43 protein-coding genes, 1 tRNA gene and 2 pseudogenes are annotated in these 46494 nt (G+C 38.8%); 22 read left to right on the top strand and 24 right to left on the bottom strand.

All coding sequences use genetic code 11. The features are described from left to right. On the top strand, positions 1–1972 hold a 1972-nt coding region (locus tag CA730_RS25750), incomplete at its 5' end, for a beta strand repeat-containing protein (protein WP_172891209.1). A 203-nt stretch (positions 1973–2175) separates the two neighbouring features. Here the strand turns inward: CA730_RS25750 and CA730_RS17555 are convergent. The 5 genes from CA730_RS17555 to CA730_RS17535 all read right to left on the bottom strand — a co-directional run bounded on the left by CA730_RS17555 (position 2176) and on the right by CA730_RS17535 (position 7316). Then, positions 2176–3894: an ABC transporter ATP-binding protein gene (locus CA730_RS17555; protein ID WP_096669251.1), complete on the bottom strand. Its 1719-nt coding sequence runs from the start codon at positions 3892–3894 to the stop codon at positions 2176–2178. 142 nt (positions 3895–4036) lie between these two features. Further along, complete coding sequence (rpiA, locus tag CA730_RS17550; RefSeq protein WP_096669249.1) at positions 4037–4747, bottom strand: ribose-5-phosphate isomerase RpiA; 711 nt, start codon at positions 4745–4747, stop codon at positions 4037–4039. A 153-nt stretch (positions 4748–4900) separates the two neighbouring features. Then, complete coding sequence (locus CA730_RS17545) at positions 4901–5362, bottom strand: tetratricopeptide repeat protein (RefSeq protein WP_096669247.1); 462 nt, start codon at positions 5360–5362, stop codon at positions 4901–4903. 4 nt (positions 5363–5366) lie between these two features. After that, entirely contained in the window at positions 5367–6308 is a 942-nt protein-coding gene (locus tag CA730_RS17540; protein ID WP_096669245.1) for a homogentisate phytyltransferase, read from the bottom strand. Between the two features lie 165 nt (positions 6309–6473). Continuing rightward, a complete protein-coding gene (locus CA730_RS17535; protein ID WP_096669243.1) occupies positions 6474–7316 on the bottom strand; it encodes a methyltransferase domain-containing protein in 843 nt (280 codons plus the stop codon). A gap of 274 nt (positions 7317–7590) precedes the next feature. Between CA730_RS17535 and CA730_RS17530 the strand changes: the two genes are divergently transcribed. Genes CA730_RS17530 through CA730_RS26130 form a run of 3 tightly spaced genes read left to right on the top strand, consistent with a single transcriptional unit; the run spans position 7591 to position 9866 of the window. Beyond that, entirely contained in the window at positions 7591–8946 is a 1356-nt protein-coding gene (locus CA730_RS17530; protein WP_096669241.1) for a TrkH family potassium uptake protein, read from the top strand. 44 nt (positions 8947–8990) lie between these two features. Continuing rightward, positions 8991–9686 (top strand): potassium channel family protein, encoded by a 696-nt coding sequence (locus CA730_RS17525; RefSeq protein WP_096669239.1) that lies wholly within the window; start codon positions 8991–8993, stop codon positions 9684–9686. Between the two features lie 51 nt (positions 9687–9737). Then, the gene (locus CA730_RS26130; protein ID WP_269076480.1) at positions 9738–9866 is read left to right on the top strand and encodes a hypothetical protein; all 129 of its coding nucleotides are present in this window, start codon (positions 9738–9740) and stop codon (positions 9864–9866) included. Positions 9867–9937: 71 nt separating this feature from the next. Here the strand turns inward: CA730_RS26130 and queA are convergent, their stop codons facing one another. Then, positions 9938–11074, bottom strand: a complete 1137-nt coding sequence (gene queA / locus CA730_RS17520) for a tRNA preQ1(34) S-adenosylmethionine ribosyltransferase-isomerase QueA (protein ID WP_096669237.1) — start codon at positions 11072–11074, stop codon at positions 9938–9940. A gap of 275 nt (positions 11075–11349) precedes the next feature. Here queA and CA730_RS17515 point away from each other — a divergent pair, with 275 nt between their 5' ends. Beyond that, on the top strand, positions 11350–11739 hold the full coding sequence (locus tag CA730_RS17515) for a hypothetical protein (protein WP_096669235.1): 390 nt from the start codon (positions 11350–11352) through the stop codon (positions 11737–11739). A 52-nt stretch (positions 11740–11791) separates the two neighbouring features. On the opposite strand, the gene CA730_RS17510 is transcribed toward CA730_RS17515, so the two are convergent. Further along, positions 11792–12232 (bottom strand): YraN family protein, encoded by a 441-nt coding sequence (locus tag CA730_RS17510; protein WP_096669233.1) that lies wholly within the window; start codon positions 12230–12232, stop codon positions 11792–11794. A gap of 14 nt (positions 12233–12246) precedes the next feature. Between CA730_RS17510 and CA730_RS17505 the strand changes: the two genes are divergently transcribed. After that, complete coding sequence (locus CA730_RS17505; protein WP_096669231.1) at positions 12247–12750, top strand: pentapeptide repeat-containing protein; 504 nt, start codon at positions 12247–12249, stop codon at positions 12748–12750. Positions 12751–12806: 56 nt separating this feature from the next. Here the strand turns inward: CA730_RS17505 and CA730_RS17500 are convergent, their stop codons facing one another. Continuing rightward, the gene (locus tag CA730_RS17500; protein WP_096669229.1) at positions 12807–13418 is read right to left on the bottom strand and encodes a Uma2 family endonuclease; all 612 of its coding nucleotides are present in this window, start codon (positions 13416–13418) and stop codon (positions 12807–12809) included. 451 nt (positions 13419–13869) lie between these two features. Here CA730_RS17500 and CA730_RS17495 point away from each other — a divergent pair, with 451 nt between their 5' ends. Together CA730_RS17495 and CA730_RS17490 are read left to right on the top strand one after the other, a co-directional pair. Next, positions 13870–14760, top strand: coding sequence for an ATP adenylyltransferase family protein (locus CA730_RS17495; RefSeq protein WP_096669227.1), 891 nt, complete (start codon positions 13870–13872; stop codon positions 14758–14760). Positions 14761–14841: 81 nt separating this feature from the next. Next, entirely contained in the window at positions 14842–16200 is a 1359-nt protein-coding gene (locus CA730_RS17490; RefSeq protein WP_172891208.1) for an aminotransferase class V-fold PLP-dependent enzyme, read from the top strand. A 92-nt stretch (positions 16201–16292) separates the two neighbouring features. On the opposite strand, the gene CA730_RS17485 is transcribed toward CA730_RS17490, so the two are convergent. Then, the gene (locus tag CA730_RS17485) at positions 16293–18566 is read right to left on the bottom strand and encodes a RelA/SpoT family protein (protein WP_096671608.1); all 2274 of its coding nucleotides are present in this window, start codon (positions 18564–18566) and stop codon (positions 16293–16295) included. Between the two features lie 294 nt (positions 18567–18860). Here CA730_RS17485 and patD point away from each other — a divergent pair, with 294 nt between their 5' ends. The 3 genes from patD (at position 18861) to trxA (ending at position 21254) form a co-directional block, all read left to right on the top strand. Next, positions 18861–19211 carry a heterocyst frequency control protein PatD gene (patD, locus tag CA730_RS17480; protein WP_096669225.1) on the top strand — a complete coding sequence of 117 codons (351 nt, stop codon included), beginning with the start codon at positions 18861–18863 and terminating at the stop codon, positions 19209–19211. A gap of 292 nt (positions 19212–19503) precedes the next feature. Continuing rightward, a complete protein-coding gene (locus CA730_RS17475) occupies positions 19504–20751 on the top strand; it encodes a hypothetical protein (RefSeq protein ID WP_096669223.1) in 1248 nt (415 codons plus the stop codon). Positions 20752–20918: 167 nt separating this feature from the next. Beyond that, positions 20919–21254 carry a thioredoxin gene (trxA, locus tag CA730_RS17470; protein WP_096669221.1) on the top strand — a complete coding sequence of 112 codons (336 nt, stop codon included), beginning with the start codon at positions 20919–20921 and terminating at the stop codon, positions 21252–21254. A 5-nt stretch (positions 21255–21259) separates the two neighbouring features. Here the strand turns inward: trxA and CA730_RS17465 are convergent, their stop codons facing one another. From CA730_RS17465 to CA730_RS17455, 3 genes are all read right to left on the bottom strand, one after another. Beyond that, positions 21260–22759, bottom strand: a complete 1500-nt coding sequence (locus CA730_RS17465) for a family 10 glycosylhydrolase (protein WP_096669219.1) — start codon at positions 22757–22759, stop codon at positions 21260–21262. 165 nt (positions 22760–22924) lie between these two features. Next, a tRNA-Pro gene (locus tag CA730_RS17460) sits at positions 22925–22998 on the bottom strand. A gap of 122 nt (positions 22999–23120) precedes the next feature. Continuing rightward, positions 23121–23486, bottom strand: coding sequence for a DUF1818 family protein (locus CA730_RS17455; protein WP_096669217.1), 366 nt, complete (start codon positions 23484–23486; stop codon positions 23121–23123). A gap of 267 nt (positions 23487–23753) precedes the next feature. On the opposite strand from CA730_RS17455, the gene recA reads away from it, so the two are divergent. Then, positions 23754–24827, top strand: coding sequence for a recombinase RecA (recA, locus tag CA730_RS17450; RefSeq protein WP_096669215.1), 1074 nt, complete (start codon positions 23754–23756; stop codon positions 24825–24827). A 213-nt stretch (positions 24828–25040) separates the two neighbouring features. Here recA and CA730_RS17445 read toward each other — a convergent pair whose 3' ends face one another. The 4 genes from CA730_RS17445 to cysS all read right to left on the bottom strand — a co-directional run bounded on the left by CA730_RS17445 (position 25041) and on the right by cysS (position 28751). Next, a complete protein-coding gene (locus CA730_RS17445; RefSeq protein ID WP_096669213.1) occupies positions 25041–25676 on the bottom strand; it encodes an HAD-IA family hydrolase in 636 nt (211 codons plus the stop codon). After that, positions 25651–26625, bottom strand: coding sequence for a tRNA epoxyqueuosine(34) reductase QueG (gene queG / locus CA730_RS17440; protein WP_096669211.1), 975 nt, complete (start codon positions 26623–26625; stop codon positions 25651–25653). The genes CA730_RS17445 and queG overlap by 26 nt, the downstream gene beginning before the upstream one ends. Before the next feature lie 211 nt (positions 26626–26836). Beyond that, positions 26837–27037 carry a hypothetical protein gene (locus tag CA730_RS17435; protein WP_096669209.1) on the bottom strand — a complete coding sequence of 67 codons (201 nt, stop codon included), beginning with the start codon at positions 27035–27037 and terminating at the stop codon, positions 26837–26839. A 250-nt stretch (positions 27038–27287) separates the two neighbouring features. Beyond that, positions 27288–28751 (bottom strand): cysteine--tRNA ligase, encoded by a 1464-nt coding sequence (cysS, locus tag CA730_RS17430; RefSeq protein ID WP_096669207.1) that lies wholly within the window; start codon positions 28749–28751, stop codon positions 27288–27290. Between the two features lie 144 nt (positions 28752–28895). Between cysS and CA730_RS17425 the strand changes: the two genes are divergently transcribed. From CA730_RS17425 to CA730_RS25215, 3 genes and pseudogenes are all read left to right on the top strand, one after another. After that, positions 28896–29513, top strand: a complete 618-nt coding sequence (locus CA730_RS17425) for a Uma2 family endonuclease (protein ID WP_096669205.1) — start codon at positions 28896–28898, stop codon at positions 29511–29513. Between the two features lie 210 nt (positions 29514–29723). After that, the gene (locus CA730_RS17420) at positions 29724–30860 is read left to right on the top strand and encodes a CobW family GTP-binding protein (RefSeq protein WP_096669203.1); all 1137 of its coding nucleotides are present in this window, start codon (positions 29724–29726) and stop codon (positions 30858–30860) included. A gap of 379 nt (positions 30861–31239) precedes the next feature. Beyond that, positions 31240–31515: pseudogene (locus CA730_RS25215) on the top strand (transposase); the annotation flags it as partial. A gap of 190 nt (positions 31516–31705) precedes the next feature. On the opposite strand, the gene CA730_RS24600 reads toward CA730_RS25215, so the two are convergent. The 6 genes from CA730_RS24600 to CA730_RS17385 all read right to left on the bottom strand — a co-directional run bounded on the left by CA730_RS24600 (position 31706) and on the right by CA730_RS17385 (position 37120). Continuing rightward, positions 31706–31855, bottom strand: a complete 150-nt coding sequence (locus CA730_RS24600; protein ID WP_157750017.1) for a hypothetical protein — start codon at positions 31853–31855, stop codon at positions 31706–31708. A 360-nt stretch (positions 31856–32215) separates the two neighbouring features. Next, the gene (gene glgA / locus CA730_RS17410; protein WP_096669201.1) at positions 32216–33685 is read right to left on the bottom strand and encodes a glycogen synthase GlgA; all 1470 of its coding nucleotides are present in this window, start codon (positions 33683–33685) and stop codon (positions 32216–32218) included. A 106-nt stretch (positions 33686–33791) separates the two neighbouring features. Continuing rightward, entirely contained in the window at positions 33792–34760 is a 969-nt protein-coding gene (gene hemC / locus CA730_RS17405) for a hydroxymethylbilane synthase (protein ID WP_096669199.1), read from the bottom strand. Positions 34761–35176: 416 nt separating this feature from the next. Next, the gene (locus CA730_RS17395) at positions 35177–35551 is read right to left on the bottom strand and encodes a hypothetical protein (RefSeq protein ID WP_096669197.1); all 375 of its coding nucleotides are present in this window, start codon (positions 35549–35551) and stop codon (positions 35177–35179) included. A 199-nt stretch (positions 35552–35750) separates the two neighbouring features. After that, positions 35751–36185, bottom strand: coding sequence for a CAAD domain-containing protein (locus CA730_RS17390; RefSeq protein WP_330221272.1), 435 nt, complete (start codon positions 36183–36185; stop codon positions 35751–35753). 218 nt (positions 36186–36403) lie between these two features. Continuing rightward, positions 36404–37120: a hypothetical protein gene (locus CA730_RS17385; protein ID WP_096669193.1), complete on the bottom strand. Its 717-nt coding sequence runs from the start codon at positions 37118–37120 to the stop codon at positions 36404–36406. 115 nt (positions 37121–37235) lie between these two features. Here CA730_RS17385 and CA730_RS17380 point away from each other — a divergent pair, with 115 nt between their 5' ends. The 4 genes from CA730_RS17380 to CA730_RS17365 all read left to right on the top strand — a co-directional run bounded on the left by CA730_RS17380 (position 37236) and on the right by CA730_RS17365 (position 42275). After that, the gene (locus tag CA730_RS17380; protein ID WP_096669191.1) at positions 37236–38468 is read left to right on the top strand and encodes an ATP-grasp domain-containing protein; all 1233 of its coding nucleotides are present in this window, start codon (positions 37236–37238) and stop codon (positions 38466–38468) included. A 49-nt stretch (positions 38469–38517) separates the two neighbouring features. After that, on the top strand, positions 38518–39402 hold the full coding sequence (locus CA730_RS17375; protein ID WP_096669189.1) for a succinate--CoA ligase subunit alpha: 885 nt from the start codon (positions 38518–38520) through the stop codon (positions 39400–39402). A gap of 207 nt (positions 39403–39609) precedes the next feature. Beyond that, positions 39610–40893, top strand: coding sequence for a carboxyl-terminal processing protease CtpC (gene ctpC, locus CA730_RS17370; RefSeq protein WP_096669187.1), 1284 nt, complete (start codon positions 39610–39612; stop codon positions 40891–40893). A 386-nt stretch (positions 40894–41279) separates the two neighbouring features. After that, positions 41280–42275 carry a protochlorophyllide reductase gene (locus tag CA730_RS17365; protein ID WP_096669185.1) on the top strand — a complete coding sequence of 332 codons (996 nt, stop codon included), beginning with the start codon at positions 41280–41282 and terminating at the stop codon, positions 42273–42275. Positions 42276–42478: 203 nt separating this feature from the next. Here CA730_RS17365 and CA730_RS17360 read toward each other — a convergent pair whose 3' ends face one another. Then, positions 42479–43495 (bottom strand): sulfate/molybdate ABC transporter ATP-binding protein, encoded by a 1017-nt coding sequence (locus CA730_RS17360; protein WP_096669183.1) that lies wholly within the window; start codon positions 43493–43495, stop codon positions 42479–42481. Positions 43496–43668: 173 nt separating this feature from the next. Here CA730_RS17360 and ilvA point away from each other — a divergent pair, with 173 nt between their 5' ends. Beyond that, the gene (gene ilvA, locus CA730_RS17355; protein WP_269076526.1) at positions 43669–45210 is read left to right on the top strand and encodes a threonine ammonia-lyase, biosynthetic; all 1542 of its coding nucleotides are present in this window, start codon (positions 43669–43671) and stop codon (positions 45208–45210) included. A 40-nt stretch (positions 45211–45250) separates the two neighbouring features. Here ilvA and CA730_RS17350 read toward each other — a convergent pair whose 3' ends face one another. Then, a complete protein-coding gene (locus CA730_RS17350; RefSeq protein WP_096669181.1) occupies positions 45251–45712 on the bottom strand; it encodes a pyridoxamine 5'-phosphate oxidase family protein in 462 nt (153 codons plus the stop codon). Between the two features lie 274 nt (positions 45713–45986). Between CA730_RS17350 and CA730_RS24595 the strand changes: the two genes are divergently transcribed. Beyond that, positions 45987–46160, top strand: coding sequence for a hypothetical protein (locus tag CA730_RS24595; protein WP_157750016.1), 174 nt, complete (start codon positions 45987–45989; stop codon positions 46158–46160). Next, positions 46120–46494 (top strand): annotated as a pseudogene (locus tag CA730_RS17345) (HAD-IC family P-type ATPase); the annotation flags it as partial. The gene CA730_RS24595 and the pseudogene CA730_RS17345, both read left to right, overlap by 41 nt.

Raw genomic sequence — 46494 nt, 5'->3', positions numbered from 1 at the left:
TTTGGGTGATGACGTTTACATTGTTGATAGTACCACTGACATTATCACCGAAAATACAAGTGGTGGCACAGATACCATTCAATCTAGTACCACTTTTAACATTGCCACCCTAACCAACATCGAAAATCTAACCCTGACAGGAACAACAGCAATTAACGGTACTGGTAACGCAGGTAATAACATCCTCACGGGTAACAGTGCCAATAATACCCTCAATGGTGGGGCAGGCAATGACACCCTTGATGGTGGTGCGGGTATTGATACCTTAATCGGTGGCACGGGTGTTGATACTTTGATTGGTGGTGATGGTAATGATACTTACTATGTTGACAATACTAGTGACACCATTACCGAAAATGCCAACCAAGGAACAGATATAGTTTACAGCACTACCAACTATGTTCTGTCTGGAAACGTCGAAAACCTGACACTAACAGGAACAACAGCAATTAACGGGACTGGTAACGCCGGTAATAACGTCCTTACGGGTAACGCTGCTGATAATACCCTTGACGGTGGGGCAGGTAATGACACCTTGGATGGCGGTGCGGGTATTGATACCTTAATTGGTGGTGATGGTAATGATACTTACATTATAGACACCACAACTGATACCATTATCGAAAATGCCAACGACCTATTAGGAACAGATACTATTCAATCCAGTGTCACCTATAGTCTTGCGGCTCTTGCTAACGTCGAAAACCTGACACTAACAGGAACAACAGCAATTAACGGGACTGGTAACGCCGGTAATAACGTCCTCACAGGTAATGCTGCTGATAATATCTTTGACGGTGGAGCAGGCAATGACACCCTTGATGGTGGTGCGGGTATTGATACCTTAATTGGTGGGTTGGGTGATGATACTTACTATGTTGATGATAGCAGTGATATCGTTACCGAAAATGCCAACGAAGGCACAGATACGATTTTCAGCGCCATTGACTATGCTCTCTCTGGAAATGTCGAAAACCTGACTCTAACAGGAACAACAGTAATTAACGGTACAGGAAACGCAGCTAATAACATCATTGTAGGTAACGCTGCTGATAATATCCTTGACGGTGATGCGGGTGTTGATACTTTGATTGGTGGTGATGGTAATGATACTTACTATGTTGACAATACTAGTGACACCATTACCGAAAATGCCAACCAAGGCACAGATACGGTTTACAGCACTATTGACTATGCTCTCTCTGGAAATGTCGAAAACTTGTTCCTGTTAGGGTTAGCCACTGAGGGTACAGGGAATGCCAGTAATAACACCATCATAGGCAATGAACTCAATAATACCCTCAATGGTGGTGCAGGTGTTGATACCTTAATTGGTGGTGATGGTGACGATACTTACATTGTTGATAGTATTACTGACATCATTACGGAATATTTTGGGGAAGGTACAGATACCATTCAATCCAGTGTTACTTATGATCTTGACCCTCTGAGCAATATTGAAAACCTAACTCTCACAGGAACAACAGCAATTAACGGGACTGGTAACGCAGGTAATAACGTCATCACAGGTAACAGTGCTAATAACACCCTTGACGGTGGTGCGGGTAATGACACCCTAACAGGGGGAACCGGAAAAGATACTCTAACTGGAGGGCTGGGAGCAGACCGTTTTGACTACCGCACCTTAGCAGATTCTGTCTTCAATACCTTTGATGTGATTATCGGCTTCAATGCTAATGCTGGAAATGATTTATTCCTTGTTTCCACTGCCCGCACCGCATTTTCTAATGCAGGAATTGTGGCAACACTTGATACAGCCGGAATTGCAGCTAAGTTAACTACAACTAGTTTTACAGTTAATGCTGCTGCTCAATTCTCCTTTGGTAGCCGCAGCTTTGTAGCTATTAATGATGCTACCGCAGGATTTAGTGCGACTACTGATGCCATCATTGAGGTGATAGGATTAACAGGTACTTTAGGATTAAATAACTTTACAACTACCTTAGCGTAGCTTCTGGTATCCTTTAGGTGAACCACGTTGTAGAGACGTTTTATGAAACGTCTCTACATCATCCTTATGGTTGATGCGATATTATCACGATTCAATTATTAATAACGGCACATTATAATTCTTGTACCTGAGAAATGACAGGTTAAAATTCAAAATTTATTCGAGAATTTCAGATCCCCGACTTCTCTAAGAAGTCGGGGATCTTATTGTTGAGCATAATACCGCGCATATCTCCCTTCTAATTCTAATAATTCCTCATGATTTCCCGATTCGACAATTTGCCCTTTTTCTAACACCAAAATGCGATCGCACTTCCGCACCGTTGATAATCTATGGGCAATAATTAACACCGTGCGGTTTTCCATCAATCTCTCCAAAGCCTCTTGTACCAAAGCTTCTGATTCCGAATCTAAGGCAGATGTGGCTTCATCAAGTATCAATATTTGCGGGTTGAGAAGGACTGCACGAGCGATCGCAATTCGCTGTCTTTGTCCCCCTGATAAATTCACACCTCGCTCTCCTACCCAAGTCTGATAACCTTCCGGTAATTGCTGAATAAATTGATCAGCATTGGCGATTTTTGCCGCTGATTCTACTGCGTTAATATCGAAATCATCTTGTCCGAAAGCGATATTTTGGGCAATAGTTCCCGAAAACATAATCGTTTCTTGGGGAACAATCCCAATTTGTTTTCTTAAACTATTTAAAGTCACATCTCGAATATTTATGCCATCTATAAAAATTTCCCCAAATTCAGGATCATAAAATCGAGGTAACAGATTCACAAAAGTAGTTTTACCAGCACCAGAAGCACCAACCAAGGCAATGGCTTGACCGGGCATGACTAATAAACTAATATTATTTAATACAGTTTCTCCTGATTTATAAGCAAAAGTGATATTGCAATATTCAACCTTACCATGAACAGATGGAAGAGTAATAGCATTAACTTTTTCTAACACCGTTGGTTGAATTGCTAATAACTCAAAAACCCGATCAACTGATGCCTCACCTTGTTTAAATTCATTATAGTTATTAGTAGTATGACCAATAGGATCAATTAACAAAGCTGCTGCTGTTAAATAACTAAAAAATTCACCTACCGTTAAATTGCGTTGAGATATTTGCCAAGTTCCTACCATTAGCAAAGATAACGCACTGACAGCTTCTAAAAATCCCACAATGGGAATTTGAATAGCTTTTAATCTTTCGACTGAATATTTAGCTTTAAAACTGCGTTCGGCTTCATGACTAAATCGCTCTATTTCGTATTTTTCCGCAGCAAAAGCTTGAATTAATCGGATACCGCTGAAAATTTCTGTTAAAATAGCTGATAAATCAGAAATACGACTTTGACTTTTGAGAGAATATTTCCGTAATCTTTCCCCAAACCAACCAATTAAAATTCCCATAATTGGGGCGACAATTACCGTCGCTAGAGTAAGTTGCCAATTCAAATAAATCATGTAAATGGGAATAGCAATTAACTGTAAAGCACAGGGAGTAAAATCATGAAAAAGCTTATTGATAACTTCTCCAACCCTATCAACATCTTCCGTGAGACGATAGGATAGATCTCCAGCCTTAGCAGTTTCAAAATAGCTGAGATTGAGTTTTTGTAAATGAGTATAAACCTGTTGTCGGAGATAAAAAGCCACCCTTAAAGCTGCTTTTGCCATGTACAAATCTTGCACAGACTGAAAAAAGCCCCTGACAAGAAAGATAGCCGCACTGATTCCCGCTAATTGAGCGATCGCTAATACATTACCATTTCCGAAAGGAACTGCCAACTTCCCCGCGACATTAATCAGGGTTAAAGTTGCCAGTACATATCCTAAAATTCCTATAAAACCCTTAGCGATAGTTTCCCACTGGGTGCGGATATAGGGTAAAAGTTGCCAATAATTAGAACGTGTTTTCAAATCGTAACATCCACAAAAAATATAATTATATCTGTAAAATTATACTGAGTTTGGGTTGGGAAAAAGGTAATGAGAAAAGAGTTCATTTTCTTCCTCTTATCTCCTTTTTCCTAACTCGTAATTTATGTGATTAGGTAATAATCTAAAGTTGTCTAACTACAGGTTTACCATCAATAACTTCACCAACGAGAACGATATCTGTACAATTGACGAAAATGCCATTTTCCAGAACACCGGGAATATTATTTAGTGTTTTTTCCAGATTTACAGGATCATCAATGCTATCGAAGGTGACATCTAAAACCATGTTACCTTGGTCAGTGATTACAGGACCTGCTTTTCTCACACCCATGCGTAGTTCTGGCTTACCACCAAGTGCTTTAATGGCATTTGTGACGGGGGTGATAGCCATAGGGATAACTTCAACTGGTACAGCGAAACTAGAACCTAAGCGGTCTACTAATTTACCACCATCAACGACAACAATAAATTGCTTTGCTAGGTAATCTACAACTTTTTCGCGGGTATGTGCAGCACCACCACCCTTAATCAAGTTTTTATGGGGATCTACTTCATCTGCCCCATCTATAGCGATATCAATATGGTCTACAGCGTCTAAAGTGGTGAGAGGAACGCCATACTCTTTTGCTAATACTTCTGATTGAAATGAGGTGGGGATACCGACAATATCTTTGAGTTCACCTGATTTGAGGCGTTCTCCTAAATATTGAATAGTGTAAGCTGTGGTTGAACCTGTCCCCAAACCAACTATAGAACCGGATTTTACCAAATTGGCGGCGGCTTTGCCAACTTCTTGCTTCATCAATTTAACTGGATCTGCTGGGATGGACATTCTTTAACTCCTGAAAAATCAATTAAACGGTTCACTCATCTTACCAGAACACCCGGATTTCTTCCTACTGCCTATTTCTTCTATCCTATCCGCTAAAATACAAGTATCAGGGCAAACACGGGGAGATAAGTCGGGGATCTTGTTGTTAAAAAATCACAGTTTAGACATTTTATCTAACAACTGGCTTACCTTTTTCGCCCTTTCTGGTTGACGCTGTTTTTGCAATAATTCTTTTGCTTGAACTAAATTAGCTTTCGCTTCCGTTTCCTGTTGTTCCTGCATGAGAATATTGGCTAAACGTAAATAAGCATCAGGATTTTTAGGACTGCTATCAATTACTTCACAGAATAATGCTTTTGCTTCGACAATTTGTCCTTTCTGATTTAAAATATCTCCTAATAACAAACGTACCATATCGTTGGTAGAGTTGATAGCAATAACTTTCCTCAAGACTATTTCGGCATTTTCAAAATCTTTGGCTTGATAAAAGTTGATGCCTTTCTGAAATAAGTTGGAGGTAATCAATGTTTTGATACTCAAATAACCAAGAATGGCAAGACCAAAAATAACTACAGAAAGGGCGATAATATTGGAACTAGGAAATGTTTCTAACATGAGTTTAAGCTAATAAACAGGAGACGGGAAAAATTAGGTATTCAATGAAAAACAATTTCCAGATAAATTGATAGAAATTAGTAATGGCTTGTTTGTCTTGTAAATCAACTCCTGCACCTTGCCACCACATCACAATTAAGGCTACTGTATGAGTAATTAAGATGAATATAGTGTTGACTTCCGCAAGATGGAATAAGGCTACTAAAATCATGCCTACATAACAGATAGTTAATACCCAAAGTGCGAGATTAAATACTTTTTTTTGTCCGAGTTGGAGGGTAAAAGTTGTGATATTGTAAAATCTATCTCCTTCCATATCAGGAATATCTTTGAAGATAGCGATCGCAAATGTAAATACTAAGATAAACACTGTTAACGCCCAAACTGCCCCCGGAATCCCTTGGCTTCTTTGCAATACCCAACTAAAATGCAAAAACAAACCTAAATTAACAATAGTTCCCCGCACCGAAAAAATACACAAAGCAGCCCAAAAAGGAAACTGTTTTAAACGAATTGGTGGTAAAGAATAAGCCGTACCAATTGCTAAACTTATTGTCACCATGCCCATTAAAAACGGTCCAGTTAGCCATGCTAAAGCTAAGGCAACAATACCAGCAATAATAACAATTAATTGTCCTTGTCCTCTGGTAAATTCCCCCGATGCTAGAGGTAAATCAGGTTTATTGATTTTATCAATGTCAATATCTTCTAATTGATTCAAACCAACAATATAAATATTGCCACTTATGCAAGCAACCCATGTTGCTAAAATCTGACTAATATGCAAACTAGAAAAATTTGTTGAAGTGACACCCAGGGTAATTAAATATAAACCCAAGACACTCAAAGTTGTTCCCATAATTGTATGGGGACGGGAAAATTTCCAAAAAGAATAAAACCAAGTTTTTGGAGAAATAGCCGAATTTTGTTGATAAAATTGATTCATATTTTGTTCTTTTTTGTTCTTAAGCACCTAAAGGAATTGGACTGATACCATTTCCTTATGAAACTGCGCCGAATTTCCTAAACTTGTCTTTTTCTCCTCTGTGTCCTCTGTGCCTCTGTGGTTGGTTTATTTTTAAATTGAGTACATCTTTACACAAAATTGGACTTACTTTGTTCCCCGTAATAATCCAAACCGAACCAATCCAGTTTCATAACCTCGACGCATTAAACCTAAAGATAATGCCCCCTGAATTGTAGTCCAACCAGCCATTAATAGACCGATAAATGCTTGGGGTGTAAAAGCCGAATCAATTACCACATTCCAAAAAGGAGCAACAGCGGTTGACCAATCAGCCGTGCGAATATTATTTAAAGGCAATTGCCAAGCGATCGCTTCATACTCCGCTAAAGAGATAACATAAGGTAAACAATAGACTCGATAAATATCTTCTAAGTGCTTTTTCTCATCCTTTGTTAGCGGGGACTTATCCGTATTCCGATGACACCATGTCACCATAATCAAAGTTCCACCGGGCTTTAATACGCGATAGCACTCTTGCAAAAACTTGGTTTTATCTGGCATATGTTCACCGCTTTCCAGCGACCACACCAAATCAAAAGAATTATCCTCAAAAGGCATTTCCTGGGCATTAGCAACCATGAATCTAGTCTTTTGACTCAAACTCATTGCCAAAGACCTTTCAGTAGCTCTAGCAGCTTGTACAGGACTCAATGTAATTCCCGTAGCATTTGCCCCAAACTTTTCAGCCAAGTATAAAGAACTACCACCAATCCCACAGCCGACATCAAGAATATTTTCCGCACCCTTAACATCAGCCCATTTTAACAATTCTTCAATTAAATCAATTTGTGCCTGACGGCGTTCTTTCACCTGTTTACCATCTACACCGTAATAACCATGATGCATATGTTCCCCCCAAATCTGTTCCCACAAACTGGAAGAAGCATCGTAAAATTCCTGAATTTGTTTGTAAAGTATTTGACTCATGAATTTAATAATAATAAAGATGACAAGAAACTGCAAAAAAACTTATTCTTAGGCTACCATTTATGTTTTTAATTAGATATAACGGTATGTACTTGAATGAAATACAGTCATAAGCCCCCTCCTCGCTTGCGGGGAGGGGGTTGGGTTCTTGTATTTCACTCAACCAATAACCGCTATAGGGATATTTTTACGCCAGGGAATAACTCATTAATTCTACCTTGGGAATATATAAAAATAACCTAACTGCATGAAATTTCTTCATTTTTAATCACTTATGACTGTTGCGCGGACAATTTGTTTGGGATTTATTGCTGTCATTCTTTTGGGAGCAATTCTCTTGACAATGCCTTTTTCAACTGGTAATGGTAATTGGAATGACCCCATTGTCGCTCTATTTACTTCAACTTCAGCGGTTTGTGTCACAGGATTAGCAGTAGTAGATACTGGCACTGAATTTTCTTTTTTAGGTCAGTTATTTATTGCCCTATTAGCACAAATTGGTGGTTTGGGTTATATGACAACTACCACATTTTTAATATTATTAATTGGCAGAAAGTTTGACCTGAGACAAAAAGTAGCAATTCAACAAGCTTTAGACCGTCCAGGCATGAGTGGTAGCTCTCAAATTATCCGTTCTATTATTGCGACTACCTTATTGTTTGAACTCACAGGAGTATTTTTATTAATGATAGCCTTTGTTCCCGAAAAAGGTTGGCAAGAAGGAACTTGGTTAGCTATTTTTCACAGTGTCAGTGCTTGGAACAATGCTGGATTTAGTTTATTTAAAGATAATTTAATTGGTTATCAATCTTCTCCTTTAGTGATTATCACAATTGGCTGTTTAATTATCTTTGGAGGTATTGGTTATCAAGTTATCTTGGATATGTATTTGTGGTTGCGAGATAGCTTTAGTTATCAGCGTAATCGGATCATCAAAAAAACAAGTTGTTTAATATTTTCCCTGGATTTTAAAGTTGCAACTAGCACTACTTTAATTTTATTAGTGTTAGGAACAATTGCAATTTTCTTTATAGAAATCAGAAACGATAGCGTCTTTGGAAAATTAAGTTTATCTGATAAAATATTAGCGGCTTGGTTTCAATCAGTCAGCACCAGAACCGCTGGTTTTAATAGCATTGACATTGGAAAAATGACTAATGCCGGATTATTTATTATGATTGCCCTCATGTTTATTGGCGCAAGTCCTGGAGGTACAGGAGGAGGAATAAAAACCACTACTTTACGAGTTCTGACCAGTTGTACAAAGGCAATTCTTCAAGGCAAAGAACAGGTATTGTTGTATAATCGTAAAATTGCCATTTCTTTAATTTTAAAAGCTGTGGGGGTAGTGTTTGGTTCACTAGCAACAGTGATTGTTGCAACGGTTTTAATTAGTATTACTGACCCCACATTGGCTTTTATTCAAATTCTTTTTGAAGTAGTATCAGCCTTTGGTACAGTCGGACTTTCCACAGGAATTACCGCTACTGTTTCTACCGCAGCCAAATTAATTTTAATTCTCACAATGTATATTGGTCGCGTTGGTATTTTATTATTAATGTCATCTATCTTAGGTGATCCTCGTCCTAGCAGAATTCACTACCCCGAAGAAAATCTCCTTGTTGGATAAAAGAATTTAGCAACTGAAAACTGACAACTAACAACTGACAAATTATGAACCTTTCATCATTAAAATTTCTTCGCAGTTTACGTAAAGATAACCAACAATTTGCTGTCATTGGATTAGGTCGCTTTGGTCGTTCTGTCTGTTCAACATTGCATAATTTAGGTTATCAAGTGTTAGCTACAGATGTTGATGAAAAACGGGTTTCTGAAGCTCTGAATGAAGAAATAGTTGGTCATGCTTTACAATTAGATTCAACGGAATCAGCAGCACTAAAAGAAGCCGGAATTTTTGAATTTGATACCGTTATTGTCGCTATTGGTAACTACGTTCAGGAAAGTATTATTACTACCTTAAATGTCAAAGAAGGTGGTGTACCTCACGTAGTTGCAAAAGCCTCTAGTGAGGTTCACCGCAAATTATTACAACGAGTAGGAGCAGATCATGTAGTATTTCCAGAATATGAAGCTGGTTGTGCTTTAGCACGAACACTCACTAAACCGGGAATTTTAGAAAGATTTGATCTTGACCCAGATAACAGTATTGTGGAGTTAATTGTCCCTGATGAATTTCATGGAAGAACCATTGCTGAACTTCAACTGCGTAACCGCTACGGTTTAAATATGTTGGCTGTCAGTCATGATGGTAAATTTATCATTAATCCCGAACCAACTAAACGCTTAGAAAAAGGTTCTGCAATGGTTGTAATTGGTTGTAATAAAGATATTAATCGTTTACCAATATAGGGAATAGGGAATAGGGAATAGGGAATAGGGAAGATAAGAAAGTTAGTTCTTATGGGAGAATTAATAATTGCAGGTAAAGTCAAGATTAAAAATGCAGAAGAAGTAGAAACGATACTCATTAATACTTGCTTGTATGTAGCCTTAGCTATGTTAAAAGACGGAGATTTATGGCATTTTTGATACATGACTCACTACCCTTTAGTCATACTGAATCCAATCTAAATTAGATTATCCATCACTTCATCAAAAATTCATAATTGAATACTTTTCCCTTCTGGTAAGATCAACATAGCATCACCAAAAGAGTAGAAGCGGTATTCAAAACTAATTGCCTGCCGATAAAGATCCAATAGTCTTTCTCTACCAATCAAAGCACTAACCAGCATCAATAAACTAGAACGGGGTAAATGAAAATTGGTGATTAACCCCTGCACAACCTGCCATTTATAGCCAGGATAAATAAATAAGTTTGTTTTCCCGACAAAGGGCTGTAAATCCCCAGATTGTGCCGCACCTTCTAAAGCTCTTACCACTGTTGTCCCCACCGCAATAATTCGTCCCCCAGCAGCCTGAGTAGCCCGAATTTGCTCAACGGTATCAGCAGTAACTTCAATCCATTCTTCGTGCATAGCGTGGGTAGTGACATCTTCTACCTCCACCGGGCGGAAAGTACCGACACCAACATGAAGAGTAATAAAAGCTTGATTAATGCCATTATTACGCAATTTTTCTAATAATTCCGGTGTAAAATGTAATCCTGCTGTTGGGGCTGCGATCGCTCCCTGTTCAGCCGCATACACCGTCTGATACTGTTCATCAGCCGCCGTAGAAGCCGTAATATAAGGAGGTAGGGGAATCTGTCCAAACTTCCCTAACACCTGCACTAAAGGAACTGCTGGGGGCAAATCAAACTGTAATAATCGCCCCCCAGTTTCTGGATCTGACTCAACAACTGTCGCCCTCAATTCCTGTTTATTCCCATCTCCCCCCGCTGTAAAAATAATCTCACTACCCACCTTAAAGCGCTTTCCAGGCTTCACCAAAGCCAACCAGCAATTATGTCCTCGTTCCTCCAACAGCAACACTTCCACCCCCGCACCTGTATCCTTACAGCCATATAGCCGAGCGGGAATTACTTTTGTATTATTCATAACTAATAAATCACCCGCTTTCAGCAATTCCGACAAATCACGGAAAATATGATGTAGAGGTGGTATACTTTTAGCAGTTTCGGGAGAATTTACCACCAATAACTTAGAACTATCTCTAGGAACAGCAGGGTTTTGGGCAATTAGTCCTGGTGGAAGTTCGTAGTCATAACCAGACAACGAACAATCTAAATTAACATTTTGTGTTTCTACGTTATCTTGTATTATTTGTTGCTTCATATTAATTAAGTAATTGTTAAATTGTTATAATAGTATGCACTTAAATGAGCTACAAAACTTACTTTAACCGCTATACATCACTTTTACTCCCTCGTCTTTCCATCTTCTTTCCATCTTCTTCATTCTTTATTCTTCATTCTGACTCCTGACTCGGTGACTTCTAAATTATTGGGTAAATCTCCCCATAGAACAATGGGTGCTTTTACCCTACCCAGAACCCCACCCCATTAACGAAGATAGATAGGTAGAACTAAACTTAATCCCATAAAATTATGATGGAATACTTATACTATCTAGGCAATGCCACCCTCACCCTGAGAATCGTTCAATACTTACATGGTAGACCACAACTTCCCCTGTCCTTTGTCAGTGTGATTCATCAAATTGATGGTTGGGTAGTCAGAATTAAACTCAAAGAAACAGTCTCAGATCAACAAGATGGCGATTTTCGAGCTTTCTTGAGTGAATTGGGAATTAGCTATCAGCCACCAATGAGAGTCCAAATGGCATTTTGGAGTTTAGAATCTGGACAAACACCCGTAGACGTAATGCGTCGTTACCAAGTAGCAGTTGTTTCTCATGGTAGCCCGGAAAAAGAAGAAATTGAAGCATTTAGACAACAATTTGTTCGAGGTTTAGGCTACTGTCCAGAAACACTCGCTTAAACAATTCTAAATGAAGTGTCGCAAAGTAAAAATAATTTTGCAATCATGATTACTATTGTTCAAAAGCTGCCTCAATATATTGTAGCAGCTTAAACTCATACCCAGATATAGATAAACGCTCTAAAAATTCTCCGCTAATCATCTTTCTACTTTGTAATTGATAATGAACAAGTGCCACATCAAAGCGACAAGCATAATCAGCTTTTTGTGGATATTTAGCTAAAAATATTTCCGCCGTCCGCCAGATTTTTGCCTGTTTTTGGGGAGTAATGGCATTTTTTCCCCCTTCATCCCAATTACCAGAACTGCGGGTTTTCACTTCAACAAACGCCAGCATTGTATCTTGATATTGGGCAATAATATCAATTTCTCCCCAACGACAGCAAAAGCGCCGCTGCAAAACTTCCCAACCTGTAGATTGTAACCATTTGGCTACTAGGTCTTCACCTATGTTACCAATATCTGCATAATTAAGTGGAGAAGGATTAGCCATTAATTAACAATACCATGAATACTAAGCATCGCAATTGGATCAGTATACTCAGTTTATTACTTTGGGCAATGATTTCCACCACAGCCTTAGTGGCTTTTGTCCCTTCTGCTGTAGCACTGGAATATAACAAAGAAATTCTTATCAGTGCTGATTTTTCTGGACGTGATTTAACAGATTCCAGTTTTACTAAAGCCAATCTTCGCTACAGTAATTTTAGTCACTCTAACTTAAGAGGTGTTAGTTTTTTCGCCGCCAATCTAGAATCAGCAAATTTACAGGGAGCAGACCTAACTAATGCTACGTTAGATTCAGCGCGGTTAATTAAAGCCGATTTAACCAACGCCATTTTAGAAGGAGCATTCGCAGCTAGTGCCAAATTTGATGGTGCTATAATAGACGGTGCAGATTTTACCGATGTACTCCTGCGTCGAGATGAACAAAAGAAACTATGTAACGTAGCAAAAGGGACTAATCCCGTGACAGGAAGGGATACAAGAGATACTTTATATTGTTCTTAGATTCAGATCAGATCCCCGACTTCTCAAAGAAGTCGGGGATCTTACGCTTACAGTATTTATATATTTTGTAAAATTTGTGAAAGTGTTAATTTAAGTTCCGGAAATAATGGCGATATAATTAAATCATCACCTCTAAATTGATTAACTATGTATTCATCATCAACTAAAGAATAAATAGAAATAGTCGGTTGTTTAGGATTACCAATAAATCTTTTACCACCGAAAGCACCATAATCAACTATCCAATATTCAGGAATACCCATTGATTCATAATCGTTGGTTTTATGAGTATAATCTGTTTGCCAATTACTGCTAACAATTTCTATTACCAAAGGAACTGAATCAGCTTGAGTAATAGTTGATTCTTTCTTCCATAAAGGTTCATTAGGTAAGTTAGCAGGGTTTAGTAATAAAATATCAGGTGAATAGGCAGATTCAGATTTTGGTGCTTTGATTAATGTTGTTTTAGGTATGAGGTAAGAAAGATTAAGTCTATCTAATTCTCCTGATATCTTACGTGCTAAAAAACCAATTACGACTTCATGATCTCCTACGGGTGGGTTCATTTCTACAATTTCTCCATTGTGTAATTCATAACGTGATCCTGTTTCTGGATAGGATTGGATAAACTCCTCAAAGCTGACTGATTTGGTTAAGGTTTGAACCACGATTCACCTCTTGAATGGTGATAATTTGCTGATTTTAATTATACTATATAGAAATCTGATATTACAAGAAATTTTGGTTCTAATACTCCCCTTAGAGGGTGTTTGAAAAGTCATGATTGCTGTATCAAATATTTTACCCCTCCCTAACCCTCCCCTTGTAAAGGGAAAGGTGGGTAATAATGTGATGAAAACTACGGGATACCACTTTTAAGACAACCTCTTATGGAAAAGAATATTAATTTAATTTTTGTAGGTTGGGTTGAATGAAGTGTTCGCGTAGCGTGCCGAAGGCATAACCCAACATTGGCGTTAAGATAGTAAGAGTTTTTGGGTTTCCTTGCGTCAACCCAACCTACAATAAATGTTTACATAAAGGGAACGTTAGAGCCGAGATTATTGATTTTATGTAACCAATTTATGATATAAGATTGTTAGTTATCTCCTATAAAATATGCACCAGCAGGAAATCCGACTTAAACCCGGTACATTATGGACAAGTCTCAAGAAAACCACCGAACTGGCTTTAAAATCTGGAGCTTTAAAATCTATTCCCACAGAGGTGGAAATTTTTGAACAAGATGGAATCAAGTTTGTTGTCAGAATTTTAGAAAATATCAATCGCAAAAAAGCTGATCAAGAAAAACAAAATCAAAAAACTGCTAAAACTGGTAAAGAATTTAATCCTTTTTTACCTTATGAAGAAGCTTTATTTGTGGCGGATATCTCTCCTACTCATGTTTGTATTTTAAATAAATTCAATGTTGTTGATTATCACTTTTTGATAATTACCCGCGCTTTTGAACCACAGGAAAGCCTACTTACCCTAGAAGATTTTATGGCTATGTGGGCTTGTTTAGCAGAATTTGATGGGTTAGTATTTTATAACGGTGGTAAACTTGCTGGTGCGAGTCAACCACATAAACATTTACAAATTATTCCTTTTGCAGAAACAGATATTCCCATTTCACCACTTGTAAAAGCTGCAAAATTAGATAATTCCCTGGGAACTATCCCAGAATTTCCCTTTGTACACGCTTTCACTAATATTAACTTGGGAGAAAGTGCCGAAATAACCCTCAAAAAATATCATACCTTACTCCAAACTTTAGGAATTAACCCCATAGAAAATAATATCCAATCAGGAGCATATAACCTTTTAATGACACGAGAATGGATGTTAATTGTTCCCCGACAATTTGAGGAATTTGAATCAATTTCCGTCAACTCATTGGGGTTTGCAGGGGCATTGTTAGTCAAAAATCAACAACAAATGCAATTATTAAAAAATATTAGCCCTATTAACCTTTTAAAGAATGTTGCTTTTCCTATACAACAAAATTAAATGTTAGACTACAATCTACATTAATATATTTCTTCCTTTGCGCCTTTGCGCGAAACAAAAATCATAAAAAAGAGGAAAATCATGGAATCTCTAGACATAAAATGGATTCGTTCCCAGTTTCCTGCACTCACACAAACAATTAACGGAAAACCAGCGATTTTCTTTGATGGACCCGGTGGTACACAAGTACCCGGTGGAGTATTAGACGCAATTAGTGATTATTTAGTCAGGTCAAATGCTAATGCTCACGGTGCTTTTGCTACCAGTATGCGAACCGATGCCTTGATTATTTCTGCCAGGGCGGCGATCGCTGACTTCTTAGGATGCGATAATGATGAAGTAGTATTTGGCGCAAATATGACCACCCTCACTTTCTCCGTGAGTCGCGCTATTGGGAGAGAACTACAAACCGGCGATGAAATCATTATTACAGACCTAGACCATGCAGCCAACATTTCTCCCTGGTATGCTTTAGAAGAAAAAGGTGTGATTATTCGGACAGTTGATATTAATGTTGCCGACTGTACATTAGATTTAACCGATTTAGAAAAAAAGATAAATTCCCGCACCAAACTAGTAGCAGTAACTTACGCTTCCAACGCCGTCGGCACAATTAATGATATCGCCAAAATAGTTAAAATTGCCCATAATTTCGGGGCTTTAGTATATGTTGATGCCGTCCATTATGCCCCCCATGCACCGATAAACGTTCATCATTTAGACTGTGATTTTCTCGCCTGTTCCGCCTACAAATTCTTCGCACCTCATGTAGGAATTCTTTACGGAAAAAGAGAACATTTAACCAAATTTTCCCCTTATAAAGTTAAACCTGCATCAGAAGAAGTCCCTTGCAGATGGGAAACAGGAACATTAAATCATGAAGGTTTAGCAGGATTAGTAGCAGCAATTAATTATTTAGCAAAATTAGGTTGTCATGTTTCCCCAACCTTAGATAACGAATTACTTTCCTCCTTAATAGAAGCCGATAGAGAAGGCCTCACCACCTTCCATTGTCCTCGATTCCTAACCGAAATAGCCCAACCAAACCACGAATTAGCATCAGCCTATCATAGTCGTCGAGCCGCATTATTATCAGCCATGTCAGCCATTCAACAATACGAAAGAGAATTAAGTAAAAAATTGATTTCAGGATTATTAAAAATCCCTGGTTTAACTCTCTATGGAATTACCGAACCCAGCCAATTTACATGGCGCACACCAACAGTCTCTATCCGCATGACAGGAAAAACACCAGCAACCATAGCCAAAATATTAGGAGAACAGGGAATATTTGCTTGGTACGGTAACTTCTATGCAACCAACCTCACCGAAAAATTAGACGTAGAAACATCAGGCGGCTTATTACGAATAGGACTAGCCCATTACAACACAGCCGCAGAAATAGATCAACTTTTACAAACCCTCAATGAAATTATTTAAAATCCGCAAATTACAGCCATTCTCATGTATCTCCTCCTCTGCGCCTGGAGCGCCTCTGCGTGAGATAAAAAGAAAATAGCTGTAACACCCCACTAACCGCAGTCCTCAGCCTCACAAACACGGCGAATATTGAGAATATCACTCATTTTCTTGAGTTGCACAAATAAATGTTCCAACTGAGAACAATCGCGGACATCAATGCCCAAATCCATCAACGCAGGTTGTCCCAAACAAGTTTTCACTTGAGCATGACGAACATTAATACCCTGATCACTTAAGCGTGATAGCACATCTTTTAATACTCCCACTCTATCCATAGCCTCAATTTGCACATTAACCGGATAAGTATGGGGACGGCTGCGGTTTTCCATAGCCAAATTCCAGCGCACTGGTACTAACCGCTCATACTCAATAGGATCTACATTATGACAGCCTTGGCGGTGGATAGAAATTCCTCTTCCTCGTGTGACTACACCCACAATTGCTTCACCAGGAATGGGCGTACAACAGCCAGCAATATGATGAACCAAACCCTCCATACCAATAATCGGGGAATCACTAGCACGGGACGTAATTAGTGATGTATCCCGTGAGGATTTTGGCGCTGGTTCTTTGGGGATAAATGGGACAACATCACTTACCGGTTGTCTAGCTTTCACAACTTCTCGCCAACGGTTCAGCGCTAAATTCGAGGTAATTTCCCCATAACCCAAACCGGCAAGTAAATCTTCCACACTGTGATAATTACATTTTTCCGCGACAGTGTGCATAGCATCTGATTTGAGCAAATTCTCAAAACCAGTTTTCCCCAATTCCTTCTCTAATAAATCCCGTCCTCTAGCGACATTTTCTTCCCGGCGCGATCGCTTGTACCACTGTTTAATTCTATACTTCGCCGCTGAAGTGCTAACAAAATTTAACCAATCCAAACTAGGATGACAATTCTTCTGAGTAATAATATCCACAATATCGCCATTATGCAATCGTGTGGACAAAGGCACAATGCGACCATTAACTCGCGCCCCCGCACAGTGGTTTCCCACCTCAGTATGAATCCGATAAGCAAAATCAATACTTGTAGAACCAGGACTTAAAGGAACAACATCCCCCTTTGGGGTGAAGACATAAACATCATCTTCAAATAGATTATCCTTAACACTATCTAAGTATTCCTGAGCATCTTTTAAATCACTTTGCCAATCTAGCAACTGCCTTAACCAAGTAAACTTTTCATCAGTGCTTGTCACAGGAGTATTTTCAGAACCCCCAGTTTCCTTATACTTCCAATGGGCAGCAATACCATATTCCGCAATATGGTGCATTTCCAAAGTCCGAATTTGCACCTCCAACGGGCGGCCAGTTAAGCCAATTACCCCCGTATGCAAAGACTGATAATGGTTTGGCTTCGGCAATCCAATGTAATCCTTAAATCTACCAGGGATAGGACGAAAAGAATCATGAACAACAGCCAAAGCGCGATAGCATTCTTCATTAGTTTGGACAATAATTCGCAGCGCCGCCAAGTCGTAAATTTCATGAAATTCCTTTTGCTGCCGCTGCATTTTTTGATAAATGCTATAAAGGTGTTTAGGACGACCACTAATTTCTAAACAATTAATACCTGCCTTGAGTAACCGACGGCGCAAAGTATCCGTAGCTTTGAGTAACTTTTCTTCCCGTGCCGTGCGTTTTTCCGCCACACATTTCTGAGTTTCTCGATAAGCATCTGGTTCTAAATATTTAAATGCTAAATCCTCTAATTCCCACTTAATTTGCCAAATCCCTAAGCGATTCGCCAAAGGTGCAAAAATATCTCGCGTTTCTTGGGCGCTACGTTGACGACTAGCTTCTGACATATATTGGAGAGTCCGCATATTATGCAAACGGTCTGCCAGTTTCACCACAATCACCCGAATATCTTGCGCCATAGCCAAAAACATTCGCCGGAAATTTTCTGCCTGACTTTCGGTTTTGCTAGTAAAATTAATTTTCGACAGCTTGGTAACACCTTCTACCAATAGTTTTACTTCTGGTCCAAAACGTGCTTCTATATCTTCACTTGTAACTTCTGTATCTTCCACTACATCATGAAGTAAACCGGCTGCTATCATAGCAGGACTACCACCTAATTCACGGAGTATTTCCGCTACAGCAACAGGATGGGCAATATAAGGTTCTCCCGATTTCCGAATTTGACCCCCATGCAGTTGATATGCAAACTGAAAAGCTCGACAAATTAAGGCATTACCGTTATACGTTCGGTCTTCTTCCTCCGTAAGTATAGGCGCTGGCGGTGCAATTAAACATTTGTTAAGCCAGTCTGGGAGAACAACATCAACAGGAGGTTTGACGGCTACACTACTCATAAAATAAAAAAGGTAATTTGTGGATAGGTGTAAGAGATAAGCAAAAATGACAGCATTTCTATAAGTAGATGCTGTTAACTGAAAGTTTAGAGACAAGGTTGGAGAGATGATGTCCTAACTGCCTGTGGTCATCATCCATTGTAGGTTTCTTTCAAACATAATCATAAAAACCTATTGACGGTAAACCAAGCCTCAAAATAAGATTTGAGACTTGTGATTTGGAGCAGGAACAATGGAAAGCTTGGGGATATAAGAAATTTTTCTTGACATTAATACTATCTTAACTAGCAACAGATGTCTTTTAATTGTGATAAATATCAGGAATTGGCAACATTTCTAGATGAGTTTCGGACTAATGTAACAGCAGGTAAACTCAGTGCGGGGGAGTTACGTCCGCATTTAGCCAAATTACAGGCGTTTTTTAGCCAGCAAATTGTTCCTTTGGTTGATGCTAATTCACGAGAACAATCCTATAAAACGGAAATAAGTAAGCAGTTGCGGCTATTGGAAGTAGATATGATGTTTCTCCAAGGTGCAAAGCAATTAACAACATCACAAGCTAGATTGAAAACTATTGAGGAGCGTATTGATACTCTAATTGGATATTGTCAAGCTATTACCCAGCCAGCAGAAGAGAAGGAATAATTAACCACAAATATACTGAAATTAAATATTTTTTTCACGCAGAGACGCAGAGGCGAAGAGAGGAAGAGTTTGAGAGATGGAATTTTTGCCTCTTGATCGGGAATAATAAAATTATATACTTTGTCACAGTAGAGCAAATTTAAACCAATATGGACTGGACAACACTACATAACTATATAAAACTTAACAAAAAAACCACTAAAGTCATAAGAGAATGGTAAATTAATTTCAGTAACATCCGTAATCAGGTTGTGTTTCTTGATAGTACATCAACTTAAGTACATACAGTTATATGTTTACCAGAATCCGCCGGCTTTCAAATCGGTTTTTTAATAACTCTCGAACGGTAAACAACGAACCACTCAATAAAGTGAGTTTAGTTGTCATTATTTTAGTTGATATTTTTATTTTAATTAATGTTTTTACGGGTTTAAATAATATTAGTGAATGGCATCTTAGCCCGACTCAAGCTTATCCATGTTATTCTGAATGGGATATTTACAAAACCCAAACTACCAAAAATAAAGATTATGAATTTCTGAGGAGTTCATTACCTTATGGTAGCAATGAGCAAAGAATTCGGCAAACATATCAAGATGTAGAAGTCGGACATTTGGGTAAGGTTTCAGAAATATGTTTGAACTATGGTGAATCTAAAGATAAACTGAATAATCCGCAAAATCAGAAAATTCTTACCACAATAAATCAGACACAAGATAAAATTAGTCGTCTTGAACAAGCAAACGCTACCATTCGTCAGCAATATGATTCAACCTTATTAGAAAAAATTGCTGGACAGTCTTCAGGTAATTCCATTAATCAGGTTCGTGCTGAAAAAGCTAAACAGGAATTAACACAAAATATCGAGAAAATTGCCAACTTAAAACAGGAAATTGCTAATCTGCAAAATCAACTGCTGACAAAACCTGAAAGTGTTAATTTTCTGTCTTTTGTCAAAGATGAAACTAAATTTAATGAAGTTAAAAAAGGCTATAAAGATGCTTCCTTTTGGTATCCTAGTATTCAATTATTTTTTCAAGCTATCTTTTTATTACCGCTCATTCTCATTGCATTATTAGTTAACAACTTCAGTCAACGCAAAAGATATGGACTAATAGCGTTAATTAGCTGGCATTTGCTAGTTATATTTATCATTCCCCTAGTTCTGAAAGTATTTCAATTTTTACAAATTGGTATAATATTTCAATTCTTCTTTGATATTATTAGTTTTCTGTTTGGTGGGCTAGTTTTCCTAATTAGTTATGTTTATATTTTGCTAATTCCCTTGCTTGGTTTTGGCATGATTAAATTCTTCCAAACCGTTGTCTTTAATCATAAAATTCAAGCTGCTAACAGAATTCAAAAATCACGCTGTATTCGGTGTGCTAAAAAAATTCGTCCTCAAGATAGCCACTGTCCCCACTGCGGTTACTATCAATATGTCGAATGCCATAATTGTCATAATTTAACCTATAAAGAATTACCTTATTGTCATCATTGCGGTGCTGATAAAAATTCTCCTAATTTAGAGGTAAATTAACATTTTAAGAAAGTAGAGAAATTTCGATGTAAGTGAGGTATAATGGGGAATAATTAACCACAGATGGCATAAAATAGACGCAGATAAACGCAGATAATTTGGTTTTCCTGCTCTCCTCATTTATTTGATATTATTAAGTTATTGATTGAAATCTAGGCAAACAATTTATGTCATCTATTACCAATGTCACTGAAGCTACATTTAAGCAAGAAGTTCTAGAAAGTCAGACTCCTGTTTTAGTTGATTTTTGGGCCCCTTGGTGTGGTCCTTGTAAAATGCTGTCTCCTGTAGTGGAAGAAGTGGCTGCGGAATACGAGGGACAGGTAAAAGTGGTAAAGTTGAATGCTGATCAAAATCCTACTGTTGCTAGTCATTATGGGATTCGCAGTATTCCCACTTTGATGATATTTAAGGGGGGACGACAAATTAAAACAGTTGTTGGTGCTGTTCCTAAAACTACATTAGCTACTACATTAGATAAGTATGTTGATTCCATGCAATAGCTTTTTTACCTAACATTGCAAGATTTCCGTTCTCCGTCATGTTCAGGATGTTGCCAAGAATAAGCAAAATGGCTAACACCCTTAATTTGAGGAGATAATTGACGGAGGGCTTGCATTTGTACTTCTAAAGGGGGACGATTGCTAATTGATTCTCCCCACTTCCCAGCTAAGGCCGGAATGACTTTTGTGCCTGGTTGTGCCATTTTTAAAACTTGTTGAACTTGCGCGACAATGCAACTAGCATTCCCGCAATTTGCATAGGACATGGGATGCCATTCTAGGGTACTGGGGAATTTATCCCAAGGTTGCAAGCGGGAATCGTAACCTTGTCCTAAAGCTTGATTACCTTCGGGAAAAAACACTGCTCCCGCAGGAATACCTTGTTGTTTGGCTGGGTAACTTGCTAAAGTTATAAAATCTACGATACCTTGCATAGCGTGAGCAACGGAAAGTAACCACAAATCCAATTGCAAAACCCGCTGTTTTTCCTCTGGAGAAGGTAAAGATTTCTGCTTTCTTGCGGGAATACGCCCTTCCCATAAGGGTTCATCTTCTTGAGGATAGCGTTTATCAATTTCTGCTATATCGCCGGCGCTGACATATCCTCTGGTGAGAAAACGGCGAATTAATTCTAACCCTTTGGCATTTTTGGCGCGACTAAATAGGACTTCTTGGGTGGCTGGAGTAAATAGCCAGAGGTCATGAACTTTGGTAGCAATGGAGTCAATGCCAGTCTGACGAGGATAACGAACATAATCGAAGAGAATACCATCTGGACGACGGCGGATAACCTGTTGCACCATGCGGTAGTAATCGGTTTTTGCTTGGGTGTTGTAGGGATCAATGAAGACTTGGGAACTATCTTCTACTACGGATAAGCTGGTTTGATTTTTGCCATTACGAGCGATCGCACTTTGTCTATCTGTACGTTGAGCATAGGTGTAACCAAAGTTAGTCGTAAACATCCAAGCATAAACTTTTAACCCCCGTTGTTGCCCTTTTTTAATTGCTAATGCCAATAAATCGAATTTTTCTGCACCAGGAAGGCGAACTACAGCAGGCCAAACTGTAGAGTTAGTTGCGGCGGGTAATAGTACCCTTCCATCATAAAATACTTCTAAATAAACTTGGTTATAGCCTTGGTTGACAATTCGATCCATAATTTGATCAACTGCTCCCGGCTCAATATCACAGGGATACAGGCGCAACCAAATAGCTTGAGTTTGCGGCCAAGTCTGACTACGACAGGTTTTTAATTCTTGTGTATGCTGTTTGAGTAATTTCTGATAGCGATTTTCTGCTTCTTTATTGCCTTTAAGAGCTAATAAACGTAAGTTTTCTTTTTCTTGAGTTGCTTTTGATGATAGCCAACAATCCTGTCCGTTCTGAGCAATGGTGGGTTTTATAGCTAGGTTGAGAATCAATAAGCAATTAGTAATAATTACAGTAAATAAACCTTGCCAAGATAAAACTACTCTTAAAAATTTCCAGTTGAAATCAGACATAAATAGCCATCAGTTTTGATTAGTCAAAGCTTGCATGAAACAGCCTGTACTTAAAGTATCCCCACGTCTAGAAAAACGTACAGCCATCAAAAGCAGTATCTTAATAAAAGACTCAGACATATACTTAAAGCTAGAAGAATATGCCGCAATTAAAGTTTCCGTAAATCGGAACGTAGGGATTTGAACCCTAGACCTCCACTACCCCAAAGTGGCGCGCTACCAAGCTGCGCTACGTCCCGGAAATATGAACTTGAGATTTTAGACTTTTGATGTGGTGATGATGCCAAATGTGTGAATCTAAAATTAATTAAGTCACTCTTGCGAGTATATCACAAGGTCAAGAAAAATAGCAAGGGGTTTTTCAAAAAACTTTTAGCATTCTGATGGCTGGCAACAATTCAGCTACGGCGGAAGCTTCCCATTTACCTTCTGCTCCTCGTCCTGTGTTGAGGATGAAGCGCAGATTGTAGGCATGAGCATAACCTTCCACCTCCATCCATAATAAATCACTTTCGGCTTCACAGGCAATTTTTTCCTCGTCCATTAGCTCTGTAGCTAGATGCTTCATGGTATCTGCAAGCTGATTAAATAAACGACAAAATTCGGTTAATTCTGCTTCAGTTAGTTCTAACGCCCAATCTTGAGTCCCGACTAGTCCTTTAAATTCTGGTGCATCTGGATTCCAGCCTATGCGCCAACCAGCACCGCTTTTGATGACTCGTTCCATACTGATTTATGCTCAGACTGCTGCTATCAATTGTGAAAATTATACCAGTTGGCTTTACCGATGGCGATAGGTAGACAGCCGATACAGTCAGTCTTTCACAATCTTAAATCTAAAATGCTATAATTTCTCAGCGATCGCCTTAGGATCTTGGCAAACATAATTTTGTAAACATTCCTAATTGGCACACTTTCCGGTTAGGATAGTATATCCGTTCTATTAAAACTCCCGTCCCAGCAATTTTGGAAAATCCTATACTTAGAGGCAAGAATGGCAGCTAATACTGAGACTTCTGGCAAGCAAAAAGCGTTAAATATCGTACTTGGACAAATTGAGCGCAGCTTCGGCAAAGGAGCAATTATGCGCTTAGGTGATGCCACCCGGATGAAGGTAGAAACAATATCCACCGGGGCGCTCACCCTAGATTTAGCCTTGGGTGGTGGTTTACCCAAAGGACGGGTAATCGAAATCTACGGACCAGAAAGTTCTGGTAAAACTACTATTGCTCTCCATGCCCTCGCAGAAGTGCAAAGAAATGGTGGTATAGCGGCTTTTGTGGACGCTGAACACGCCTTAGACCCTACCTATGCTGCTGCATTGGGTGTAGATATTGACAACTTACTTGTTTCTCAACCAGACAATGGTGAATCAGCATTAGAAATAGTTGATCAACTTGTGCGTTCGGCGGCTGTTGATATTGTTGTCATTGACTCCGTTGCGGCTTTAGTCCCCCGTGCTGAAATTGAAGGGGATATGGGGGATATTCACGTAGGTTTACAAGCTCGGTTAATGAGCCAAGCTCTCCGGAAAATAACTGGTAATATTGGTAAATCTGGATGCACAGTTCTATTCATTAACCAGTTACGGCAAAAAATCGGTGTCACCTATGGTAGTCCTGAAACGACAACGGGTGGTAATGCGCTGAAATTTTACGCTTCTGTGCGTTTGGATATTCGCAGAATTCAAACTCTGAAAAAAGGAACTGATGAATTTGGCAACCGTGTCAAAGTCAAAGTAGCTAAAAATAAAGTTGCACCACCTTTTAGAATTGCCGAATTTGACATTATCTTTGGTAAGGGTGTTTCTACCATTGGTTGTTTAGTAGACATAGCTGAAGAAACTGGTGTTCTTCTCCGCAAAGGTGCTTGGTATAGCTACAGTGGTGAAAACATTTCCCAAGGTAGAGATAATGCGATTAAGTATTTAGAAGAAAAACCAGAATTTGCTGCCAAAGTGAAAGAACAGGTTCTGGAAAAACTCGATAAGGGGGCTGTAGTTTCTGCTAATTCTGTAGTGCAACCCCATGATATTGAGGAGGAAGAAGAGATTGAGTTAGAGGAATAGAGTCAGGAGTCAGGAGTCAAGAATAAAAGCATAAATAATGTTTAAGTGTTGATTTCAACTTTGTACCTCCTGCAACCTGCACTATGTTGTATTTAATGAAAGATTAGAGACATTAATATTCTCTAAAAATATCCTTTTAGAGGGTGTTTGAAAAACTAGCCCTGGCGATTAGAAAGATGCCTCCTAATCGCCCAAAACTTTTCAAATATCCTCTTAACAGCTTTTCATTACAGCCAATAATTCACTAGGATGATGAATTAAAAAATCTGGGTTTTGTTGGCTGAGGGCTTCGGCAGAATTAAAACCCCAACTAACGGCAATTACTTTGATATTAGCTTTTTTAGCAGATTCTATGTCTCTAGTTTCATCACCGACATAAATTACTGCTTCTGGTTTGAAGTTTTTTTGTCGTAACACATTATTAATAATTGTGGTTTTACCAAAAATAGTTACTCCTGAATAAATAAAGTCAAACAAATAATCTAAGTTATGACATTTGAGAAATTGATTGACGTTTTCTTGAGAGTTAGAGGTAATAATTCCCAGGTGATAACCTTGATTGTGGAATTCTATTAATGCGGTATTAATTCCCTCAATAGGTTTTAATTCTGGGATTTTATGTTTTAATTCTCCTTTTACTTTTTTAACCATAAAAGGAATTTTGAAGAGGGAAACACCAGAATATTTAATAATTTCTCTGGCTGTTAAATTTCTCAATAGGACTAGTTCTTGCGAATTAATCGGCACATATCCAAATTCCAAGGCTAAACGATTGGCAATAGTTACAAGAGCATCTACTGTATCAGCAATCGTCCCATCGAAATCAAAAATTATTACTTTCTGGGTCATTATTATGCCTGGATTTGTCAAGATTAGCGCGAGCATTACGCCGTAACATTTCTGGTTTAATACGTCGCAAGGCTGATGCTGTGAATCTTCTATCCCACTCCTCGTTTGATATTTGGGCTAATTCTACCAGCTTTGGGGCTAAATTCCCAGGATATGGTTGAAAATCATTGACATTAGTTGTTTGAGCAAATCGCTGATTCCAAGGACAAATATCTTGACAAATATCGCAACCTGCTATCCATCCTTGTAAATGGGGTGTGATGTTTGCAGGGAGTTCTTCGGCGCGGTTTTCAATGGTATGATAGGCAATGCAGCGATTAGCATCTACGATAAAGGGTGCGGTAATTGCACCTGTCGGACAGGCTTGCAGACAACGAGTACAAGTGCCACAATGTTGGGTGGATGGGCGATCGCTTTCTAGCTCCAGATTGGTTAGTATTTCTGCCAAGAACACCCAAGAACCATATTTTCTGGTAATCACATTCCCGTTTTTAGCAATCCAACCAATGCCGGCTTTTTGCGCCCAAACTTTATCTTGGACTGGGCCTGTATCTGCATAATAACGGGTTTTGACATTTTCGCCCAGGGATTCTAGCCAAGTAGCTAATTCTTTGAGCTTTTTGTGCATAACTTTATGATAATCTCGTCCCCAGGCATAACGGGAAATTTTGCCATATTCCTCTCCTGACGGACGTTGATGGGGGGTATAATAATTCAGTGCTACAGATATGAGCGATCGCACTTCTGGCATCACTAAACTAATATCCTCACGCTTGGGGTTTTTCATCCATTCCATGTCAGCGTGATAACCCATTTTTAACCAAGCGTGCAATTTTTCTGTTTCTGTCGTCTCTAAATCACCGGCAGCAGCAATCCCTACTTCCTGAAATCCCAATTCTTTGGCTTTTGCTTTCACTTCTGTGCTGTTTATTGAGATATATTCATTCATTTTCAAGTATTATTAATTGTATAATGATATAGCGATTCTCGCTTGAGTGAGATACAAAAACCCCAACCCCAACCCCCTCCCCGCAAGCTAGGAGGGGGCTTATGTTGTATCTCATTCAAGTGCATACTGCTATAGTAATATCTTGAGTGGGTTAGCAACAGATAACCCACTATTTTAACTGATTTCAATAACGTCCTGCTCAAAATTCCCTTTAAGAATCTTCTGGAAACACCCACTTTGGTGGTTCTGTCATTTTTTTCCGCAATCTTTCTTCAGCTATTTCTAGCATTTTGTCTAAAGAAGTTTCTTCGATGAATTTTGAAGTTGATTCTCGATACTCGATATGGGGACATTGATCACCTAAAACACACCCGTTAACACAGGCTTCAGCACAGTTAATTTTTTGTTCCACAGTGAATTCCTCTCTAATGTGGGTGTTTTTATTTTGTAAATAAATTTTACAACAACACTTGGTAGGCGTAAAGCTTTATCAGTTCCAGGAAAGTAGTGATACCAAATTAAGATGAGGCTGGGATAAGATAATATCTCCAGAATATTTTACCGCAGATGAACGCAGATAGCAGATGAATTAATGGATTCCATGATTCTGTGTCACCTCACATAAAGTTGGTATTACTTATTTTTAGTTTTTAATTCTTGACTTAACCTTTGTGCCAGCGTGTGCCTTCTTTACTATCTATTAAGCTAATGCCTTTTGTTAATAGTTGATCACGAATCCTATCAGATTCGCCGAAGTTTTTGGCTTTTCTTGCTGCTTGTCTTTGTTGAATTAGTTCCTCAATTTCCATATCACTTAAACTATCCTGTGCAGGTGTTTCTGTTTCTGGTTTAGCGGTTAAACCCAAAACATCTGCTAATGTAATTAAGGTTTGCCATTTTTCCAGTAATTCATTTGCTGAAGTTCCTGTTTTGCCTTGATGAACAATAATATTGCCTTCCCGAATTAATTCTTTGGCTAATTCAAAAATTACTGCTAATCCACCAGGGAAATTAAAATCATCATCAACAGCTTCTTTGAATTTCTCAATCTCCGAATTTTGGATTTTAGATTTTGGATTTTGGATGAGGTTAGATTCATCCCACTCTAATTTTTTACCATGTTGATAACCAAAGAGTAATCCTTCTTTGATAGTATGCCAGCCGTTAGTTGCTGCTAATATAGCATCATCGGTAAAATCTATAGGTTTGCGATATTGTGCCATCATCACAAATAATCTGACCGCCATTGGGTCTACACCCCGATCTAATAATTGACGAATGGTGATAAAATTACCCAAGGATTTAGACATTTTTTCCCCATCTACCTTCACCATGCCATTGTGTAACCAATAATTAGCTAAAGGTTTGCCAGTTACAGCTTCCGATTGAGCAATTTCGTTTTCATGGTGAGGGAAAATTAAGTCAGCACCACCAGCATGAATATCTATAGTATCACCCAGGCGATCGCGCACCATCGCAGAGCATTCAATGTGCCATCCTGGACGACCTTTTCCCCAGGGAGACTCCCACGCAGGTTCACCGGGTTTTGCAGCCTTCCACAGAGCAAAATCAAAGGGGTATCGCTTCTTTTGATATTCTGCATCTTCGACATTTACCCGTTCACTTGCACCAGCTTGCATATCCTCCAATTTGCGTCCCGAAAGTTTGCCATACTCAGCAAAACTTTGGACAGCATAATACACATCACCATTAGACGGATACGCAAAACCTTTGTGTTCTAAATCGTGAATTAATCTTTGAATCCCATTCATTGTATGTGTCGCGCGGGGATATTCATCAGCCTCTTTAATCCCCAACCGTGACATATCCTCAAAATAAGCTTGGATATAGCGTTCTGCAACAACTTCCATCGAAGAATCTTCTTTTCGTGCGCGTTTGAGAATTTTATCATCAATATCAGTAAAATTTTGGATATAACGCACATCATAACCAATAAACTCAAGGTAACGACGCACTACATCCCAAACAATACAAGCTCTAGCATGACCCAAATGGCAGTAATCATAAACCGTCACACCGCAGTAATACATTTTAACCTTTCCAGGTTCGACGGTGGTAAATTGTTCTTGACGACGGGTAAGAGTATTGTAAATAGATAGGGTCATAATAGAGTAATGCGGAAATCGGACGATAAACAATAATAACCCAAGTTGATGACAATGGCGTAAATGAAAATTTTATTAGCTAATGATTGGCTATAATTCTTATTAGTAAAACTTCGTAATTTTGTGAACACTTGGAGGTAAACTATGATTCAAGCATTACCAAAAACTAAACCAGTAACTTTTGAAGATTTTGTGCAATGGAAACCAGAAGAAAAGTATTATGAATTACATAATGGAGTGGTTATTAAAATGAATCAACCTTTAGGTGATCATGAGTGGATTATCCTGTTTTTGAATGACATAATCTTTTCAGAATATAAACGGTTAGGTTTGCCCTATAGTATATCAAAAACCGTCTTAGTGAAACCTCCTGAAAATGAATCTGCTTACGCACCTGATGTTTTACTACTCAATCCATCTAATTTAATTAATGAGCCATTATGGAAAAAATCAGCTACAGTCACTCAAGCTGCATCAATACCATTAGTAATTGAAGTTGTGAGTACAAATTGGCGTGTTGATTACTTGGCAAAAGTGAAAGACTATGAAGAAATTGGTATTCCTGAATATTGGATAGTTGATTATTTAGGTTTAGGTGGAACTCCCTATATAGGAAATCCCAAACAACCAACTATTTCTATCTATGATTTAATCAATGGGGAATATCGAGTTAGTCAATTTAGAGAAAATGAAACTATAGTATCACCAACCTTCCCAGAAATTACCCTCACTGCTAACCAGATTTTTCAAGCTGGAATGTAAATATGTTACACCAATTTTATATGAGGCTACACAGAATCATAAAATCCATTAATTCATCCGGCTTTATCTGCGTTTATCTGCGTTTATCTGCGGTCAATTATTTTGGAAATATTATTCTACGCAGCTTCATCTTAATTTAGTGCTACTCTAATGCCGAGTGGACAAAACCAAGATAAAATTTAGAATACACCAAAGTTCTCCTTCATGACTATGCCAACAACAGTTAATTCCGAATCTCACGCAATGGAAGTTGCCAAACAAGGGTTACCAGTTACCATTATTACAGGTTTTCTTGGTAGTGGTAAGACGACTTTACTCAACCATATTCTCACAAATCAGCAAGGTGTGAAAACTGGAGTTTTAGTGAATGAATTTGGCGAGATTGGCATTGATAATGAATTGGTTATTTCCACTGACGAAAACATGGTGGAATTAAGCAATGGTTGTATTTGTTGCACCATTAATAATGACTTGGTTGATGCTGTTTACAAAGTTTTAGAAAGAGAAGAAAAGCTAGATTATCTAGTTGTAGAAACAACAGGTTTAGCAGATCCTTTACCTGTTGCTATGACATTTCTAGGTTCAGAATTACGAGATTTAACTCGGTTAGATTCTATTATTACTGTAGTTGATGCGGCAAATTATAGCTTAGATTTATTCAATTCTGAAGCTGCTTTGAGTCAAATTACTTATGGTGATGTGATTATTCTCAATAAAACTGATTTGGTTGATGAAGCAACCTTAGAGGATTTAGAGAAAAAAATTAACAATATCAAAGAAGGTTCCAGAATTATTCGGACAATAAAATCCCAAGTTCCCCTTCCTTTGATTCTTAGTGTCGGGTTGTTTGAATCTGATAAATATTTTGATGACCACGCAGAAGAACATCATGATCATGGTGATCATGGTGATCATGGTGATCATGATCATGTTGATTGTGGACACGAACATCACGACGATCATGATCATTCTACCTGTGGACATGACCACCATGATCATGAACATCATTACCATTCTGACCATTTAGAAAATGATGGTTTTCTCTCGATTTCTTTCCAAAGTGATAAACCTTTTTCGATTAGAAAGTTTCAACATTTTCTAGATAACCAATTACCCACAAATGTCTTCCGTGCTAAGGGGATTATGTGGTTTGATGAAAGTCCGCAACGGCATATTTTCCATCTTTGCGGTAAACGCTTTACTATTGATGATGATCAATGGAAAGGTGAAAAGAAAAATCAATTAGTGTTAATTGGTCAAAATCTAGATACCAAAACCTTACTCCAGCAGTTAGAAAACTGTATTTGTCTTCCTTCGGCAACTAAAGGCAAGGGATTTGGGAAGTAGTGATTAGGGAATGAAATAATAGTAGGTTGGGTAAATAATTCAATTTTACCCTTTACTTCTCTATTATTTATATATTCAGGACTTACGCAACTGGCACAGCGATCGCTAATTATTAGTATATGTGTACTGCAATAATGAAGATGTTATTGAATCAGACTGATTGAGAATTGTTAATAGTAATAGATTAAATAAATGACGGGTATTAATTTTATGAGAGAATGATGATAGGGTGCATTAAGAAATTAATTAACGATGAAATTTACTAAACTTAATTACTGCCAGTATTTACTTAGCAGTCAAATCAACTACACAATGACTAATCTAGCAGAACATTTAGACAATATTAGTCACGATAAAATTAATTATTATTTAAAAAATGAGTTCTATGGATGTTACACAACAGGTGTGTAAAATCCGTTGGAAAATAGAAGAGTTTCACAGGGAGATAAAACAATTAACTGGCATTGAATCATGTCAGTGTCGCAAAGGTCGTCTTCAAAGAAATCATATAGCTTGTGCTATGTTGGTTTGGCTAAGACTAAAAAACTTAGCTTACAACACAGGTCAAACTATTTATCAAATTAAGCATAATTTGCTTTCTAATTATTTAATAGGACAACTAAAACGTCCAGATATTGCTATGTCAATGGTTTAGTCTTTAGGCGCTCGGTGCAGCGTAGCCGCACCATCGCTTGTGCCAGTTGCGTAAGTCCTAATAACAACAGAAACTCCACGAAAGCATCTGTTTTGTATTTTCTCATTTTTGGAGTGAATCAGCACATCTTTTGAGGTTTTTCATCGTAATTGAGTACAAACCTTTCAATGATTTTGAAATACGTTTTCTATCAAAATAACCTCAGAACCAATAATTTTATCCCACATTCCGCACCCCCCGGTGTCACAATCGGTTTTTTCTGATTTTTATCCCCATTTAATGTTGTATTTTGTACCAAAACCAAGAAATATTGGTAGGCGATAGCGAAGCGCTGCTGCAAGCAGTTCGCTAAAACCAAATCTCCAAACGACCAATTTCCGTTGTGTGACAGTTTAGGGTGCGGAAGGTAGGTTTTATACTTAGTCGTGAATATTTAACTGTACTTGTACCTTAATAAGAATAATTTCTATTTGGCTTCAAAAAATTCTCTCGGCAATTAGTTCTTATGTACTAAATACATCCCTTTCCTTGGGGTGTGACAGTTGTGGGTGCGGAATGTGGGTTACAAATTTTGCGAATTTCTGCGACGCGCTCTAACTAATCCATCTTTTTTTAATTCTATATTATCGTGAATTAAAAAGGGGCATTTCAGATAAACACCCCATCAATATTGTTTACAATTCCAACTTTCTACAACACCTTAAACTAATTTCGGTTTTGGTTTTAGTGTAGGTTCTGGTGTTGGTTTTGGTGTAGGTTCTGGCGTTACTTCTGGTATCGCTTCCGGTTCTGGTTCTGGTAAACCATAGATAGAACGATAAAGTTTATCGTACTCTTTAGCCGATTCATACCAACTGAAGTTTTCACTCATCCCCCGTTTTTGTAATTCTTGCCATTGGGGTTTGAAACGGAAACCTTCCCAAGCGCGAATCATACAGGTAAAGAGGTCTAGGGGTTCATAGCGGTCAAAGCAATAACCTGTACCTGCTTCATTGACTGGATCAAAGTGGCTGACGGTATCCACTAATCCCCCTGTGCGGCGGACAATGGGAACAGAACCGTAACGCAAAGCCATCATTTGGCTGATGCCGCAGGGTTCAAAGCGGCTAGGCATTAGGAAGGCATCTGTACCTGCGTAAATGCGACGAGAAAGGGCATCATTATACAGGAGGTAGGTGGCCATGCGTCCGGGATAACGGGATGCGAGTTGCCACATTTGGGTTTCATAATAGCGATCGCCTGTTCCCAAAAGGACAAATTGAGCATCTGTATAAGCCATGAAACGGTCAAGGATTTGTAATACTAAATCCATCCCCTTCTGCTCTACCAACCTTGTCACCATGCCGATAAGAAAGGCATTGGAATTAACTTCTAAACCCACCTCTTCTTGCAGAGCTATTTTATTAGCTTTGCGTTGATCAAGGGTCTCTATGGTAAAGGGTTGAGCAATGTATTTATCATTAGCCGGATCATAAATATCAGTATCTATGCCGTTAATTATTCCTGATAATTTGCCACTAACAAAAGATAATAACCCTTCTATTTGTTCACCATAGGCAGGTGTTTTGATTTGTTCTGCATAGGTGGGAGAAACTGTATTGACTTTATTGGCAAACTGGACTGCGGCAGCCATTGTATTGTGTCCTTGCATATACCAGGGACACCAGGTAATTTTCTCTAAATACCACCGCCAAGGTCCTTGATAAGCGAGGTTGTGAATGGTGAATACGCTGGTAATATCTGGAGATTGATTCAACCAGACAGGTAACATTCCTGTGTGCCAATCATGACAATGGACAATTTCCGGTTTCCAGTAATTCCAGCAAAATTCCGCCGCACCATTGGAAAATAATGTAAATCTCCAATCTTCATCTTCTCCACCATAAACCCGTCGAGGTAGAAAGGCTGGATGTCCAAATAAATACAAAGGAACATCAGTTCCAGGCAGGACACTTTCATAAACTGAAAATTCCTGAAACATGGCAGAACCTTTCCAAATGGGTTCTGTAGGAACTGGCATTTTGTCGGGAACAAAGCCATAGTAAGGCATGAAAATCCGTACATCATGACCCATTGCTCTTAAGACTTTTGGTAATGCACCTACAACATCCCCCATTCCGCCAACTTTGGCAATGGGAGCAGCTTCTGCCGCTACAAATAAAATTTTCATGGTAATTGGTAATTGGTAATTGGTAATTGGGGATTGGTAATTGGGTAATTAAACTCTCTTTTCTTTTCTTCTCTTGACTGTCACCTGTCACCTATAACCTATCACCCTATGATCCTCGTTGAATCTCGGTAAAGATTTTTTCTAAGATTTCTGTAGCGCCTTTTTCTCTGAGAATGCCAGCTAGTTCTGCGCCTAACTTTTCAGCATCAGCCGCTGCACCAGTAACGGTATCTTTAACTATTTGTTGACCATCTACGCTGGCAACAAGACCTTTTAATGTTAATTGATCACCATTGATTTCTGTATTTACACCAATGGGAACTTGACAACCGCCTTCTAAAACTCGTAAAAATGATCTTTCTGCTAAACAGCGATCGCGTGTTTGCGGGTGTTCAATCGCTTTCAGTAAGCCAATTACTTCCTCATCATCTGCTCGGCATTCTATCCCCAAAGCACCTTGTCCGACGGCATGGAGGGTGACTTCCGGGGTGAGAATTTGATGGATGCGATCGCTCATTTCCAATCTTTCTAAACCAGCAACCGCTAAAATTAAAGCATCATACTCACCAGCATCCAATTTTTCCATACGTGTGATTAAATTTCCCCGCACATCCTTAAACGTAAAATGAGGGAACTTATAGCGTAACTGTGCCAATCTTCGCAAAGAAGAAGTCCCAATTACCGCACCCGCTGGTAAAGTCTCTAGTTTTTCACCTTGATACTTTTTATGTAGCACCACCGCATCTGCGGGGTTTTCCCGTTCTGTAATCGCTGCTAGGGTCAACCCTGCTGGTAAATTAGTTGGTAGATCCTTGAGAGAATGCACGGCAAAATCAATCTCTTTATTGATCATGCCCAATTCCAGTTCCTTGGTAAATAGTCCTTTATCGCCAATTTTAGCCAAGGCTACATCCAGGATTTTGTCCCCTTGAGTAGACATGGTATGGACTTCAAAAGTAATTTCGGGAAAGCTTTTCTGGAGTTCCGCTTGTACCCAATATGTTTGAACTAAAGCTAGTTGGCTTTTACGTGAACCAATACGAATAGTGCGTGCAGGACTAGAAACTGAAGTCATAAAACTATTTGTCAAACCAGGCGATAAATTAACACTTATCTAGACTACCGCAGGGAGTGACTTACTGGATTAAATCGAGATAATTCTGTGAAGATTTTGTGTGTCACTAGCTTTACATTTATTTACAATTTATAGAAATAGATCCAATAATAATAAGTCCCCGACTTCTCGAAGAAGTCGGGGATCTGGAAATTTGAATATAATCAAGTTTACAAAAGATTAGGTGTAACAGAAGTTTGGTTTTTTCAAAACAATCAATTTACAGTTGATCATCTGCGCGGTGAAAGTTATGAATTGGTTGAAAAAAGTCAATTATTGCCAACCTTAGATTTGTCAATTTTGGCGCAATATGTAGTCGCAGATGACCCTTTAGATGCAGCTTTAGAATGTCGAGATAAAATCAAAACAATGATAAATCAGATTATTCCTGGTCCTTTACCTCGCTTATCAAAATCCTCTGTTAATAGACCTGTTTTATCTTCATTAACTTCTCGCAATTCCTGTATCCGTTCAGCTTTTTCTTGTTCGGCGGCTTCTCGTGCATCACCAGGAACTTCATAATACATTTCCGGTTCAACTGCATAATTATTCAACAACCCCTCTTTGTCCACAGTATAACCGTCCGTTGTCCGAATACTGTAAATATCAGTTTGGTCATCAGTGGAGGCACTTGCAAGATCCTCTTCAGTAGGCAGGTGTTTATAATTTGCTCCCTCTCTTTTCATTCGTGCTGCTGTTTCTGCGGGAATTATGCCCCGATCATAGGTATCTGCGCTAATCTTTTCATTCATATAATTAGCCCTTTTTCAGCATTACACAAACCAGATTATAATTTTTTAGCAAATAAACCTACTACCTTTGGGAATAATTGCCAAAAATATTTCTATAATAATTATCTATCTATAGATAGATTTAACTATGTAAAATCCACAATAAAAAATGTAAGCTAGTTTATAACTAACCTACATTTTAATATCTCCAAAAAAATCTTTATCCTAAAGATTGTTGTTTGAAGGCGTTAAATTTCTGAGATATTTCTTGCCGAGTCTCATATTTGAGGAGATAACGGAAAGTGAACCAAATAGAATAAAACAAGCCAATCAACTCTAAAATCGGTTGTAGTAACGGTAAATCATTAACAGCATCTAGTAATGCGATCGCTACTTTAACTGTGACAAAAGCTGATAAGATCAAGACTACAGTGATTAAACCCTGTTTATTGTTGTTAAAAATACTGCCTAAATAATCTGGCAGTTTGTTTAAAAATTCAACAATTTGTCTAATAAATTGCTGCCATTGAGACTCAGATTCCTTAGCAGCAGGTAATTCTGGTAAACGGCGATTGTCTCTACCTGAAAAAGATCCACTATCTTGTGGTGAAGAAGAATTTCCTTTTTCTGTTTGCTGTGCTTGCGTTTCCATCATAGTTATCATTTAGGAATTACAACATTTTTGACAAGTGAATAGACACGATTAAAATATCACAGTTTAGAGGCTAAATTTTCAATTATTAAAAAACTAACTTATTCAACCTCTTTTTAATTGATGAATATTATCTTCCTAATTTCCACTATCAAAAGGCACAATTTCCAAATTGTTAATAACTCTGATAGAGCAGGAGGCAGGAATCAGGAGTCAGGAGTTCAGGAGAAAGAAAGAAGAAGGAAGAAGGAAGAAGGAATAAAGAAATTTCTCCCCTGCTCCCTGCTCCCCTGCCCCCTACCTCTTACTGCGGTTGCCGCATAAGCACTTTGTACAGCCCTTTCCCAAGACTTGACTGCGCTTTGCCATTGATTTTGATTACCATAGACCTTGGCTTGACTGGCGGCTTTCATAGCCTGTTGATAGAATGTGGCTGCTAATTGTTGTTTTTTAGCGCGATCGCGGGCTACAATAATTTTTGGTTGGTATTCTGCCAACAGCTTGCGGGCATCCTCAGATCCTAAACTACCTATAGGAATAATTTTGAGGGTACTAATTGCTGTCTGGAAATCAGATTCTACCTTTTGCCATTCAGGGGCAGATTTAGCCGTGATTTGACGTTTAGTAGCGGCTTGGGCGAGAGTTGTGGCATTGGCAATTTTCTGTACCCAGGTTTCTTCTTTGAGCAACTGATCATTAACACTTTTTAAACTATTTTGATAACTTGGTAAATTAGCTTTTACCAATCCATAGAGTTCATTACTAGGCTTAATTATCTCTAATGAAGTGATTGCCTGTCTCCACAACTTTTGTCTATTACGTAACTCATCTAAACTCTTAGCAGGGGGTTGATTTGCTTTTTGGGGTGAAGATGGCATTTGTAAGGCTTTTAGCACCTGGTTAATTTTTGTTGACTGTTCAGAAAAACTATTCACCATGTCAAAATAAATTTTCAGTTAAGCAAAACCAAATTTTATAATTTTCGGTATTGGGTAAAATATCAGATAGCATCAGAGAAAGCGAGTTGGACTTGTTAATACAAGGTGTGTCTCAATGGATTTATTGGAGTACCAAGTTAAAGAGTGGTTTGGTAAAATTGGGATTCCTGTTTTACCATCTCAAAGAATAGACCATCCTACAGATTTAAAACGGTTAAAAATTCGTTACCCGATTGTGCTGAAATCTCAGGTGCAAGCTGGGGAAAGGGAAAAGGCGGGTGGAGTTAGGGTTGTAGAAACCACAATTGATGCGATCGCTACAGCACAGAATATATTTAATCTACCAATTTGGGGGCAACTGCCAGAAGTTTTATTGGCAGAATCAAAATATGATGCCCAGGAAGAATTTTATCTAGCTGTAGTTTTAGATACTGCGCTTTGTCGTCCCGTTTTATTGGGTTGCACAGAAGCAAATATTGACTGGGAGACAGCGGGGGAAAAAATTCAGCACGTTGTCGTAGAACAAGAATTTTCTCCATTTTATGCTAGACGACTAGCTTTAAAAATGGGCTTACAGGGGGCGTTAATGCAGACTGTGAGTGATATTGTGGAGAAACTGTACCAGTTATTTGTCCAAAAGGATTTGGACTTGGTGGAGATTCATCCACTGGGTGTGAACTCTGCGGGTCAAGTGATGGCTCTGAATGGTAAGGTCAGGGTTAACAAACAGGCTATTAACCGTCATCCGGAAATAGCCGATATGGCTGCCAAAATGGTTGGTCTTCTTCATGGTAATCAAAAAAATAACGGCTTGTTGAGTAGGTGGGATGGGATAGAAATGCAGGGTAAAATCTGCATAATAGGCAATGGGAAAGGTTCTGTTTTAACAACATTGGATGAGGTTGTTAATGCTCATGGTCATCCTGGCAAATGTGTCAATTTGCGCCATACTTTCATGAGTGATACAACACAGACTACTTTTAGCGATCGCCTGATTAGTAGTTTGACAAATTTAGTAAATGATCAGAATACTCAAGTTATTTTAGTCAACTTTTTGGGGACTATTCCGCAAGTTGACCAACTCCCAGAAATTATTAGCCAATTTCTCCATTCAGACAGAAGCCAAATCACATCTGGGGTGTCAGCCGCCAATGGGAATAAAAGTCAGCAGCCATTGAATTTACCCTGGTTAATCCTCCGTTTAGCTGGTTCTGAATTCAATCATGTCAGAGAAGAGTTAGCCGCACGGAAAACCCCTGATCAATTGCTGATAGTTGTAGAAAATTTAGATGAAGCCGTCAAGGAAGCAGTTCGTTTAGCAAAGACTCCGGTATTAAAAAAAAGGTAAGAGGCAATATTTTTACCAATTACCACTAACAACTGACAACTAACAGACTATGAACTTAACACCAGAAAGTAAAGTTTTAATCCAGGGATTTTGTGAATTTATTTCCGCAACCCATATTGCTCAAATGCAAGCTTATGGCACAAATTTAGTAGCTGGTGTCAAGCCTGGTTATGGTGGACAAAAAATATATAATCTACCAGTATTTGATTTAGTAGAGGAGGCTGTTGCCAAATTTGGACAGATTGACACCACAATTATTTGTGTTCCACCTTATCAAGTTTTGGATGCAGCATTAGAAGCGATCGCCTCTAATATCCCCCAAATTATCATTACTACCGCTGGTGTTCCCCCATTGGACATGGTACAACTTCTTCGCAAAACAGAAGCTTGTGAGACTTTAATTATTGGACCAAATAGTCCAGGAATCATCGTTCCGGGGAAAATTCTCCTGGGTACTCAACCTAGCGAATTTTATATCCCTGGTTCTGTGGGCATTGTTAGTCGTAGTAGTACCCTGACATACGAGGTTGCGTGGGAATTAACAAAAGCGGGTTTAGGGCAATCAATTAGTGTCAGTATTGGTAGTGATGCTATTGTTGGTTCTTCATTCCTCCAATGGTTACAAATCCTTGATGAAGACGACACCACAGAAGCGATTGTTTTAATCGGACAACCTGGTGGGGGAAGCGAAGAAGCAGCAGCACAATATATTACAGAAACAATTGATAAACCTGTAATTGCCTATATTGCTGGTAGATACGCACCACCAGCGCGAAATTGGCAACAAACAGGGACTTTAGCCACTGTAATTGGACGTTCTGCGACTTTTGGTACAGTAGAAAGTAAATTGGCTGCTTTTGAGTCCGCAAAAATTCCTGTTGCTGAGAGTCCCTCTCAAATTCCGGAATTACTCAAAAAAATGACAATATCTTAATTTTAACAGAAAACCCGTCAACGCTGTCCGCTGACGGTCTAACAGCTTACAAGTAGTCCTGCAAAATAAATTTCATATTGAGGAGAGGGAACAGGAAAGCAATACAGAGATTTCTGTTTATTAAAAAATATCAATTACCAATTAGCGATCGCTGTGTTAGATTGGGCATACTTGATATGTATTTTTTCCTTTGACACGGCTGCCATTATGGTAATTACAAAAAGTAAACTGGTTTTGAGTGCTACGGTGGTAACGCTTTCTACAATTGCTGTTACTGGTTTGGGTATTCACTCAATTGGTAAGGCTTCATTTAAAGATAGTCACAAGGATTTGATAGATGAAGTTTGGCAAATTATTTACTATCGATATGTAGATGGTACTTTTAATCAGGTGGATTGGCAAGCTGTACGCAAGGAATATTTAAGCAAGTCCTATACCGATGATAAATCAGCCTACAAGTCTGTCCGGGAAATGCTGAAAAAGCTAGAAGACCCCTACACCCGGTTCATGGACCCAGAAGAATTCAAGAATATGCAAGTTGATACCTCTGGAGAACTTACAGGTATTGGTATCACAATCAGTCAAGATGCAAAAACAAAACAACTAATTGTTATCGCCCCAATTGAGGATACACCCGCATTTAAAGCCGGTATTTTAGCTAAAGATATCATTCTGGAGATTGATGGCAAAAGCACCAAAGGTATGGACACCAATGACGCAGTAGCCCTCATTCGGGGAGAATCAGGTAGCAAGGTGAAACTGACAATTTTGCGGAATGGTCAGAAAAAACAATTCAATATTCAACGAGCGCGGATTGAAATTCATCCCGTCCGCTTTTCGGAAAAGAAAACCCCAGCGGGAAATCTTGGCTATATTCGCTTGAATCAATTCAGCGCCAATGCCACCAAAGAAATGAAAAGTGCTATTGAAAAGTTAGAAGCTAAAAAAGTTTCTGGTTATATTCTAGATTTACGTGGTAATCCTGGGGGACTACTATACGCCAGTATAGAAATTGCTCAAATGTGGATAAATAAAGGCACAATTGTTTTTACTATTGACCGTCAAGGTACACAGGATAAACAAGTTGCCAATGGCACGGCTTTAACTGATAAACCTTTGATTATATTAGTAGATAAAGGTTCAGCTAGTGCTAGTGAAATTCTTTCTGGGGCATTGCAAGATAATAAACGAGCGACTTTAGTTGGAAATCAAACTTTTGGTAAAGGTTTAGTCCAGTCTGTACAACCTTTAAAATCTGGTGCTGGTTTGGCTGTAACTATTGCTAAATATCATACTCCCAGCGGGAAAGATATTAATAAGCATGGTATTGATCCAGACGTGAAGGTAGAATTGACTGATGCCCAGCGTCAAGAGTTATGGTTAGCTGGAAAGGATAAATTAGCGACTCTTGAAGATCCTCAATTTGCTAAAGCCGTGGAATTATTAGGTAAACAAGCTGCTGGAAATACTAATACAAGTGGAAAAAACTAATGGCTCTACCGTTCCCTTTGTGTAAAACAACATTTATTGTAGATTGGGTTGAGGGACGAAACCCAACACCTCTTACTATCCTCCTGCTAATGTTGGGTTTCACTTCATACCGCAACGGGCAAGCAACCTACAACCCAACCTACGAAAATTAAATTAATATTCTCTTCCATGAGGGGAGCGGTAGAACCAAATTAATTGATTGAGCATTTTAAAAATTCCTAAACCAATCAATTTTGTAGGGGCAAACCCCCTGTGGTTATCCTAAATGAGTTATGAACAACAAGATCCCCGACTTCTTAAAGAAGTCGGGGATCTCGAAAAACACGAGATTATAAGATCATGTAGACTGTTTTGTAATTAACCTATCATCAAAGGAGTCTGAACAAATGGAACAAAATCGTAAATCAACCGCAATCATCACAGGTGCTTCTTCGGGAGTTGGGTTACAAGCAGCAAAAGCTCTCGTAGACAAAGGAAACTGGCACGTCATTATGGCTTGTCGTGATTTAATCAAAGCCGAAAAAGCTGCTCAAAGTGTGGGAATCCCGGCAAATAGCTACACACTCATGCAAATTGATTTAGGCTCTTTAGAAAGCGTTCGACAATTTGTAAATAATTTCCGAGCCACTGGCAAAACCGTCGAAGCTTTGGTTTGCAACGCGGCCATTTATATGCCCTTAATTAAAGAACCTTTATTCTCTCCCGAAGGATATGAATTAACCGTTACTACAAATCACTTGGGACATTTTCTCCTCTGTAATTTGATGTTGGCAGATTTGCAAAAGTCACCTGCTGCTGATAAACGATTGGTAATTTTGGGAACTGTTACCCACAACCCAGATGAATTGGGTGGCAAAATTCCTCCTCGTCCAGATTTGGGTAATTTTGAAGGTTTTGCAGCAGGTTTCCAAAATCCCATTTGCATGATTAACGGTAAGGAATTTGAACCAGTCAAAGCCTACAAAGATAGTAAGGTATGTAATGTTCTGACGATGCGCGAACTACATAACCGTTTTCATGAATCCACTGGCATTACTTTTAGTTCTCTCTATCCTGGTTGTGTGGCAACTACGGCTTTATTCCGCAATCACTATCCTCTGTTCCAGAAGATTTTCCCTCTTTTCCAAAAGTATATCACTGGAGGATTTGTGACTGAGGAATTATCAGGAGAGCGGGTGGCAATGGTGGTTGCTGATTCTGAATACAAACAATCTGGTATTTATTGGAGTTGGGGAAATCGTCAAAAAGAAGGTAGAACTTCTTTTGTGCAAAAAGTTTCTCCCCAAGCAAGAGATGACGAAAAAGGTAAGCGGATGTGGGATCTTAGCTATCACTTGGTAGGATTAGGAAAAGAATCTGAAAAAGCAAAATCTCTAATTTAATTGGTCATTAGTCAGTTGTCATTATACTCAAAACGGCTTGATTGTTTGATTCTAAACCTAGGGGTTTAGCACTGCTAAACCCCTACACATCTGGGTTCTTTGTCATTTGGCAAAAGTTTAAATCTCACCCGTGTTTAGTATAGTCAGTTGTCAATTGTCATTTCATTGGTAAGGGGGGAAAAATTTCCCCTGTTCCCTGTTCCCTAAATTGAATAATAAAGCGGAAAAGATTTCGCATCTTTTGGTTTAACATAAACCTTTGCTTGTGGTTCTAATTTTAATTCATCGAACCGTTCCCGTGTTAAATGGGCTGTCATCATTTGCCCATCATCTAAGGTTAATTCAACTTGAATTTCCCAGCCTAAATGAATGATTCTGCTGACTGTGGCTTGCGCTGTTGTGCCATTACCAACTGTTTCAATGATGATATCTTGGGGACGCAAAAATGTTTCTGGGTTTGTTGATTCAAAACCACTACTTTGGAAGATTTTTGCAGAACTGGGTAATACGTTCACCGGACCAATAAAACTCATCACAAATGCAGATGCGGGATGATCATAAATTTGTGCGGGTGTTCCTACCTGTTCTACTTTGCCTTTATTCATGACGACAATTTCATCGGCAACTTCCATTGCTTCTTCTTGGTCATGGGTGACGAAAACTGTGGTGACATGAACTTCGTCATGCAGACGACGTAACCAAGCTCGTAAGTCCTTACGAACTTTGGCATCAAGCGCTCCAAATGGTTCATCTAATAAGAGGACATTGGGTTCTACAGCCAAGGCTCTAGCTAGCGCTACCCGTTGTCTTTGTCCGCCGGAAAGTTGGGAAGGATAGCGATCGCCTAATCCACTTAATTGTACCAGTCCTAATAACTGTTCTACTTTTCCCGCAATTTTCTTTTTGGGGGCTTTGCGAATTTCTAAGCCAAAGGCGATATTTTTACGGACTGTTAAATGTTTAAATAGGGCATAGTGCTGAAACACAAAGCCAATATTTCTTTCTTGGACACTTTGAAAGGTGGCATCTTTGCCCGTTAAAATGATTTTACCTGTATCTGGCATTTCTAAACCAGAGATTAACCGCAACAAGGTAGACTTACCAGATCCCGATGGACCAAGTAAGGCGACCAGCGAACCACTCTGAATTTCTAGGTTTACCTGTTCAACTGCTTGGAAACTACCAAATTGTTTAGAGACGTTTTCAACTACTATGCCCACTGGTGCTACACCTCTGCAAATAATCTACGGTTTGTAAGTAGGAATACCGTACTTTATATTTATATCATAAATATTGGCAGTTGTAGCATTAAAATTCATGAATTAAGTTCACATTTAACCAAACAGTATTGCATCCCCAAAACCATTACCCCAAAGACCCAACAAGCGGTAGAATTAACAACCAACCCCAATCCCCCCTTGATATGTATTGCGACTACTTGGTACAAATTCTCACCGCCCGCGTCTATGATGTAGCCCAAGAAACACCATTGGAATATGCCCCAAATCTCTCTAACCGCATTTATAACAAACTCCTCCTCAAACGGGAAGATATGCAATCGGTTTTCTCGTTCAAACTGCGGGGTGCATATAACAAAATGGTCAATCTCACACCAGACCTACTTAAACAGGGTGTCATTGCGGCTTCTGCGGGGAATCATGCCCAAGGTGTGGCTTTAGCTGCCAGTCGTTTAGGAACAAAAGCCATCATTGTTATGCCCGTAATTACGCCCCAGGTGAAAATCAATGCTGTCAAAGCCCGGGGAGGAGAGGTTGTATTACATGGCAATAATTATGATGATGCTTACGCCCACGCCCGACAATTAGAAGCGGAAAAGGGGTTGACTTTTATACATCCATTTGATGATCCTGATGTTATCGCAGGTCAGGGAACAATTGGCATGGAAATTCTCCGCCAATATCAGCAACCTATTCACGCTATTTTTGTGGCTATTGGTGGTGGTGGCTTAATTTCCGGGATTGCAGCTTATGTTAAACGGTTGCGTCCTGATATTAAAATTATTGGTGTTGAACCTGTAGATGCTAACGCTATGTATCAATCATTGCAAGCTGGTGAACGGGTGCGGTTGTCTCAGGTAGGTTTATTTGCGGATGGTGTAGCGGTGCGGGAAGTGGGGGAAGAAACTTTTCGGCTATGTCAACAATATGTGGATGAAATTATTTTAGTGGATACAGATGCTACCTGTGCGGCAATTAAAGATGTGTTTGAAGATACTCGCTCTATTTTAGAACCTGCGGGGGCATTAGCGATCGCTGGCGCAAAACTTTATGCCGAACGAGAACAAATTCAAAATCAAACCCTCATCGCCGTTGCTTGTGGCGCTAATATGAATTTTGACCGTTTACGTTTTGTGGCGGAACGGGCAGAATTTGGCGAACGTCGAGAAGCTATCTTTGCAGTGAGAATTCCCGAAGAAAGAGGGAGTTTAAGAAAGTTTTGTGACTGTATTGGTAAACGCAACTTGACAGAATTTAACTATCGCATTGCTGACGAAAAAGAAGCACATATTTTCGTAGGTGTGCAAATAGAAAATCGTGCTGACGCTGCGAAAATGGTCGAAAATTTTGAATCTCACGGTTTAAAAACCATAGATTTAACAGATGATGAATTAACCAAACTGCATTTGCGTCACATGGTAGGAGGACATTCTCCATTAGCAGAAAATGAACTCCTTTATCGGTTTGAATTTGCCGAACGTCCCGGTGCATTAATGCAGTTTGTCACTTCTATGTCTCCTGATTGGAACATTAGCTTATTTCATTATCGCAATAATGGCGCAGACTATGGACGAATTGTGGTAGGAATGCAAGTTCCCCCCCATGAAACAGCAGAATGGCAATCATTTTTAGATAATCTTGGTTATCACTATTGGCATGAAAGCAATAATCCGGCATATAAGTTGTTTTTAGGATGATTTTGATATATCCCCGACTTCTTGAAGAAGTCGGGGATATTTAAGGATGTGAGAGTTCTAAAAAACTAATAGTTTGCGGCATAAAACTAGATGAACTTTCCCAATAATCTACTTTATTAACTTTTATTTTTAATAAAGCAATATTGGGTTCATCTATGCCTTTAGGAAACCAGATTTCTAATCCTGGCTGCCATTTTGATTGAATTTCCTGACGTTCTCTTGTTAACTGGGCTATTCCTAATATGGAAACAAATCGTTCTTGATTAGGTGTGGAAAAACTCACATTCACCTGTTGATGATGTTGAATTTCTACGACTTTATGGGAATTAGCTGGGGTAAAAAACCAGAGTGTGGCATCATTATCAATTTCATTCCACATTGACATGGGACGACTATGTAAACTGCCATCATCATCAATTGTGGTTAACATCCCACATTCAAGACCTTCAAGCAATTTACGCAATTCCTGCACTTGTGGTTTTGTGTCTACAGATTGTGTCATTTTTTCTAAAATTCTAGTTTTATAAACATTAGTGATATTTTTAGTGTTAAGGTTTTTCGATTTATATACGTGAGTCTAAAGAGGTAATTATCAGAATTGGTTATGACTAATTTATAAATAAATCTATCTTGTAGTAGATGCTATACCGAAAATATTAAAATAGAAATTTATGTCAAATATCAGTAATGTATATTGTAAAATTATCCAATCAGGATAAAACTCTGAAGTAAAAAATGGGTGAATGCTGGAGTGATTTGGGGTGTAACTTTAATTAATGCTATTATTGGTTTTGTCCAAGAATCAAAAGCCGAAAGTGCGATCGCTGGTTACCGTTACCTTAGCAATTGGTGTTTCCCGCACGGCCAGCCGTCACGCCATTGTTCGCAAGTTACCCGTAGTGGAAACCCTGTCAACAAGCTGGTATCCAGGTGAAAATGATTATAGGTGATCATGCTGTCACGGCTGCTGCGATCGCATCCAGGATGGGTTTTAATCATCATCGGGAAGTGAGGGCTTTTACAGGTGCGGAACTGACGACAATTGACAAACCAGAACTGGCCACAGCCATAGAAGATGGGGTAGTATTTGCCCGTGTAGCGCCAGAACAGAAATTGCGAATTGTGGAAGCACTGCAATCTAAAGGTGAAATAGTCGCTATGACAGGGGATGGTGTTAATGATGCACCAGCGTTGAAACAAGCGGATATTGACATTGCAATGGGTGGGGCGGGTACGGAAGTAGCCAAAGAAGCTGCTGATATGATTTTGACAGATGTAGGACTT

The sequence above is a fragment of the Dolichospermum compactum NIES-806 genome, assembly GCF_002368115.1.
GTDB lineage: Bacteria > Cyanobacteriota > Cyanobacteriia > Cyanobacteriales > Nostocaceae > Dolichospermum > Dolichospermum compactum.
This window is presented reverse-complemented; position numbering and strand designations above follow the sequence as displayed.

Coding starts and splice junctions, on each gene's coding strand:
- CA730_RS17395 (WP_096669197.1), bottom strand. CDS start 35,551: ATGAATGAAAAGATTAGCGCAGATACCTATGATCGGGGCATAATTCCC.
- recA (WP_096669215.1), top strand. CDS start 23,754: ATGGCAGCTAATACTGAGACTTCTGGCAAGCAAAAAGCGTTAAATATC.
- patD (WP_096669225.1), top strand. CDS start 18,861: ATGTCTTTTAATTGTGATAAATATCAGGAATTGGCAACATTTCTAGAT.
- CA730_RS17545 (WP_096669247.1), bottom strand. CDS start 5,362: ATGTTAGAAACATTTCCTAGTTCCAATATTATCGCCCTTTCTGTAGTT.
- CA730_RS26130 (WP_269076480.1), top strand. CDS start 9,738: ATGGGAGAATTAATAATTGCAGGTAAAGTCAAGATTAAAAATGCAGAA.
- rpiA (WP_096669249.1), bottom strand. CDS start 4,747: ATGTCCATCCCAGCAGATCCAGTTAAATTGATGAAGCAAGAAGTTGGC.
- CA730_RS17475 (WP_096669223.1), top strand. CDS start 19,504: ATGTTTACCAGAATCCGCCGGCTTTCAAATCGGTTTTTTAATAACTCT.
- CA730_RS17350 (WP_096669181.1), bottom strand. CDS start 45,712: ATGACACAATCTGTAGACACAAAACCACAAGTGCAGGAATTGCGTAAA.
- CA730_RS17510 (WP_096669233.1), bottom strand. CDS start 12,232: ATGGCTAATCCTTCTCCACTTAATTATGCAGATATTGGTAACATAGGT.
- glgA (WP_096669201.1), bottom strand. CDS start 33,685: ATGAAAATTTTATTTGTAGCGGCAGAAGCTGCTCCCATTGCCAAAGTT.
- CA730_RS17495 (WP_096669227.1), top strand. CDS start 13,870: ATGCACCAGCAGGAAATCCGACTTAAACCCGGTACATTATGGACAAGT.
- CA730_RS17375 (WP_096669189.1), top strand. CDS start 38,518: ATGAACTTAACACCAGAAAGTAAAGTTTTAATCCAGGGATTTTGTGAA.
- CA730_RS17485 (WP_096671608.1), bottom strand. CDS start 18,566: ATGAGTAGTGTAGCCGTCAAACCTCCTGTTGATGTTGTTCTCCCAGAC.
- CA730_RS17515 (WP_096669235.1), top strand. CDS start 11,350: ATGGAATACTTATACTATCTAGGCAATGCCACCCTCACCCTGAGAATC.
- queG (WP_096669211.1), bottom strand. CDS start 26,625: ATGAATGAATATATCTCAATAAACAGCACAGAAGTGAAAGCAAAAGCC.
- CA730_RS17465 (WP_096669219.1), bottom strand. CDS start 22,759: ATGTCTGATTTCAACTGGAAATTTTTAAGAGTAGTTTTATCTTGGCAA.
- cysS (WP_096669207.1), bottom strand. CDS start 28,751: ATGACCCTATCTATTTACAATACTCTTACCCGTCGTCAAGAACAATTT.
- ctpC (WP_096669187.1), top strand. CDS start 39,610: ATGGTAATTACAAAAAGTAAACTGGTTTTGAGTGCTACGGTGGTAACG.
- CA730_RS17385 (WP_096669193.1), bottom strand. CDS start 37,120: ATGGTGAATAGTTTTTCTGAACAGTCAACAAAAATTAACCAGGTGCTA.
- queA (WP_096669237.1), bottom strand. CDS start 11,074: ATGAAGCAACAAATAATACAAGATAACGTAGAAACACAAAATGTTAAT.
- CA730_RS17540 (WP_096669245.1), bottom strand. CDS start 6,308: ATGAATCAATTTTATCAACAAAATTCGGCTATTTCTCCAAAAACTTGG.
- CA730_RS17425 (WP_096669205.1), top strand. CDS start 28,896: ATGATTCAAGCATTACCAAAAACTAAACCAGTAACTTTTGAAGATTTT.
- CA730_RS17535 (WP_096669243.1), bottom strand. CDS start 7,316: ATGAGTCAAATACTTTACAAACAAATTCAGGAATTTTACGATGCTTCT.
- CA730_RS17505 (WP_096669231.1), top strand. CDS start 12,247: ATGAATACTAAGCATCGCAATTGGATCAGTATACTCAGTTTATTACTT.
- CA730_RS17390 (WP_330221272.1), bottom strand. CDS start 36,185: ATGATGGAAACGCAAGCACAGCAAACAGAAAAAGGAAATTCTTCTTCA.
- CA730_RS17490 (WP_172891208.1), top strand. CDS start 14,842: ATGGAATCTCTAGACATAAAATGGATTCGTTCCCAGTTTCCTGCACTC.
- CA730_RS17365 (WP_096669185.1), top strand. CDS start 41,280: ATGGAACAAAATCGTAAATCAACCGCAATCATCACAGGTGCTTCTTCG.
- CA730_RS17380 (WP_096669191.1), top strand. CDS start 37,236: ATGGATTTATTGGAGTACCAAGTTAAAGAGTGGTTTGGTAAAATTGGG.
- hemC (WP_096669199.1), bottom strand. CDS start 34,760: ATGACTTCAGTTTCTAGTCCTGCACGCACTATTCGTATTGGTTCACGT.
- CA730_RS17420 (WP_096669203.1), top strand. CDS start 29,724: ATGCCAACAACAGTTAATTCCGAATCTCACGCAATGGAAGTTGCCAAA.
- CA730_RS17455 (WP_096669217.1), bottom strand. CDS start 23,486: ATGGAACGAGTCATCAAAAGCGGTGCTGGTTGGCGCATAGGCTGGAAT.
- trxA (WP_096669221.1), top strand. CDS start 20,919: ATGTCATCTATTACCAATGTCACTGAAGCTACATTTAAGCAAGAAGTT.
- CA730_RS17530 (WP_096669241.1), top strand. CDS start 7,591: ATGACTGTTGCGCGGACAATTTGTTTGGGATTTATTGCTGTCATTCTT.
- CA730_RS17525 (WP_096669239.1), top strand. CDS start 8,991: ATGAACCTTTCATCATTAAAATTTCTTCGCAGTTTACGTAAAGATAAC.
- CA730_RS24595 (WP_157750016.1), top strand. CDS start 45,987: ATGCTATTATTGGTTTTGTCCAAGAATCAAAAGCCGAAAGTGCGATCG.
- CA730_RS17445 (WP_096669213.1), bottom strand. CDS start 25,676: ATGACCCAGAAAGTAATAATTTTTGATTTCGATGGGACGATTGCTGAT.